Source organism: Desulfoplanes sp. (assembly GCF_054921335.1).
This window is the reverse complement of record NZ_JBUDSQ010000001.1, coordinates 1-57,671: the sequence shown is the minus strand read 5'-3', so window position 1 is coordinate 57,671 and position 57,671 is coordinate 1. Positions and strand designations below refer to the sequence as shown.

57 protein-coding genes (1 of these 57 running past the window's edge) are annotated in these 57,671 nt (G+C 56.8%); 14 read left to right on the top strand and 43 right to left on the bottom strand.

The genetic code is table 11. The annotated features are described in order from the left end of the window. Positions 1-64, bottom strand: partial view of a sulfate adenylyltransferase gene (gene sat / locus ACY692_RS00285; RefSeq protein WP_462323328.1) — the 5' end (the start) only. 1,229 nt of this gene lie to the left of the window's left edge; 64 of the gene's 1,293 nt are visible here — the first part of the coding sequence; it begins with the start codon at positions 62-64; its stop codon lies off the left edge, out of view. 556 nt (positions 65-620) lie between these two features. On the opposite strand from sat, the gene ACY692_RS00280 reads away from it, so the two are divergent. From ACY692_RS00280 to ACY692_RS00265, 4 genes are all read left to right on the top strand, one after another. Next, the gene (locus tag ACY692_RS00280; protein WP_462323327.1) at positions 621-2,267 is read left to right on the top strand and encodes a hypothetical protein; all 1,647 of its coding nucleotides are present in this window, start codon (positions 621-623) and stop codon (positions 2,265-2,267) included. After that, the gene (locus ACY692_RS00275; RefSeq protein ID WP_462323326.1) at positions 2,251-2,469 is read left to right on the top strand and encodes a hypothetical protein; all 219 of its coding nucleotides are present in this window, start codon (positions 2,251-2,253) and stop codon (positions 2,467-2,469) included. The genes ACY692_RS00280 and ACY692_RS00275 overlap by 17 nt, the downstream gene beginning before the upstream one ends. A 116-nt stretch (positions 2,470-2,585) precedes the next feature. Continuing rightward, positions 2,586-4,511 (top strand): aconitate hydratase, encoded by a 1,926-nt coding sequence (locus ACY692_RS00270; protein WP_462323325.1) that lies wholly within the window; start codon positions 2,586-2,588, stop codon positions 4,509-4,511. A 108-nt stretch (positions 4,512-4,619) separates the two neighbouring features. After that, positions 4,620-6,515, top strand: a complete 1,896-nt coding sequence (locus ACY692_RS00265) for a SurA N-terminal domain-containing protein (protein WP_462323324.1) — start codon at positions 4,620-4,622, stop codon at positions 6,513-6,515. A gap of 253 nt (positions 6,516-6,768) precedes the next feature. Here the strand turns inward: ACY692_RS00265 and ACY692_RS00260 are convergent, their stop codons facing one another. From ACY692_RS00260 to ACY692_RS00240, 5 genes are all read right to left on the bottom strand, one after another. Then, positions 6,769-7,260: a metallophosphoesterase family protein gene (locus ACY692_RS00260; protein ID WP_462323323.1), complete on the bottom strand. Its 492-nt coding sequence runs from the start codon at positions 7,258-7,260 to the stop codon at positions 6,769-6,771. A gap of 102 nt (positions 7,261-7,362) precedes the next feature. Then, positions 7,363-9,612 (bottom strand): CHASE2 domain-containing protein, encoded by a 2,250-nt coding sequence (locus ACY692_RS00255; RefSeq protein ID WP_462323322.1) that lies wholly within the window; start codon positions 9,610-9,612, stop codon positions 7,363-7,365. Continuing rightward, positions 9,594-10,133, bottom strand: coding sequence for a hypothetical protein (locus ACY692_RS00250; protein WP_462323321.1), 540 nt, complete (start codon positions 10,131-10,133; stop codon positions 9,594-9,596). The genes ACY692_RS00255 and ACY692_RS00250 overlap by 19 nt, the downstream gene beginning before the upstream one ends. 16 nt (positions 10,134-10,149) lie before the next feature. After that, on the bottom strand, positions 10,150-10,698 hold the full coding sequence (locus ACY692_RS00245; RefSeq protein WP_462323407.1) for an HD domain-containing protein: 549 nt from the start codon (positions 10,696-10,698) through the stop codon (positions 10,150-10,152). Between the two features lie 410 nt (positions 10,699-11,108). Next, positions 11,109-11,951, bottom strand: coding sequence for a glycine betaine ABC transporter substrate-binding protein (locus ACY692_RS00240; protein WP_462323320.1), 843 nt, complete (start codon positions 11,949-11,951; stop codon positions 11,109-11,111). 182 nt (positions 11,952-12,133) lie between these two features. Here ACY692_RS00240 and ACY692_RS00235 point away from each other — a divergent pair, with 182 nt between their 5' ends. Next, a complete protein-coding gene (locus ACY692_RS00235; protein WP_462323319.1) occupies positions 12,134-13,036 on the top strand; it encodes a LysR family transcriptional regulator in 903 nt (300 codons plus the stop codon). A 72-nt stretch (positions 13,037-13,108) separates the two neighbouring features. Here the strand turns inward: ACY692_RS00235 and proC are convergent, their stop codons facing one another. The 14 genes from proC to dut all read right to left on the bottom strand — a co-directional run bounded on the left by proC (position 13,109) and on the right by dut (position 26,105). Continuing rightward, a complete protein-coding gene (gene proC / locus ACY692_RS00230) occupies positions 13,109-13,903 on the bottom strand; it encodes a pyrroline-5-carboxylate reductase (protein ID WP_462323318.1) in 795 nt (264 codons plus the stop codon). A gap of 3 nt (positions 13,904-13,906) precedes the next feature. Continuing rightward, positions 13,907-14,326 carry a nucleoside-diphosphate kinase gene (gene ndk, locus ACY692_RS00225; protein ID WP_462323317.1) on the bottom strand — a complete coding sequence of 140 codons (420 nt, stop codon included), beginning with the start codon at positions 14,324-14,326 and terminating at the stop codon, positions 13,907-13,909. Positions 14,327-14,428: 102 nt separating this feature from the next. Then, positions 14,429-15,697 (bottom strand): divergent polysaccharide deacetylase family protein, encoded by a 1,269-nt coding sequence (locus ACY692_RS00220; protein ID WP_462323316.1) that lies wholly within the window; start codon positions 15,695-15,697, stop codon positions 14,429-14,431. A 281-nt stretch (positions 15,698-15,978) separates the two neighbouring features. Further along, the gene (locus tag ACY692_RS00215) at positions 15,979-16,161 is read right to left on the bottom strand and encodes a hypothetical protein (protein ID WP_462323315.1); all 183 of its coding nucleotides are present in this window, start codon (positions 16,159-16,161) and stop codon (positions 15,979-15,981) included. A gap of 337 nt (positions 16,162-16,498) precedes the next feature. Continuing rightward, positions 16,499-17,797: a S41 family peptidase gene (locus tag ACY692_RS00210; protein ID WP_462323314.1), complete on the bottom strand. Its 1,299-nt coding sequence runs from the start codon at positions 17,795-17,797 to the stop codon at positions 16,499-16,501. A 118-nt stretch (positions 17,798-17,915) separates the two neighbouring features. Continuing rightward, a complete protein-coding gene (locus tag ACY692_RS00205; RefSeq protein WP_462323313.1) occupies positions 17,916-18,962 on the bottom strand; it encodes a murein hydrolase activator EnvC family protein in 1,047 nt (348 codons plus the stop codon). 120 nt (positions 18,963-19,082) lie between these two features. Continuing rightward, entirely contained in the window at positions 19,083-19,730 is a 648-nt protein-coding gene (locus tag ACY692_RS00200; RefSeq protein WP_462323312.1) for an endonuclease III domain-containing protein, read from the bottom strand. A 59-nt stretch (positions 19,731-19,789) separates the two neighbouring features. After that, on the bottom strand, positions 19,790-20,650 hold the full coding sequence (locus tag ACY692_RS00195; protein ID WP_462323311.1) for a 50S ribosomal protein L11 methyltransferase: 861 nt from the start codon (positions 20,648-20,650) through the stop codon (positions 19,790-19,792). Then, positions 20,640-21,335, bottom strand: coding sequence for an amino acid ABC transporter permease (locus ACY692_RS00190; protein WP_462323310.1), 696 nt, complete (start codon positions 21,333-21,335; stop codon positions 20,640-20,642). Before ACY692_RS00190 ends, ACY692_RS00195 begins: the two co-directional genes overlap by 11 nt. A gap of 330 nt (positions 21,336-21,665) precedes the next feature. Next, on the bottom strand, positions 21,666-22,367 hold the full coding sequence (locus ACY692_RS00185; protein WP_462323309.1) for an amino acid ABC transporter permease: 702 nt from the start codon (positions 22,365-22,367) through the stop codon (positions 21,666-21,668). Positions 22,368-22,498: 131 nt separating this feature from the next. Continuing rightward, entirely contained in the window at positions 22,499-23,266 is a 768-nt protein-coding gene (locus ACY692_RS00180) for an ABC transporter substrate-binding protein (protein WP_462323406.1), read from the bottom strand. Between the two features lie 113 nt (positions 23,267-23,379). Beyond that, positions 23,380-24,108 carry an amino acid ABC transporter ATP-binding protein gene (locus ACY692_RS00175; protein WP_462323308.1) on the bottom strand — a complete coding sequence of 243 codons (729 nt, stop codon included), beginning with the start codon at positions 24,106-24,108 and terminating at the stop codon, positions 23,380-23,382. Positions 24,109-24,352: 244 nt separating this feature from the next. Continuing rightward, positions 24,353-25,546 (bottom strand): acetylornithine/succinylornithine family transaminase, encoded by a 1,194-nt coding sequence (locus ACY692_RS00170; protein WP_462323307.1) that lies wholly within the window; start codon positions 25,544-25,546, stop codon positions 24,353-24,355. A gap of 49 nt (positions 25,547-25,595) precedes the next feature. Next, a complete protein-coding gene (gene dut, locus ACY692_RS00165; protein WP_462323405.1) occupies positions 25,596-26,105 on the bottom strand; it encodes a dUTP diphosphatase in 510 nt (169 codons plus the stop codon). A gap of 282 nt (positions 26,106-26,387) precedes the next feature. Here dut and glgP point away from each other — a divergent pair, with 282 nt between their 5' ends. From glgP to ACY692_RS00135, 6 genes are all read left to right on the top strand, one after another. After that, positions 26,388-28,949, top strand: a complete 2,562-nt coding sequence (glgP, locus tag ACY692_RS00160; protein WP_462323306.1) for an alpha-glucan family phosphorylase — start codon at positions 26,388-26,390, stop codon at positions 28,947-28,949. 13 nt (positions 28,950-28,962) lie between these two features. After that, positions 28,963-29,721 carry a TlyA family RNA methyltransferase gene (locus ACY692_RS00155; RefSeq protein WP_462323305.1) on the top strand — a complete coding sequence of 253 codons (759 nt, stop codon included), beginning with the start codon at positions 28,963-28,965 and terminating at the stop codon, positions 29,719-29,721. A gap of 6 nt (positions 29,722-29,727) precedes the next feature. Further along, positions 29,728-30,324: a TrmH family RNA methyltransferase gene (locus ACY692_RS00150; RefSeq protein ID WP_462323304.1), complete on the top strand. Its 597-nt coding sequence runs from the start codon at positions 29,728-29,730 to the stop codon at positions 30,322-30,324. Positions 30,325-30,581: 257 nt separating this feature from the next. After that, on the top strand, positions 30,582-31,634 hold the full coding sequence (gene aroC, locus ACY692_RS00145; protein WP_462323303.1) for a chorismate synthase: 1,053 nt from the start codon (positions 30,582-30,584) through the stop codon (positions 31,632-31,634). Between the two features lie 2 nt (positions 31,635-31,636). Further along, a complete protein-coding gene (gene elyC / locus ACY692_RS00140) occupies positions 31,637-32,425 on the top strand; it encodes an envelope biogenesis factor ElyC (protein ID WP_462323302.1) in 789 nt (262 codons plus the stop codon). A gap of 280 nt (positions 32,426-32,705) precedes the next feature. Further along, positions 32,706-33,455 (top strand): hypothetical protein, encoded by a 750-nt coding sequence (locus ACY692_RS00135; protein ID WP_462323301.1) that lies wholly within the window; start codon positions 32,706-32,708, stop codon positions 33,453-33,455. Between the two features lie 229 nt (positions 33,456-33,684). Here the strand turns inward: ACY692_RS00135 and ACY692_RS00130 are convergent, their stop codons facing one another. The 3 genes from ACY692_RS00130 to ACY692_RS00120 all read right to left on the bottom strand — a co-directional run bounded on the left by ACY692_RS00130 (position 33,685) and on the right by ACY692_RS00120 (position 36,654). After that, complete coding sequence (locus ACY692_RS00130; RefSeq protein WP_462323300.1) at positions 33,685-34,974, bottom strand: TRAP transporter large permease; 1,290 nt, start codon at positions 34,972-34,974, stop codon at positions 33,685-33,687. Then, positions 34,971-35,456 carry a TRAP transporter small permease gene (locus ACY692_RS00125; RefSeq protein ID WP_462323299.1) on the bottom strand — a complete coding sequence of 162 codons (486 nt, stop codon included), beginning with the start codon at positions 35,454-35,456 and terminating at the stop codon, positions 34,971-34,973. Before ACY692_RS00125 ends, ACY692_RS00130 begins: the two co-directional genes overlap by 4 nt. A 187-nt stretch (positions 35,457-35,643) precedes the next feature. Next, the gene (locus ACY692_RS00120) at positions 35,644-36,654 is read right to left on the bottom strand and encodes a TRAP transporter substrate-binding protein (RefSeq protein WP_462323298.1); all 1,011 of its coding nucleotides are present in this window, start codon (positions 36,652-36,654) and stop codon (positions 35,644-35,646) included. 454 nt (positions 36,655-37,108) lie between these two features. Between ACY692_RS00120 and ACY692_RS00115 the strand changes: the two genes are divergently transcribed. Both ACY692_RS00115 and ACY692_RS00110 read left to right on the top strand, forming a co-directional pair. Beyond that, complete coding sequence (locus ACY692_RS00115; protein WP_462323297.1) at positions 37,109-37,522, top strand: Hsp20/alpha crystallin family protein; 414 nt, start codon at positions 37,109-37,111, stop codon at positions 37,520-37,522. A gap of 14 nt (positions 37,523-37,536) precedes the next feature. Beyond that, positions 37,537-37,899, top strand: a complete 363-nt coding sequence (locus ACY692_RS00110) for an Hsp20/alpha crystallin family protein (RefSeq protein WP_462323296.1) — start codon at positions 37,537-37,539, stop codon at positions 37,897-37,899. Between the two features lie 164 nt (positions 37,900-38,063). On the opposite strand, the gene ansA is transcribed toward ACY692_RS00110, so the two are convergent. The 20 genes from ansA to ACY692_RS00010 all read right to left on the bottom strand — a co-directional run bounded on the left by ansA (position 38,064) and on the right by ACY692_RS00010 (position 57,313). Next, entirely contained in the window at positions 38,064-39,086 is a 1,023-nt protein-coding gene (ansA, locus tag ACY692_RS00105; RefSeq protein ID WP_462323295.1) for an asparaginase, read from the bottom strand. After that, positions 39,083-39,931: a TatD family hydrolase gene (locus ACY692_RS00100; protein ID WP_462323294.1), complete on the bottom strand. Its 849-nt coding sequence runs from the start codon at positions 39,929-39,931 to the stop codon at positions 39,083-39,085. Before ACY692_RS00100 ends, ansA begins: the two co-directional genes overlap by 4 nt. A gap of 3 nt (positions 39,932-39,934) precedes the next feature. Continuing rightward, complete coding sequence (locus ACY692_RS00095) at positions 39,935-40,132, bottom strand: Trm112 family protein (protein WP_462323293.1); 198 nt, start codon at positions 40,130-40,132, stop codon at positions 39,935-39,937. A 285-nt stretch (positions 40,133-40,417) separates the two neighbouring features. Beyond that, positions 40,418-41,602, bottom strand: a complete 1,185-nt coding sequence (gene argJ / locus ACY692_RS00090; protein WP_462323292.1) for a bifunctional glutamate N-acetyltransferase/amino-acid acetyltransferase ArgJ — start codon at positions 41,600-41,602, stop codon at positions 40,418-40,420. Positions 41,603-41,761: 159 nt separating this feature from the next. Next, a complete protein-coding gene (secA, locus tag ACY692_RS00085; protein WP_462323291.1) occupies positions 41,762-44,266 on the bottom strand; it encodes a preprotein translocase subunit SecA in 2,505 nt (834 codons plus the stop codon). Positions 44,267-44,454: 188 nt separating this feature from the next. Beyond that, positions 44,455-45,855 carry a BaiN/RdsA family NAD(P)/FAD-dependent oxidoreductase gene (locus ACY692_RS00080; RefSeq protein WP_462323290.1) on the bottom strand — a complete coding sequence of 467 codons (1,401 nt, stop codon included), beginning with the start codon at positions 45,853-45,855 and terminating at the stop codon, positions 44,455-44,457. Between the two features lie 50 nt (positions 45,856-45,905). Next, positions 45,906-46,373, bottom strand: a complete 468-nt coding sequence (smpB, locus tag ACY692_RS00075) for an SsrA-binding protein SmpB (RefSeq protein ID WP_462323289.1) — start codon at positions 46,371-46,373, stop codon at positions 45,906-45,908. A 147-nt stretch (positions 46,374-46,520) separates the two neighbouring features. Then, complete coding sequence (gene ptsP, locus ACY692_RS00070; protein WP_462323288.1) at positions 46,521-48,293, bottom strand: phosphoenolpyruvate--protein phosphotransferase; 1,773 nt, start codon at positions 48,291-48,293, stop codon at positions 46,521-46,523. Further along, positions 48,293-48,616, bottom strand: a complete 324-nt coding sequence (locus ACY692_RS00065; protein WP_462323287.1) for an HPr family phosphocarrier protein — start codon at positions 48,614-48,616, stop codon at positions 48,293-48,295. The genes ptsP and ACY692_RS00065 overlap by 1 nt, the downstream gene beginning before the upstream one ends. 76 nt (positions 48,617-48,692) lie before the next feature. Beyond that, the gene (locus tag ACY692_RS00060; RefSeq protein ID WP_462323286.1) at positions 48,693-49,463 is read right to left on the bottom strand and encodes a PTS system mannose/fructose/sorbose family transporter subunit IID; all 771 of its coding nucleotides are present in this window, start codon (positions 49,461-49,463) and stop codon (positions 48,693-48,695) included. Positions 49,464-49,498: 35 nt separating this feature from the next. Further along, on the bottom strand, positions 49,499-50,365 hold the full coding sequence (gene rsmI / locus ACY692_RS00055) for a 16S rRNA (cytidine(1402)-2'-O)-methyltransferase (RefSeq protein ID WP_462323285.1): 867 nt from the start codon (positions 50,363-50,365) through the stop codon (positions 49,499-49,501). Then, complete coding sequence (locus ACY692_RS00050; RefSeq protein WP_462323284.1) at positions 50,307-50,711, bottom strand: YraN family protein; 405 nt, start codon at positions 50,709-50,711, stop codon at positions 50,307-50,309. The genes rsmI and ACY692_RS00050 overlap by 59 nt, the downstream gene beginning before the upstream one ends. Continuing rightward, complete coding sequence (locus ACY692_RS00045) at positions 50,687-51,322, bottom strand: ribonuclease HII (RefSeq protein ID WP_462323283.1); 636 nt, start codon at positions 51,320-51,322, stop codon at positions 50,687-50,689. Before ACY692_RS00045 ends, ACY692_RS00050 begins: the two co-directional genes overlap by 25 nt. A gap of 146 nt (positions 51,323-51,468) precedes the next feature. Next, entirely contained in the window at positions 51,469-51,819 is a 351-nt protein-coding gene (gene rplS, locus ACY692_RS00040; RefSeq protein WP_462323282.1) for a 50S ribosomal protein L19, read from the bottom strand. 154 nt (positions 51,820-51,973) lie between these two features. After that, on the bottom strand, positions 51,974-53,248 hold the full coding sequence (gene trmD, locus ACY692_RS00035) for a tRNA (guanosine(37)-N1)-methyltransferase TrmD (RefSeq protein WP_462323281.1): 1,275 nt from the start codon (positions 53,246-53,248) through the stop codon (positions 51,974-51,976). After that, positions 53,245-53,778 carry a ribosome maturation factor RimM gene (gene rimM, locus ACY692_RS00030; RefSeq protein WP_462323280.1) on the bottom strand — a complete coding sequence of 178 codons (534 nt, stop codon included), beginning with the start codon at positions 53,776-53,778 and terminating at the stop codon, positions 53,245-53,247. Before rimM ends, trmD begins: the two co-directional genes overlap by 4 nt. Before the next feature lie 60 nt (positions 53,779-53,838). Beyond that, positions 53,839-54,072 (bottom strand): KH domain-containing protein, encoded by a 234-nt coding sequence (locus tag ACY692_RS00025; RefSeq protein ID WP_462323279.1) that lies wholly within the window; start codon positions 54,070-54,072, stop codon positions 53,839-53,841. 249 nt (positions 54,073-54,321) lie between these two features. Beyond that, complete coding sequence (gene rpsP / locus ACY692_RS00020) at positions 54,322-54,561, bottom strand: 30S ribosomal protein S16 (protein WP_462323278.1); 240 nt, start codon at positions 54,559-54,561, stop codon at positions 54,322-54,324. Positions 54,562-54,601: 40 nt separating this feature from the next. Next, positions 54,602-56,011, bottom strand: coding sequence for a signal recognition particle protein (ffh, locus tag ACY692_RS00015; protein WP_462323277.1), 1,410 nt, complete (start codon positions 56,009-56,011; stop codon positions 54,602-54,604). Between the two features lie 99 nt (positions 56,012-56,110). Further along, positions 56,111-57,313 (bottom strand): pyridoxal phosphate-dependent aminotransferase, encoded by a 1,203-nt coding sequence (locus ACY692_RS00010; RefSeq protein WP_462323276.1) that lies wholly within the window; start codon positions 57,311-57,313, stop codon positions 56,111-56,113. 74 nt (positions 57,314-57,387) lie between these two features. On the opposite strand from ACY692_RS00010, the gene ACY692_RS00005 reads away from it, so the two are divergent. After that, positions 57,388-57,671 (top strand): hypothetical protein (locus ACY692_RS00005; protein ID WP_462323275.1); only part of this gene is annotated, 284 nt, incomplete at its 3' end.

Sequence of the window (57,671 nt, the reverse complement as noted above, 5' to 3'; positions counted from 1 at the left end):
GCTCGTCGCCTTCAAGCAGGGCACAAACCAAACCTTTACCACCATGTGGTGCAACCAATGCCATTGTAGAACCTCCTTTCGATGTGGGACAATTTGTATGTCTTCAAAATCTACGCATGCACATAAAAACGTAAGAACTCTCTACAGACAAAGGGAGTCGATTTCAAGCCTTTTGTGAATTTTTTATCAAAGCAAAGACCAACCCACTGAAAATACAGTTTTTTTGTATAAGCAACCCGCTGTTTTTTGGGAAAATCAGCTTATAGCCAAGGACAAAAATACCCAAACCCTTGGCAGCATTCACACATAAGAGTTTGATATTTTTTTCTATTTTTTTCAACACCTGGACGAGCCCTCCAACCTCGTTTGACACCCTATAAAGGAATCTGACATTATTTTCACTTTCAACATATGCAAACCCGGCCGGGTCGACGGCGGGCACGCCGGCATAGGCACCCCCCCTTCCAACTCCTACGGATGCAGACCGTAGAGCGACCCAATGATCGTCTCTATCCCCCCGCCGAACACATGGGCCAGGATCCCCCAAACAAAATGGTTGAGTTTCAACCCGGTTCCTTTTATTGTTTTTTTTTGTTCCACTTTTGCCCAGGCAGCCTATAATGAATGCATCCTCCCGCCCGAAAAACATCACTCTGTCCCAAGAAATCGAAAACCTCGACGAAAAAATTGCCCACCTCGTTGGGGAACGGACCCGCCTGCTCTCCAAAGCCGCGGGGTCAAGAAAACGTAAAAAGGTCTCGGTCATCGACGCCGGACAGGAACGCCGTCTGTGGTCCGTTTGGAGCAAGACATTCGAGGCGCAGGGCCTTGATAAAGGCAACCTGCGCAAACTCTTTCTGGCGATCAACGGCCTTGCCTATGCCCAGGCCGAACAAAAAGACGGTAAGGCTGCGGGCGCCTTCTGCATGTATCCCCGAAGACAGCCCCTACAGGTTGATATCCAGGGACCGCGCGACACCCTACAGACCCGCATGGCCATAACCATGGCCGCCAATTGCACCTCCGCATTCACACTCAGCCACTTCCAGACCAGTGACGTAAACATTGAACTGATCAAGGGGCTCAACCAGGCCGGGGCGGCACTGGCCTGGGACCGCAGATCCTTCAAGAGCCAACCCAGCCCTGACTTCTCCATGGACGGCAAGGTCATTTTTTGTGGCAGCGATCTGCTCAATTTTTATATGCTTCTCTGCCAGGGATTGGTCAATCCATGCCAGATCAAGTTCACCGGTAGCTCGGCCACGAAATTTTTTGAACTCCGCCCGGTCCAAAAACTTCTCCCCCAGCTCGGGGCCCGGTTGACAATCATCGACCCCCACGCCAACGGCCTGCCCGTCCGACTCGAAGCCAGTGGGCACATACCTGAAAAAATCGAGATCCCTTGGGATATTGATTTTTCCTTCATCATCGGATTGGCCGTGAGTGCACCGCTCTTTCCCAAGGGGCTCACGCTAGTGCTCAAGAACGACGGCCTGGCGCAGGAAATCGCCGCCCACATCACTCCGGTTCTCGGACAATTCAATATCCGTGTTACGCTGAGCGCAAACGAGCTTACCATCGCCCCCCGGCAACCGGTTTGCAAAGAAACCGAGGTCCGTATCCCCATCGACAGGGCTCTGGGGAGTTATCTTTTGGCTCTTCCTTTTTTCAGGGGGGGGAGTGCCCGTCTCAAGGGAGTATGGGATGATCCCGTCAATCCCGATCTTTCCCTCGCCTCCCTCTTCTCGGAGTTTGGCATCGGGCTCAGTAAAACGGACAAAGGGATTGAATCATCCTGCGAGACAAGAACCGAAGGGGTGTATATCGATCTCACGGACAGAGAGACCCTTCTTCCCCTGGTCACGGCATTGTGCCTCGGGGTCGGAAAAAATGCGACCATCAAGTGCACGCCCTTGCCCCCAGACATCCATCATGCCGAAGACTTTCTGTCCTTTCTGGGTATCGACTACAATATACGCAAAGACCGCGTGGACATCCGCGCCAGGAACGCCATGCCCTCCCCGCCCGCTGGGGCATGGGAGAGTCCTTCTCCTCTATGGACGGTGGCTTATGTCATGGCCTCTTTCGTCGTTCCCGGGATTTGCCTGACCAATCCCGGGGAGCTCACCTCCATCTGGCCGGATTTTTGGACAACCTTCAACAATCTCCCCAAACCGCAGGATGCGCTCCGTAGCAGGCACCCCGCGCAAAAAAAGGTCACCAATGAGCACAAGCCCAAACGGATCAAAGTTGCCGAGCATCGATGAACTCGAGGCGGAGATAGCCTCCTTCGCCCAGGAAAAAGCCGAGTGCGAGGACAGGGCAAAGGAGCTTATCGCCCACGAGGACCCGGCCAACAAGATCTTCCACCATGAAGAGATTTTTTTGCTCAAGCAGGACAAACTCCGCCTGGAAACAGAAATCCTCTTCCGCAAGAACAAACTCGCCAGATTACGTTTCGAGCAATAATCACCATTGGCTCCAAACGAACCGGGGGGTGCACCCCGGTCCCATTCCGGGAGAGTCTGGCCGAACCGCCTTTTCCCCACCCGGCAACGAACATTCCCAAACCACTGGATACGTCCATGCAACGCACGCTGACGCAAAAAATCATCTCTGACCATCTTGTATCCGGGGAAATGACCCCGGGAAGCGAAATAACCCTGCGCATCGACCAAACCCTGACCCAGGACGCCACCGGAACAATGGCGTACCTCCAGTTTGAGGCCATGGGAACGCCCCGGGTCAGGACCGATCTCTCGGTCAGTTACGTCGACCACAACACCCTACAAATGGGTTTCAAAAACCCCGACGACCACCGCTTTCTCAGATCCATTGCCAAACGCTACGGCATTGTCTTTTCTCCCCCCGGGACCGGCATCTGCCATCAACTCCATCTGGAAAACTTCGCCAAGCCGGGGGCGACGCTGATCGGGTCGGACAGCCACACCCCAACGGCCGGGGGGATCGGATCTCTGGCCATGGGGGCCGGGGGGCTTTCCGTGGCCATGGCCATGGCCGGCCATCCTTATACTTTGCCGATGCCCCGGGTTTTCAAGATACACTTGACAGGCGAACTCAAGGGATTCGCCACGGCCAAGGACATCATCCTGAGTCTTCTACGGATATTGACGGTCAAGGGCGGTGTCGGAGCGGTCATGGAATACACCGGCCCGGGAGTCGCTACCCTGAGCGTTCCGGAACGGGCCACGATCACGAATATGGGCGCGGAACTCGGAGCGACCGGTTCGCTTTTCCCTCCGGACGAACAGACCCGCACGTTTTTACGGTCCATGGGCCGCGAGCATGACTTCGTTGCACGGGATGCTGATCCGGGGGCGGCTTACGACCGAGAAATCACCATTGATCTAAACGGGCTGGAACCGTTGGTGGCTGCGCCGCACATGCCGGACCAGGTCGTTCCCGTGCGCGAACTCGCCGGACTCAAGGTCGATCAAGTGGCCATAGGCTCGTGCACCAACTCCTCCTTTGCCGACCTGACCCAGGTTGCAACCATCTTCAAGGGACACACCACCTCCGAGGATACGGACGTGCTCATCGCTCCCGGATCGCGCCAGGTCCTCAAACTGCTGTTGCGTAACCAGCTGCTCGAACCGATCATCGATGCGGGAGGCAGGATCCTCGAATGCGCTTGCGGTCCCTGCATCGGCATGGGGGGATCCCCGCGCTCCGGCGGAGTGAGCGTTCGAACATTCAACCGCAACTTCGAGGGGCGCAGCGCGACCCAGGACGCCCAGGTCTATCTTGCCAGCCCGGTCACGGCCGCCTTCTGCGCCCTACATGGCGGGTTCACCGACCCATCGTCCTGGGGCGAATCCATTGTCCGCCCGGAACTCCCCAAGGACATTCCCTCCATCAAAAAGATGTTCGTCTTTCCTCCTAAAAACGGTGGGATGGTCCCCATTGAGCGGGGGCCGAATATCGTCCCCCTGGAAACATTTTCCGTCCTGCCAGAGCACGTGCAATTGCCCGTGGCCCTCAAATTGGGGGACAATATAACCACCGACCACATCCTCCCCGGAGGGGCACAGGTCACCTCCCTGCGTTCCAATGTCCCGGCCATCAGCGGATTCGTCTTTTCCGGAACAGACAAGGATTTCGTGGCCAGGGCCAAAGAGGCCGGAGAAAGCATCATTGTCGGCGGAGAAAACTATGGTCAGGGATCGAGCCGGGAACATGCGGCATTGGCCCCCCGGCATCTGGGCGTGCGGATCGTCCTGGCCAAATCTTTTGCCCGCATCCACATGGCAAACCTTGTCAATTTCGGGATCCTGCCTTTGCTTTTCTCCGACCCGACCGACTATGAGCGCATCGGTCTCGGAACAACCGTCTCGCTGGATACGGGCTCGATCCGTCCCTATGGGGAAAGCGGGATATCGCTCGACGGGACACAACCCATCATTGTAACGAACGAGTTGACCGAAAAGGACATTGCCATTATCAAAGACGGCGGTCTGCTCAATCACATCAAAAAACAGACAACCGGATGATCCAACGACGGTCCCGGCCCGCACGGGAACGTTAGGATCCAAATACATTTCCGATAGGTTGCATTCCCGCCTATCCCATTAGGCAGTATCAGACATTTTGGAGAACCAATGCTCGATATTATCCGGCAGCACTCGCAGTCATGGGGGGTCAAGCTCCTTTTCGGACTCATTGTCCTCGTCTTTGTTTTCTGGGGCGTTGGCAGCTTCCGTAACAACGGGGCCAACATCGTCGCCAGGGTCAATGAGCGGAACATAACCGTGCAAGACTTCCAACAGGAATATGAAAAGAGATTGCAAGCCTTGCGGCAGCAGCGTCCCAACCTGACCTCCGAAGACATCAAGGCCATGGAGTTCAAAAAGCAGGTTCTTGACGCCATGATCAACCAGGAACTGCTCTCCGACTTGGCCACCAAAGAAAACATTCTCGTCTCGGATGTCGAATTGAGAAACGCCATCATGCACATGCCCGTATTTCTCAACGAGGCCAAACAATTCGACAAGAATAGGTACCAGGCCCTGCTGCGGGCCAACCGCCTCGACCCCGTTCGGTTCGAGGCCGGCTTTGCCCAGGACCTCAAGATCCAAAAAGTGCGCGAATATTTTTCCATGCCCGCAGTGGTCAGCGAGGATGAGGCCAAGGACTTTTTTCTCTTTGCCCGCGAACAGGCCCGGATCGACTATATCCTCTACGACCAAAACGACTACCTCGACCAGGTCGACCCCGGGGAAGAACAGATCCGGACCTACTACGAAAACCATAAGGACGCGTTCACCGTTCCGGCAAAAATCAAGGTGGCCTATCTGCTCCTGTCTCCAGAGACCCTTGCGGATCCGGCAACCGTTTCCCAGCAAGCCATAAACGATTACTATGCGGCCCATGCCAAGGATTTCAAGCAGCCCGAACAGATCAAGGCCCGGCACATTCTGGTCAGGGTCCCTGAAGACGGGACGCCGGAAGAGGTCGCCGGAGCGAAAAATGAACTTGAAAAGATCCTCGCCAAATACCAGCAGGGGACCCCGTTTGAGGAATTAGCAACAACCTATTCCCAAGGACCGAGCAAGACCCAAGGGGGTGACCTGGGCTGGTTCCCCCAGGGCCGCATGGTCCCAGAATTTGAAGAGGCCGCCTTTGCCCTGGACAAGGGAGAAATCAGCCCACCGGTCAGGACGCCGTTCGGTTTCCATCTGATCATGGTCGAGGACCGCCGTCCCGAGGGGATCCAGTCCCTGGAAGCGGTACAGGACCAAATCGGGACCATCTTGGCCCGTGAGCAGGCTGCCGACACCATCCAGGACGCCCTGGACCAGGCCCTCGAGCTCGTCATCACGGGTGAAGATCTGGCCAAAGCCGGGGAAACCCTTGGTGTGGCCATCGGATCGACCGGTTTTTTCTCCCAAGCAGAGGGACCGAGAAAGATCGAGCTCCCCGCAGAGACAATAGCGGATCTGTTCACGCTTATGGATGGGGAGATCACCCAGGCCCCGATCCTTCTCGAGGACGGTTATCTCCTGGCCCAAAAAATCAGCGAACAGCCCGCGCATACACTCGATATCGAAGAGGTCGAGCCCAGGATTATCGCCACCCTTAAACAGGAAGGCGCCAAATCCCTTGCCCTTGAAACAGCCAAGACAGATCTCGCCAGGCTGCTCAAAGATCCCGTCGCCGGGCTCAAGGAGATTGGCTCCAGGGTCAAGACCAGCGAACCCTTCGGGAGGCAAGGATTCGTACCAGGTCTGGGGATGCAGCCGGAGCTTGTGGAAAAGAGTTTCAGCGGTCCCGAGAAAGCCTGGTACGACACCACGTTCCCCGTGAACACAGGTGCTGTCCTGGCCAAGCTCAATGAACGTATCGAGCCCGACGCAGAGGCATGGGACAAGGAGGCTTCCTATTGGAAGATGACCCTGGAAAAGGCCAGGCAACAGGAATTGTTCTCCGCCCTGATCACCTCGCTCCGGCAAAAGGGTTCGATCGAGATCATGGATTCCCGGGTTCTCGGCAACTGATCCTCCCTTCCCGGTCGGTATAAAAAAACGCAGCAGACCCCGTCTGCTGCGTTTTTTTATGGTCCACCGGCAAAAAAAGTACTCTCTGCAACTATTCCGGCAAAAAAACATGTCCGGATCATGTGCCCCGGAAGGGGGCGCCCCCGGAGGAATGTGTACCCAACCCGCCACCGGAATCGTCACGGAAGGGGCTCCGGCCGGCCCCCGCTCCAAATTCTGACAACAATTACGGCAGGACCCAGGAGATATCCATTCAGGAAATATCCACCCAGGAGATATCCATCGGTTGCATCGGCTCGATGCGGACCACCGCAAACCCGGCCTGACCGTCCCGGGGGGCCAGCAAGGAACCGGGGTTGAGAACCCGTGGTCCTCCGGGAACAGACCGCAGATCCCGCTTATGGGTGTGTCCGTAAAGAACGAGATCGTATCCAGGCCCAAAGGAATCGGCAACGGCCTTCCAAACCGCACTCCTCGGCCCCCATCCATGGGCCGCACCGATGGTGAACCCCTCCAGGGACAGCGTTCGGGTCACCGGTATGTCCTCCGCCCATCTCCCGTAATCACAATTGCCACGCACACTAAAAAAACGGGGATGCTGATGAAAAAACCCGTCCACCTCTTCTCCGACCATGTCCCCCAAATGGATGAGCACATCCGCCCTGGCCATGGAACGGGCATACAGGTCCATGAGGTTCCGATCGGGAGCATGTAGATGGGTATCCGAGACGACAACGATATGCATGTAATCCCCCCACACAATCAAGATATATATTCCGCACGTATCCAGCCCTACCCGGTGCCGAAAAAACTGGTCCGGGCAGGATGGTTACCCGGTTCGAGCCTGCTATTTGGTGGTGAAGGTATACACACCGCTCCAGTCCACGGGCGGATCTTTTAGAAGTGTGCCAAGCCGTTCACGGTAGAGCGCGAGGACGGGATCTGCCGGGTATTTCTGCTGGAGTAGGGCGAACGCCCTCTCCGACTCCGGGAATTTTCCCTGGTCATAGAGCATTCTCGCCCGTTCGTAATCCTGCAAGTACGCGATGGGACATGGCTCACCATCCGTTCTCTGTCCCATGAGTTCATAAATGGCCACGGAGTCCCCCTTTCCCTTGACCCGAACCCTGTCCAGGGAGCGGACCCAGAACGTTCCCTCCACCTGATCAAGCGTGGATTGGCTGATGATGATATGCGTCCCGTACACCTTGTTCAATCCTTCCAACCGCGACCCAAGATTCACGTTATCCCCCATGACCGTATAGTCGAACCGCTCACGCGACCCCATATTTCCAGCGACCATGAAACCGGTATTTATACCCACACCGATCTCGAGCGGGGGCGGGGGACCGGCCTCGCCCCAATCCTTGTTCTTCCACTCCTGATTGAGTTCTTCGAGACGCAGGATCATCTCGAGTGCCACCTGACAGGCCATGAGGGCGTGTTCCGGATAGTGACGGGGCGCTCCAAAAACGGCCATGACCGCATCACCGATGTATTTGTCCAACAATCCCTGCCTGTCCATGACAATGGCAGTCATCTCGGAAAGATATTCGTTGAGGAGATAGACAAGGGCCTCGGGCGAAAGTTTTTCGGAAATGGAGGTAAATCCCCTGATATCCGAAAAAAGCACGGTCAGTTCCTGCTTCGCCCCGCCCAGGCGGAGTTTGTCGGGGTCATCGACCACATCACTGACCACGTTGGGGTCAAGATATTTGCTAAAAGCCTGCCGGATCTGTCGTTTTTGCCTATCGGCAAAAATGAATCGGTACACGTTGAGACCGAGGTAAGCGAGGATGAACGTGGCCAGGGGATAGACAAGATTGAGCCAGTACAGCCGGCTGACCAAAAAATACTGGTTGAGGACCAGGTAACCGCCAAAAAAAATAGCGAACCCGAACAACGAAACCACAGGGGCCAACCGCCACAGAAAAGCAAGGCAAAGAAGGCCGAGGCCGAGTATGGCCCCCAGGTCGAAAAGAGGGGCCCAACCGGGTTTCTGGATGAAATCATCCTTGATAATGTTATCCAGGGCAGTGGCCTGGATCTCAAGTCCCGGGTAGGCCACCCCGAAAGGGGTGACCCTGAGATCGAACACCGCCGGGGCCGTCACCCCGACAAGCAGGAACCTGTTTTCAAGGACCTCTTCTTCCTCTCCCTGCAGCAGCTTCCAGGCCGGGACATGGGGGATGGTCTTTTCCGGGCCCCGGTAATTCAGTGTCACCTGTCCGGAATCATTGCATAAAACAACAAAGTCTCCAAGCTCAGCCCCAATGAGCCCCAGAGGACCTATCAAAACGGCCGGCGGTTTGGACACATCCGTGAGGCAGGCCAGAGCCGCCGCCAGGGGCTGGTACAATTGGTCCCCATACCCAATGGCCAGATTGTATCTGCGGATGGTCCCGTCGGGATCGGGCAGAATATTGAAATAGGCCTGGGAATCGGCGGCCCTGGATAAGAGACCGATATTCGTCCTCGCCTTGCGTGCCATCGGCACGGGGAGGGGCTTATCCTCCACCTCGGTGAGTACCTTTTGGACCGGATAGCTCGCCGCGGTATCCAGGGTATGCGCGATACCGGCGGCATCCTTGGCCAGGTTGAAATAATAGCCCAGAATCTGTGGGGACGTCGCATTCTGCAGGGCAAGGGCAAGCTGCAGATCCGGATTGGTGGATTCAAGCCGTTTCTTGAGATAGTCCATCAAGTCAGGAGTGGCCGTCAGCCCCAGCCTGGCCGCATTCTGGGCCAGAAGGACAATCTCCTTCTGGGCCGGGTTCTTTTCCGGATCAAAGAAACTGATATCATAGCCCACAGCGCTGGGGGCGTGCGAATCGATCGCACGGACCAACCGGGCCATGACCTCCCTGGACCAGGGCCACCGTCCGATCTTTTCCAGGCTCTCCTCGTCAACGGCCACGATAGCCACCCGCTCGCTGGTGGCTATCGCTCCCCTGGTCCGCATACGCAGGTCAAAGGCCTTGAGCTCAAGCTCCTCCAAAAAAGGAATTTGGGCCAGGTAACCCCAGGAACCGACAGTGACCACAAACAGGGTGATGGCCAGCGGCCAGATGACATCCTTCATCCATTTCGTATCCATGATCCTCCCACCAGGAATTCGCATTCGACACGGACAGGTCCCGCCCGTCCCGCCATTGGCACCTTGAGCCCCTGCAGCCCCCGAATGAACCCATCCATGAACCGTTTGAACCCACCGGTTCCCTCAATCGTCTCCACCCTGGATCCCGTCACCCTGCCGGTGACGTCAAAATCAAGGGAAACCACGGCCCTGCCTGCCCCTTGAGAGACCGCCTCCCCCCAGATGGCAGCGATTTTTCCCCGCACAGACCGCAGAAAGTCCTCCGATGCCCCGTGCCCCCCTGCAACCCTGTTCATGCCACAACCGGTACGCACGGGCATATCTTTGCGGACATCTTCTTCCCCCCTGGAAACGGCACGCCCGCGCAAGGGCCGGGTGGTCGCCTCCGTTTCCAGGGGGGCAAGGTCCAGGACGGGCGCCCTGGCTGTCTTGGGACGCAGCTGGATGAGACCGGAAAGGATGATCCCCACAAGAAGTAGATGCAGCCCCAGAGCTAGGCAGAGGGCCCCTGCACCGCGCAAGAACCATCCGGTCCGTTCAGGACTCCTGATGACCGTTGCCCCTGGACCACCATGTCTTGTCCGGTCGGTCGAACCACCAGCGGTCAATTCCGGTGCGCATGATTTCATCGGCCAATTCCCTGGCTTCACCGGTCCGCAGTCTGAGCAGAGCACTCTCCAGCCATTTGGGCGCGAACCGGTTGCCCAACTCCGCTTCTTCCTTCAGATTGAGAATGAAATCCAGCTGATCCGCATCCTGGGCAATGAGGGACTCCAGGGTTTCTGCCCCCTCGAGTTCCCGCCATTGCTCGACCATCTCCTCCTCCAGCCCGGTCCCTTCGGTGGCATGCCGGAGCGCCTTTTCCACATCGCAGGTGTTGTAGATCCGGTTGACATAGTTGAAATCACCGATCCTGGCCTCATGGATATCGTGGAACAGACACAGGCAGACAGTGTGCCCGATATCGGCCCCCATGCGTTTGGCCAGCACGTACCCGATCACCGAGGTCCGGAAGGAGTGCTCGGCTACGTTCTCCTGACCGGTCCCCAAAAATTGGTAGCCCGTCCGGGGTGTTTTCCTGAGCATTCCGGTCTCAAAAAGAAAATCGCAGATCCTTGAAAGGTTGTTATCCTGACGGCGGGATAGTTTCCCGCCCGAAGAGGCCGCCTCGCTTTTTGCCCCCTCTTCCATACCGCTGGATAGAGTTTTTTTGTCTTGGTCGAACATATGTCCATGCTAATAGGTACCGACCCATTGGGCAAGGGGTCTCTTGCGACGCACGGTCAGGCCCGTGTAACTATTCGGGTACGGTTCCAAGAATCAGAATTGCACATGGAAGAAGTGTAAGAGACGTAAGAGGGGTATGAGAGTTCAAAAATTTTGCCCTGAATAGTCACAGGTCCGTTGGCATAAAAAAAGCGGCCGATCCGGCCGCTTTTTTTAAGAATCCATCGTTTTTTACCCAAGAACGGGGGGGGGAAACCCCTTACCCATTCTTATTTTTCGTTCGTCCACGCATCCACTTGCGCGCTGTTGGCGTCCACCCATTTCCTGGCCGCTTCAGCCGGAGCGCTGTCCTGTGACCAGAGCATGACCTGCTGGCAATCATCCAGGGTCCAAGAAAAATGTTCCAATACACGATACACCCGGGGCATATCCTCTTTAAGCCCCTTGCGTACGACGGTTCCAATATACTCGGCATCCCCGTAGATATTTTTAGGATCCTCAAGATACTTCAAATCCCAACGGCTGAACATCCAGTGCGGACTCCACGCCGTGACGACCACGGGCTTGTGTTTCCGGATCCTGTCCTTGAGCGTCGCGGTCATCATGGCCCCACTGCTCCCAATAGTATCGAACATGTCCAGCCCATAGGCCTCGACCGCCTTTTCCGTCTTGTACATGATTCCCGCTCCAGGATCGATACCAACGATTTCCATACCAAATTCCTTTGCCCTGGCCGGGAGCTGCTCCATGGATTCGATATCCACATAGTCCGGAACAGCCAGCCCTATCTTGGCACCGACAAGATTCTTACCCAGATAGTCAACCTTGTCCTTGAGTCGTTTCCAGTATTCTCCTTGGGTAACGGGCAGCCAGGCCCCCGTGAACCCGTCGACATCGCCTGCAGCCGTGCCCATCCACATGGCCGCAGCACTCACTGGTATGATATCCACATCGTATCCCATGTCCTCGAGCACCGTCTTGACCACATTCGTACTGGCCACGGTCTCCGCCCATTCCACATAGGCCAGTTCGACCTTTTCCTTTGCCTGGACGGGCAGTCCTGTGGCCAGAAAGACCACTGCCATTAGAATCATACTCATCTTCTTGATCATCTTTTCTCCTTGGAATGTCATTGCTTATGGTACCCAGCCCGGCCAGCAACCGGAATATACCAGGGTAGACAGAAGGCGCGCATGGTTATATCCGGTCCAGCACACCACCAAAGGGAAAATATACTCCGATTCCGGGGCTAAAAACAAACAACATTTCATCATGCAAAGGATGACCATCTGTCATGCATATGGGTGACCTTGACATTGACCTGCTACGAACCTTCACCGCTGTCGCCGAATGCCGCAGTTTCACCCATGCGGCCAAACGGCTCGACCTGACGCAATCAGCGGTCAGTGCACAGATACGCCGCCTGGAAAACCATCTGGGTCACGAGCTTTTCGACCGGGCCAAGCGACGGATAGGACTGACCGAATCCGCTGAAACCCTGATGGATTTCGCGGTCCGCATCCTCCAACTCCATGACGAGGCCCTTGCCGAAATGGGCCGGAGCAGCGTCGCTGGAACGATCAGGCTGGGGATACCGGACGACTATGCCTCGTTCTTTCTTCCAAGGGCCCTGCAAAAATTCCGCAACCGTTTTCCCAACATCCAGCTGGAGATCTGCTGCCAACTCAGCATGGACCTCATCGCCGATTTGGGAAAACGCCGCATCGATATAGCCCTTGTCACCCACCAGCCCTGCTCTCCGGGCGGGGAGGTCGTATGCACGGAACCACTGGTGTGGGCCCAGGGTGCCCAGTCCAACATGCACGGATGCCGTCCTCTCCCTCTTGCCCTGTACCCACCGGGATTCTGCACGTTCAGGGACCAGGCCCTCAAGGCATTGCACGGGGCAGAGATCCCTTGGGAAATCGTGTGCACCAGCCGGAGCATGGCCGGGATACGGGCAGCGGTGTCCGCCGGACTGGCCATGACCGTAGCGGCCACCCACGCCCTTGGGAATGGATTGGTCGCCGTTTCTCCTGATCTGGGCCTTCCGCGTATCGGCCAGGCCCAGATCGCCCTCCATCTCGCGCCGAGCGACACAAAAGACCATGTCCAGGTCCTTGCCGATTTCCTGCGCGAGGAGATGGCGACCATCTCGACCATCCAGCCGGGCCCCGCCCCCTGCGCATCCTCTTGACTGCACAAAAAAAAACGGCCCGCGGGCCGCTTTTTTTTGTGCACCCCAATGTGCGCGGAAGGTCATCAACGGTCATCCGAGTTTTCTGCTCTTGTCATGGGACGCCTTGACCCCTTTGTACAGGGCATGTTTGACCGCACGCTTTTCAAGCTGGTTCAGTCCGGCAATGGTCGTTCCTCCGGGGGAGGTGACCATCTCCTTGAGCTGGGTAATATGCATTCCAGCCGTTTCGGCCATCTTTGACGATCCGCTGAACAATCCCTTGACCATTTCCGTGGCCTCATACCGTCCAAGGCCAAGGGTCACGCCGGCATCGACCAGTCCCTCCATGGCGTAAAAGAGGTATGCGGGGCCCGAGCCGATCAACCCGGTGAACGCGTCGAAAAGGCGTTCCTCAAGCACATGGGTAGAGCCCATGTGTCCGAGGAATCTGGTCACGAACTCCTTGTTCGCATCTGTCAGACGATCGTCATCAAGGCACAGGGCAAAGACCCCCTTGCCCACGAGGGCAGGGGTATTCGGCATAACCCTGACCACAGGGCAGACAGCTTTGCTCAATTCCTTGAGCCTGTCCACGGTCACTCCGGCCGCGATGGACACGAGGCAGGTATCCGGCTCGAGATACTCCTGGATATCGGCCAGGACAACGGGGACGAGGTGGGGTTTGACGGCGAGCAGGATATACGTCGACCGCTCACACAGATCCCGCAAGTCCTCGCAGGGGCAGAGTCCGCAGGACTTTTCAAATGATTCAAGGCGTTCCCTGGAGGGATCAAAGCCGTACAGGGACACATCCGGAAGATCCTTGGCCCCCAGGGCCATGGCCCCACCCATATTGCCGGTTCCTATGATCCCGAGATGTTCCATATATTATCCCACGATCTCGAGCTGGCTGAAAAAGTAGGGGATTTCCTGGGCGGCGGTCTCTGGGGCATCAGAACCATGGCAGGAATTCTTTTCGATATCCAGGGCAAAGGTCTTGCGGATGGTTCCTTCGGCGGCCTCAGCCGGGTTGGTCGCACCCATGACACCGCGGTACGTGGCGATGGCGTCTTCCCCTTCGAGCACGGAGACCACGCAGGGACCGGAACACATATAGGATACCAGGCTATCGAAAAAGGGGCGTTCCTTGTGCACGGCATAGAACCCTTCGGCCTGTTCCTTGGTCATGTGGATCATCTTCATGGCCACGATCTTGAGTCCGGCCTCCTGGATCATTTGTAGGATAGCCCCCTGCAGGCCACGTTCAACCGCATCGGGTTTTACGATGGAAAAAGTGCGTTCTATCATCACGGTCCTCCTGAAAGACAATTTTGATGGTGGAATAAAAAGAAAAGGGTACCTTTGGCTCTGTAAAAGTGCAAGTCCTGGCTGCACCCATGGCCCGCAATCCTAGAGCAGGTCCTTGAGGCGTACCATGCGTACTGCCGGATCGCGCATGCGTTGCCATGCCGACAATGCCTCGAGGGTCTCGGGGTAGGGATGTCCGATGGCCACGCAGGTCCCTGTTCTCCCGGCCAGGGACTGGGCCTTGCGGAGCTGGAACAAAATGGCCTTTTCGTCCCGGACATTGTCCAGGAAGACATTCCGGCGTAGATACGGAACCCGGCACTTTGAACTCAGCTCGGCCGCACAGCTCTTGGGGGTGGTCAAGCTATCGAGAAAAAAGAGGTTGCGGTCATGGAATACCGACAGGACCGCATCCATCCCATCGGGATCCTGTGTGAACCGGGAGCCCATGTGGTTGTTCGCCCCCGTGACCCCGGGAACCTGGGCCAGGTCCCCCGTGACGGTCCGTGTTATTTCTTCACGGCCCATGTTCACGAACAATGCTCCCGGGCCCGGATCGGTTTCGGGATAGCTTTCGGGTTGCATGGGCAGATGGAGTATGACTTCCCGGCCGGCCCTGCGGGCGATATCGGCCAGTCGTCTGGAGTGGGGTTCGTGGGGCATGACGGAAAAAGTGACCGGAAAGGTCAAACCGGCCAGTCTCTTGCCGGCCGTTTCAGACCGTCCAAGATCATCGACCACGATAACCATCCGTGATCCCCCTTTGTCCGGAACATTCTCTACGGGGACCGGTCGATCATCCCGCCCGGCAAACACGATGTCGTGGGTCTTCGTCCCTGCAATGGTTACGGAAACGACATGGTCGATCTGGTCGTAGCGCAACCGTCCCCCCCCGACCAGGGTGTCGATATTCTGTTTGAGATCCAGGACAAATGCATCCGTATCCTTGGGGGAAGCGAGTTCCAGGCGCTGGAAATGGTATTCATGACCGTTGTGGGCCCGGATCTCGACTCTGCCGTGCTCGATCCCCGAGGGGTCATACCCCATGAGAACCAGGGTTTGGATAATCGCCAGATCGACTTCCTTGATCCGCGTCTCCAGGGATACATCCGCTTCCTCGTACTGACGCCCGGCAGGGATCTGCTTTTCCGGCACGGTTTTATGGACGGTATGGCGGACTCTTTTCCCGGGAGAAATGGAGGGTGCGTCGGTACCGGTGTCCGGCAGGTGGACGGCCACAAAAGCGGCAAGCACGGTCAATGCCCCCACGATGACCCACAAGGTAACGTGGTAGCGCAAAAACCAGTGGCGCAGGGATCCGGTGTTCTTTTTTCGGGAAGTTTTCTTGCGTGAAGTTTTCTTGGTACCCATGGCAAAATAACGAGCGAACAGGTTTGCGGTTGGACAAAAACGAGGAAATATTCCCATTGGTCAATAACCATTCAGGTACATTTTCCAAGAATCAGATTTGTAACTATTAGAAATTGTAGAAAATTGGGACACCAGAACCACGTTGGGACACGAAGTTTTCAAAATGGATTCTGGACGTACTTTCAAGGCAACCAAACCGCAGGGGCATTCCCTGCGGATCGTCGCTTGGATCAGGGGTTCGATACCAACCCAACATTCCAAAATGGTTTGGGTTTTACTGTTCAGCCACCAATGGCACGGTCCTGTTTTGTCCCTTCCGTGAACGCCGGGCGACCGCCCGGCAATGCGTGCACGAACCGGCAGGAAACAGGGAGAATGGTAGCATCGGACCCAACGATGACGATATCCCCCGAGGCATTGTCCGAAAGGCGGAGCAGACGCTCGGCCTTCCCAGAAAAAGACACGACCCCATGGCGAGTTATCGTCCTGAATAGTTACAGAAATCTAAGAAATTGTAGAGATTGTAGAAAGGTAAGGGGGGTAGGAGATTGTACGCGGCTACCATATACGTCTCCCATTTCTTAATGTTCTGTAATCCTCCAATTTCCCAACGTTATCGGCACGGAAATCTGACGGCAGATTGTACCATCGTGTAATAGTACAATGTGACCCGAATAGTTACCTTGGCCGAGAGGTGATCCAAAAAAGCGTAACAAAACGGGATGTTCTTAAAAAAACCGGAGACCGTCAGGAACACGGTCTCCGGCAAGGATCGCTCATTTTTCTATTGTGGACAGCGGATCAGTGGATTTGACTGATGCGGGGAAGCTTTTTGACGAATTCCAGGGCCATGCGCAGCTGGTTGTCCCGCGAAAGCATCTCCTCGGCCTTGCGTTTGTCTTCCTTCTCCTGAACCGTCACCTCGCCCTTACCCGGTCCGGTCTCGCCGTTGGGATTTTCAAGGTGTCTGGAAAAGTCCTTTTCCCTGAACTCGAGAAAGGTCTGTTCCTCTTCTTCAGCCGTAGGGGGGACAAAGGGATACGTGATGTCCGGAGCGATGCCCTCCGCCTGGATCGAACGCCCGTTCGGTGTATAGTACAGGGCGATGGTCAATTTGATCCCCGACCCGTCGGCAAGGGGGATGATCGTCTGTACCGACCCCTTTCCAAAAGATTTTTCGCCCAAAAGGAGGGCCCTTTTCTGGTCCTGGAGGGCACCGGCGACAATCTCAGAGGCGGATGCCGACCCCGAATTGATGAGCACGACCATGGGACAGTTGACGTCCGAGGCCTGGCTGTGGGCGTTGAAGTCGCGGCGGGAGCTCTCGTCTCTTCCCTGGGTGTATACGATGAGTCCCCGGGACAAGAAGGTATCGGCCACGTCCACGGCCTGGCTCAAAATACCACCGGGATTGGACCGTAGATCAAGGACGATCCCCTTGAGATCATGATCCTTGGAGTACCCATTGATGGCCTTGCGCATATCAAATACGGTGTTGGCCTTGAAATCGGTAAGACGGAGATAGAGGTACCCCGGATCGAGTTCCTGGCTCTTGACACTTTTGGCCGGAATGATCCCCCGTATAATCTCCACCTTTTCCGGTTTTGAGCTGTCCTTGTGCAGAATGGTCAGGGTGACCGGAGTCCCCTTGGGTCCGCGGATCCGGTTGACCGCCTCCATCAGGGTGATGTCCAGAGCGGATTCCCCGTCGATTTCAAAAATGATGTCGCCCGCCTTGAGTCCCGCCTTGAAGGCCGGGGTATCCTCGATGGGAGCGATCACGGTGAGCCTTTTTTCCTTGATCCCGATCTGGATGCCGATCCCACCAAATTTGCCGGAAAGATCCTCCTGGGTGACCTCGAAATCCTCTTTGCTCATAAAGGTGGAATGGGGATCGAGTTCCTGGAGCATCCCCTCGATGGCCCCGCTTATGAGCTCGTCTCTATCGATCTTTTGGACATAGTTCTCTTCGACCATGTCCAGAACCTGGCTGAAACGTTTCAGCGATGAATAGGGGTCGCCCTTGGCCAGGCCGGACCCCGAGGTCACAAGCAACGTTCCCAACAGGAGGGCCGTGCCCACCATATGACTCAACCGCATGAGTTCCTCCGAAATTTTTATTTCCATGCACGACCCGACGTGGGGGTATTCATATCTGAAAAGCGGGGTCGCCGACACGAACATTGTGCCCACTCCCCTTGCATCCGCCAGTGTACCCTCATGCAGGCTCTAACCATTGTAAAGGGTTAATTGCTTTTTGGCGAAAACGCAATTCAAAATAGAGACCGGTTCCCTTGACAAAGGGATAAAATCCGCACTCGCCGATGGCCTCTCCCTTTTCGACCTTTTGACCGACATGGACTCCGGACTGGGCAAGAAAGGCGTACAACGAATAGTAATCCTTGCCGTGAAAAATGATCACCACCCGGCCAAATCCGCGGAGTTGGTCGTCGTAGACCACCTTGCCCCAGGATACCGCACGCACGGGATGGCCCGCCGGCAGGACCATGCTTATCCCCCGATGGGGAGGCTTCGCCCGGGGCCGGAATCCCTTGACCACCCGTCCATGAGCCGGCCAGGGAATGTACCCCTTGAGCCGAGAAAAGGACCGGGTGTCCATAACCTCCAAACGGTACTTCAGTTCCTTGATCGTTCCTGCGATCCGGGCAAGTTGCTCCTTGATATCGAGTTCCTGGGAACGGATTTTCTGGACATCACCAAGAAAGATCAGTCTCTGCTCAAGGAGCTCTTCCCGGTCCGTTTTGAGCTCTTGGAGCTTGTCCCTGCGGGCTTTCTTGGCGGTCTCGAGGGTACCAAGGGTCTTGAGGGTTGCCTCTTCGGCCTCCTGGAGCTCCAGGAGCTTTTCCCCGGTCTGGGCATAAAGATAAGAAAGCCAGGTCGATTCGCGTTCAGCACGGGCCCATGAGCCATCCAGGGCAAAATGTTTGGAGGTCTGTTTGGTGATAAACGCCGGCCACAATGTACGTAAAAGGGACGCTGCCTCCCGGTGTATCGTTTTTTTCTTGGCGAGGGACCGCAGGTACTCGCCCTTGACGGTTTTCTGGCGTTTGCCCAGGTCTGCAAGATCCTGTTCGTTCGCCCTCAGCCGTGTTTCCATTTTTCTGACCCGGTCCTCGATACCGGCCAGATCCTTGAACAGTTTACGTTCCTTGGTGGACAGGACGGTCAGCGCCTCGCGTTTGGCCCTGGACCTATCCCTCTCTTGGGCGATATTTTTCTGGATGGATGAGACCGAGGCACACATTCCGGGCCCCCCCCCCGGGGGGACCACCGCCATTGCAACCATGGCCATCAAAAAAAGGCACAACCACGGGTTCCCCCCCTTTTTTGAGCCTGCCATTTCCGGTCCTCTATCACTCATCCGTTAAATAACACCGTGCAGGGGACAGGTACCGCACAGCCCCTTCTTTTTCTTGCACCACGTCCCCCCCACCCTGACGAGCAGTGCATGGAACTCGTTGTACAACGCAAGGTCGGGCTCGAGTACGTCCATAAAGAAATCCCTCAGCTCGTCATAGCTGATCTCTTCGGGTATCAGGCCGTGGCGGCTGCAAATTCTGGCCGTGTAGGCATCTACTACAAAACTCGGCTTTTCCAGACCATAGAGAAGGATGGAATCGGCCGTTTCAGGACCTATCCCGTTGACTCCGAGCAGAGCGGGACGGAGCCGGTCCAGCTCCCGGGACCGGAGTTTGTCCATGTTGAACCGGCATGAGGAGCGCAGAAAGCAGAGAAAATGGCGCAGCCGCTTGGCCTTGAGACGGAAATACCCTGCCGGTCGGATCAATTCCGCCAATTCCTCCTCGGAAAGGGCATAAAGATCCTTGGCGCTCATGCACCCGGCGTTTTTAATATTCCGTATCGCCTTGGCCACGTTGCCCCAGTTCGTATTCTGGGTCAGGATAGCCCCGACGCAGACCTCGAAAGAGGTCTCACCGGGCCACCAATGGCTGGGGCCAAGTTCGTCCAGCATGGCCGCATACATTTTCAACAAGAGGATTTTGCGTCGCATGTGCTCGGGATGGAGGGTGCGGGTTTGGGCAATAGTTGGCAGGAAGGATACGGAAAAAATCAGGAAAAGACCAGACAGCCCCACTCACCTGCGAGCATGGCCTGCGGCGTGGGCAATCCCTGGTCGACATACGCCCTGGCCACCCTGTCGACCTGTGAGTCGAGCAGACCGGAAAGGATGAGAACCCCGCCGGGGTTGATACGCCGCGCAATCTCGGGCGCGAGAAATATGAGCGGACGTGCCAGGATGTTGGCTACAACCAGATCGAAACAAACCCCGGGCCGCAGAACATCGATGGGCCCGACAAACGCGTCGAATCCGTGGTCCACGGCATTTAGTTCCTTGTTTTCCCGAATATTTTCCAGGGTAAGGGGATCGAGATCAAATCCGACCCCCGACAGTCCCAGCTTGGCGCACACAAGCCCCAATATGCCCGAACCGGTCCCGACATCCAGAAAACGTTGACCAGGACGGACCGTGTTCTTCTTGACCAGGCCGACAACCGCTTCCAGGCAGAGGCTGGTCGTGGCATGATGACCGGTTCCAAAGGCCATCTGCGGATTGATGACTATCGATTCCGCCCCGCCTGCATCCTCTCCGGCCCAGGGAGGATGGATGACAAACCGGTCGGCGATATGGATGGGGGTAAAGAACCGCTTCCACGCGCTCGCCCATTCCTGGTTCTGCATGGCCCCGGTCACCGGCTGGATCGAAGGCCACCGGGCCAGGAGGGAGGAAAGCATATGGTCCGCAGCCACGGGGCTTTCAAGATAGACAACGACCGTCTTGCGCTCCGGGGAATCCGCCCCGGCCTCCTGCCAGCCATGGGGGCAGCAGGTCGCCAGGAAGGGTTCGACCTCGGGGGCGAGGTCCACGCCCAGGGTGAAGGCCACGATATGCAGTCGACTATCAGTTTCCACGGGCCTGATACTTGGCTAGTTGACGTTCAAGACGCCTGCTCGTTGCCGTGAGCACGTAACAGATAATGAAATACAGGATCGCGATGGTGATAAAAATTTCCGTGGGCGCTATGAGCGTACGATTGTTCACCTGGGTTGCCGTTCGGGTCAGTTCGTTGACCCCGATGATATAGGCCAGCGAGGTGTCCTTGGTCAGGCTGACGAACTGGTTGACGAATGAAGGGATCATGTTCCGCAGCGCCTGGGGCAAAATGATGTGGACCATGGTCTGGAAATGGGAAAGACCGGTCCCGCGGGCGGCTTCCGTCTGGCCCTTGGGCAGCGCGAGCACCCCGGCCCGAACGATCTCGGCGATATAGGCGCCGGTAAATACGATGAACGCGATCAGAGCGCTGGTGGCCTCGGGAAGGGTGTGCCCGAGAACGATGGGGGCCAGAAAATAGAACCAAAAGATGACCATAAGCAGCGGCGTCCCGCGGACGATCTCGATATAGACAACGGCCGGCCACTTGATCCATTTTTTCTTGGAAAGACGCATGAGACCGAACAAAAGCCCCAGCCAGAAGGCCCCGAAAATACCACCAAGAGCCAAGAGGATGGACATGGCCAAGCCGCCCAGGGGGCCATCGGGATAGGCTCCAATAAGAAAATAATCGAAATTCTTCCAGACAATGTCCCAGTGCAAGGCTGTTTCCTTTTTAATTTTGAAATGTTGGAACCGTAGAAATTGTCTAACGCTACGATAAGTAAAAGATTTTAAAATTTATGGGTACTTGCACTTGGGGCCAATGCCCAAAATGGGGAATGCAAGCAACGTCTGAACGCCAAGCCCCGGATACACTTGCCCGATCCACACCCTGGAATCACGCAACGCTCTCATGCGGCCAAGCGGCAGTTTTACCTTCAATCGGTTGTAGAATTTTCTTGTTTTTTGGGCAGACTTCCACACGTAGGGCACTAAAAATCCCTAACGCTCTAAAATCTCTTAAACTCCTAAATTTTCTACCATCCGACATTAATACTCGATGGTCCGCAAAAAGTGTTTTTCGTACACGTTCATACTCAGGGAAACCACCAATGAGATCATGATATACAGACAGGTCGAAATGGTGAAGGCCTCGAACCCATGGAAGGTATAGGATTCGATCTGCCGGGCCATATAGGTCAGCTCGGCCACCCCGATGGTCATGACCAGGGACGAGTTCTTGATGATGTTCAGACACTGGGAAATGAGCGGAGGAACGATGATCCTGAAAGCCTGGGGCAATACGACGTAGCCCATGGCCTGCAGGAAACTGAGACCTGCGGCCCTCGAGGCCTCCAGCTGGGTCTTGGGGATGGAAAAGATGCCGGAACGGATCTCTTCGGCCACGAAGGCCGAGGAGTACACGGTAAGGGAGACGACCCCGGCCATGAATTCGAAATCCTGGGCATAGAGCCACTGATTGACCGATGTGGGCAGCACGGCTTCCGACCCGAAATACCAGAAAAAAATCTGGACCAGAAGCGGAGTGTTCCTGAAAAATTCCGTATAGGCCAGGCTGATCCATTCCAGGAGCTTGATCCTGGAAAGACGGAACACTGCGATGATCGTACCCAAAAGGATGGCCAGAATAATGGAGACGACAGAGATCTCAAGGGTCATGATGAAACCTTCCTTGAGCCACTGGGCGTACTCCCCGCTCATGACAAGATGCCAGTCGAATTGGTAGTTCAACGTTTCGCTCGTTTAGCTTCGTAGTGGTGGAGGTGGAGACCACGGCCCCGGGCACCCGTCTGATCAACGATCAAAACAGTACCCGGGGCCGTGAAAAAAATGGTCAGAATCACGACCATGTACCGGTCAGACTAATACGGCCAGATTTCCATCTTCCAATTCAACGGGAGGTAGTACTTGGAATCGGGGCCGAACCACTTTTTGTAGATGTTCAGGTATTCCCCGGAGTTCCACAGATCGACCAGGGTTCTGTTGACCAGGTCGCGGAAATCGGAATCGTTCTCGGGAAGTCCCAGGCCATAGGGCTCGGCAGATATGAAATCACCGGCGATGACATAGTCATCAGGATTGGGAGCGCTGTTCTTGAGGCCGAGGAGAATGGTGGAGTCGGTGGTCACGGCTGCGACCTTGCCCTGACGCAGGGCCAGGAAGGCCTGGGGGTACCCTTCAAAGGAGAGAACCCTGCAGTCGGGCTGGGCTTCCTTGATGTTCTTTTCAGAGGTCGACCCCTTGGCCGTGCCGACCTTCTTGCCCGCCAGATCGGCAACACTCTTGATACCGCTGTCTTTCTTGACGAGGATCTTCTGACCATCCATGAAATAGGTGATGGAAAAGTCGATGCTGTCATCACGGGCGAACTTGTGGGTCATGGTCGCGGCAGCGACATCGACGGAGCCCTGGGTCAGCATGGGAATACGGGTTGCAGAAGTTACGGGTTTGAGCTTGAGATCAACGCCGAGTTTCTTGGCAATGGCCCGACAGATATCGACATCAAAGCCGACCAGCTGGTTGGTGTCCCCGTCCACGAACCCAAAAGGAACGACCGCGTCCTTGACTCCGGCAATGAGTGTTCCGCGCTCCTTGATCTTGTCGATGTTTCCGGCGTTGGCGCTGGCCATAAAGACGCCGAGAACAAGCACGAGGGCCAAGACACACGTTTTTTTCCAGTTGTTGCCCATACATTCCTCCGTATTCAGTTGCTGGTTGGTAAAATATAGAAATGGTTTTCTCGCTACAAAATCTCCTTTAAGAACAGCTTGGTGCGTTCATGCTGCGGGTTGCTGAAAAAATGCTCCGGGCTTCCCTGTTCCAGTATTTCCCCCCCGTCCATAAAAATGACCCTGTCGGCGACTTCGCGGGCGAAACTCATCTCATGGGTCACGCAAAGCATGGTCATCCCCTCGCGGGCCAGATCCTTCATGACATTGAGGACCTCATTGATCATCTCCGGATCCAGGGCCGAAGTCGGCTCATCAAAGAGCATGACCTTGGGCTTCATGGCCAGGGCGCGGGCGATGGCCACACGCTGCTGCTGTCCACCGGACAATTCCACGGGATATTTGTGGGCCTGGTCGCTGATGCCCACCCGGTCCAAGAGCTCCATGCCCGTTGCCTCGGCCTCGGCCTTGGACGCCTTCTTGACCTTCATGGGAGCCAGGATGACGTTTTTAAGCACCGAGATATGCGGGTAGAGGTTGAACTGCTGGAAAACGATCCCGATCTCCGAACGCAGATGGTTCAGGTTGACCGTCTTCTGGGTGATATCCTTGCCTTCCATGAAAATCGATCCCTTATCGATTTCCTCGAGCCTATTCACGCACCGGACCATAGTGCTCTTGCCCGAACCACTGGGACCGCAGATGACGAGTACGTCCCCTTTTTCGACTTCCTCGTTGATATTCTTGAGGACATGGAAGTCCCCATACCATTTGTGAACATTACGGAATTCTATCATTGCCATGTAAAGTACCTACTTGGTCGTTCGAAAAAGAAAAAAAGGGGCTTACACCACCACGAACTCTTCCAGCTACAAGCGCTGAACGTAGGCCGTATTGACGGTTTTGTCAAACAAACAAGCATTTGTCCCTGCCCACTCCCATCCTGACCCCGCCACAGGGGTGGCCAGAACCACTTTTGGCCGCAAGAGAGACAAGAAAGAACAAATTTGTCATAAGCCCTGCCAAAACAATCGGTCAAATCCGGTTTCATCGATTTTTGAGAACGGCATGCAATTGTTCGACAAAACGGCGCAATTCATCATGGGTGACGACAAGTGGGGGCAAAAGACGCAGTACCCGCTCCTGGGTCAGATTGAGCACCAGCCCTCTTTCGAGAAGTTCTTTCCACACCGACTGTCCGGGAAAGGCAAGTTCAATGCCGACCATCAACCCCCGTCCACGTACCTCGGTGATTTTTTCCCCGGTGACGGCCCTGAGGTTTTTGCATTCGTCACACAGCCACGCGCCCAGTCGATCGGCCCGTTCCACCAGGCCGTCCCGGGCCATGACGTCAAGGACCCGGGCGGCAACGGCCGAAACAAAAGCGCCCCCCCCGAATGTGGTCCCGTGGCTTCCGGGGCCAAAGGCCTCGGCAACCCCATCTGTGCAGAAGACCGCTCCCATGGGGAGACCGTTGGCCAGGGCTTTGGCCGCGGTGAAGATATCCGGCCGTATGCCCGAGCGTTCATGGGCCCAAAAACACCCGGTGCGCCCCATGCCGGACTGGATCTCATCGACAATGAGTAGGATGTCGTTTGCATCGCACACACTCCGGACGCCGCGCAGATAGTCATCCGACAACGGACGTATGCCGCCCTCTCCCTGGATGACCTCGACAATCACAGCTGCGGTCCTGGGTCCGATAGCCCCCTGCAACGCATGGAGGTCATCGAAGGGAACCGTCCTGAACCCCGGGGGGAAGGGACCGAAGCCCTGTTTGATCTTGTCCTGTCCCGTTGCCGTCAATGTGGCCAGGGTCCGTCCATGGAAGGAACGGTCAAGGGAAATGATCTCGTAGGCATCGCGTCCACGCACTTCCTGCATATACCGGCGGGCCATTTTGATGGCCCCTTCATTGGCCTCGGCACCCGAGTTGCAAAAAAAGACCTTGTCCATGCCCGTCAGGGGCAGAAGCTTTTCCGCCAAAATAACCTGTTCCTCCTGGAAAAACAGGTTGCTCACGTGGACCAATTTCTCTGCCTGGGTCCGCATGACATCGACGATGTCCGGGTGGCTGTGTCCGAGGTTGCATACGGAAATGCCGGAAAGAAGATCGAGATATTTCTTGCCCGCAACATCCGTCAGGGTGGTCCCTCGGGCCGATGCCACGGCCAGGGGGTATCTCCCGTAGGTTTGGCACATGACCCGCGCTTCACGTTGCTTGAGTTCCTCTACATCCATACTATTCTCCCAACATGGTTATTTTTCATCGGTTCTCCAAAACCGTTCTTCACAGGGTGCCCGTATGACCAAAGCCACCTTCCCCCCGACGGGTATCCCCCAGCGTCTTGACGGGAAGGATATGGGCGTGAAAAAAAGGCAGAAAGACCAGCTGCGCGATCCGCTGTCCCTTGACTACGCGTTGCGTTTGTACGGACGTGTTCAGCAAGGAGACCCTGATTTCGCCACGGTAGTCGGGATCGATCACCCCGACCCCCTGGCTCACGGTCAACCCGTGTTTGGTCCCGAGCCCACTGCGGGAAAAGACAAACCCCGCGATGGACGGGCGGGTGATCTCAATGGCGATTCCCGCCGGAAAGAGGTATCTCTCGCCCGGCCCGAGAACGATCTTGTCCTCATCCATGCATGCCCGAAGATCAAGGCCTGCGGATACGTCCGTGGCGTACCCGAAATTTTCCGGAGTACATCCGGACGACAAAAATTTCACCCGTACGTCCAAGCCGTTTGGTGTTTCTGTGCTCACACGCTCTCCTTGTCTTGGCAAAAAAGGTTCTTCCATGTATGAAGGATGTTCGGTAACCATCAAAACCCACCGGGTCCTTACCATCCGTTTGCACATGGTTACCTGCTGCAACTGACATAAATATTATATTATCCGTGCAAATCAAAAACACGTCAATCCAAAAATCCGGGCCGGCACCGGCCCGACCAGACCGTACCCGGAACCTGTCCGGACACTTCCCGCCCCCCGTGGGAACAACTTTTTGTCCCGACATATAACTGGGCCACCCGGCCCCCTGACCAACCAACCGCAAAGCCGCGTCGCCGGAAGGAACCGAGAATGCATCCCCTGCAAAAATACAGCGTTATCCCGCGTCTGCCGGAAGTCCTCGCCCCCATGTGGGATCTGGCCTACAATTTCCTGTTCAGCTGGAAGAACGAACTCCAGGAATTCTTTGCCCAGATCGATCCGGAACTATGGATCCAGGGGCAGCACAACCCCGTCCGGTTCCTGAACCATCTTCCCCAGACCACCCTGGAGGAACTGGCAAAGGACACGTTCTTCCTCGAACGGCTCAATGAACTGACCAGGATACAAGAACAGTACAACAGCGACCCCACCTCGAACATTTCCTTTGATCCACCGGACGAGGGGCCCGTCGTCGCCTATTTCAGCGCGGAATACGGGGTCTCGCTCTCCCTGCCCATCTATTCCGGAGGATTGGGCATCCTCGCCGGTGACCACCTCAAATCGGCAAGCGACCTGAACATCCCCCTGGTCGCCGTGGGTCTGTGCTACCAGCAAGGATATTTCAACCAGTACCTCACCCAGGACGGCTGGCAACAGGAACGCTATCCGTATAACGATTTCGACCAGATGCCCCTCTCCCTGGTCCGGGACAAGAACGACGCCCCCCTCTATATCGGTCTGAACATGCAGGGGATGGATCTCAATTTCCAGATCTGGCGGGCCCGCATCGGACGGATCGTCCTCTATCTCCTTGATACCAATATTCCGCCAAACCCCCCTGAATTCAAGAATATAACCGCCCAGCTCTATGGCGGCGACCTGCAGATGCGCATCCGGCAGGAAATATTGCTGGGTATCGGGGGGATCAAGGCGCTGCATTCCATGGGTCTGCACCCCAAGGTCATCCACATGAACGAGGGGCACTCGGCATTTGCCGGACTGGAGAGGATCAGGATTTTCATGCATGAGCACCAACTCTCTTTCGAGGCCGCCCTGGAGCTCGTGGCCTCGAGCAGCGTATTTACGACGCATACTCCCGTCCCGGCCGGAAACGACCGTTTTCCGCCCCAACTGATGGAACAATATTTCGAGGGATACGCCCGGGATCTCGGCCTGGCCTTCAAGGTTTTTTTAGCCCTTGGACGGGAAAATCCCAGGGACGACGCAGAAACCTTCTGCATGACCGTTCTGGCCCTCAAGCTCTCAAGATTCAACAACGGCGTGAGCAAACTGCACGGTCAGGTCTCGAGAAAGATGTGGCAAAAGGTCTGGCCGCAATACCCGGTGGAGGACGTACCCATCAAATCCATCACCAACGGTGTGCATATCCAGACATGGATCGCGCCGGACATTGCCTATCTCATGCGCAGGTACATGGGCAGTGCCTGGCAGGAGAATCCGCACACCGAGAGGATATGGACCAAGGCGCTGTCCATTCCGGACGCCGAACTCTGGCGGACCCACGAACGGCTCCGGGAACGCCTCGTCGATTTTTCCCGAAAAAGACTCAAACAACAGGTCATGGCCCGGGGAGGGCGGCGGATGGAATTGCAGATCGCCGAGGAGGTCCTCGATCCCCAGGCCTTGACCATCGGATTTGCAAGGCGCTTTGCCTCCTACAAGAGGGCCTACCTGCTCCTGCGGGACAAAGAACGGCTCATCTCCCTGCTTGACAACTCCAAGATGCCCATCCAGTTCGTCATCGCTGGCAAGGCCCACCCCAGGGACAACGAGGGAAAAAAAATCATCCAGCAACTGGTCGAATTGTGCAAGGAAACCGAATGCCGGGGCCGCATCGTGTTCATTGAAAACTATGACATGGAAATCGCCGCCCACCTGGTCCAGGGATGTGACATTTGGCTCAATACCCCGCGCCGCCCTTTGGAGGCCTGCGGAACGAGCGGAATGAAAGCGATGATCAACGGGGCCCTGAACGTGAGTACCCTGGACGGATGGTGGTACGAGGCCTACCGACCGGACAACAGCCTTGGCTGGTCCATCGGCCAGGGTGAGGAATATACGGACAACGAGTACCAGGACTTTGTGGAATCCCAGATCCTTTTCAACCTATTGGAAAAGGACATCGTTCCGCTTTTTTATACCAGAGACAAGGGCAACCTGCCCAGGACGTGGATCAAAAAGATGAAGGACCAGTTCGCATCCTTGGGTCCCAGATACAACGGCCACCGCATGGTCGAGGAGTATGCCCGGATGACCTATCTGCCCGCATACACCAACTATACCCGCCTGACCGAGGCCAACTTCGGTGCGGCCAAGGACCTCTCCGCCTGGCGGATGGACCTGATGACCAAGTGGTCGGACCTGAGGATACAAAATGTCCAGTCGGCAACGGACCTCGAACTCTATGTGGACGAACAGATCGAGGTCACGGCCGAGGTCCAGATCAACGGACTGCGTACCGAAGACATCCAGGTGGAGATATATGCCGGTCCCCTGGACCACGAAGGCAGGTTCACCGCCCGGAAGACCTCTCCGATGCGTTCCGTCGAAGACCTGGGCCATGGCTGGCACCTTTACCGGGGCAGTGTGGCCCCGCTGCATTCCGGAAAATTCGGATACACGGTAAGGATTCTACCCTCGCACCCACTGCTGCTGGACCCGCATTCCTTGGGACTTATCCATTGGGCATAACACCTTTTATTCCATGGCATTGAAAAAATTACGTGCCGACCGCATCCTTGTCGATCTCGGGATCGCGCCGGACCAGAACGCGGCCATGCGTCTTGTCATGGCCGGACAAGTACTCCGGGTACTCCCCAACGGCGAAAAGGTTCCTGTTGCAAAACCCGGACAACAGCTCCCTGCCGACACACTCCTCGAGAAAAAAGGGATGTCCAGGTTCGTCAGTCGGGGCGGCTACAAACTGCTCACCGCGATCGAACATTTTTCCCTCCATCTCGAGAACACGACGGCAATGGATGCGGGGGCATCGACCGGGGGATTCACCGACTGTCTCCTGCAGCACGGGACCGCCAAGGTATACGCCGTTGACGTCGGGTACGGCTTGCTGCATTGGAAACTCCGTCAGGACCCCCGGGTTGTCGTCATGGAGCGGATCAATCTCCGTACCGCCCCCCCCTCTCTCTTGCCAGAGCCCGTTGACATCGTGGTCATAGACTGCTCCTTTATCTCCCTGGAGCTGCTCCTTCCTCCCTGCCTGCAATACATACGCCCCGGCGGAGAGGTTATCGCCCTGGTCAAACCCCAGTTCGAGGTCAAAGCCGGCCAAACCGACCATGGCGTGGTCACCTCGCGCAAACTCCAAGAGCAAACGGTCGCCAAGATCATGGACTATGCTCAAGAGCGACTCGGTTTGGCCCCCCTCGATTACACCCCTGCAATGATCAAGGGGCCCAAGGGCAACCAAGAATATCTGGTCCACCTCAAACATTCCTGTTTCTAGCCGCCAATGGACAACACCCCCATTCTCACCGACAAGCGGAAACAACGTATCGGATCGGTCCTGGCCAAACGGCAAAAGGACCTCACCATGGTCATCAACAACGTCCACGACCCGCACAACGTGGCCGCCATCCTCCGTAGCTGCGACGCCTTCGGTGTCTACGGCATCCATCTCTACTATACCAAGGAACGGTTTCCTGCCGTGGGCAAACGGTCCTCGGCATCGGCCCGCAAATGGATCGCCCGGACCAGACATAGTGACGCCAAAGAGATGATCGGTGCCTTCCGCGACAAGGGGTACCAATGCCTGGGAACGGGTTTTGGCCCCAGTGCCAAGCCCGTGCATGCGTGGGACTTCACCAAACCCACGGCCATCGTCCTCGGCAACGAGCACCGTGGCATGGACCAGGATATCAAGATGCACGTGCCCGATGAAATCTACATCCCCATGGTCGGCATGGTCCAGAGCCTGAATGTTTCCGTGGCCGCGGCCATCATCCTGTACGAGGCATGGCGGCAGCGCGAGGCCGCCGGCATGTTCGACCGCCCCTCTTTTTCAGAGACCGAGCTGGAACGGTTCATGGCGGAGTGGGCAAGCAAATGAGATGGTGGCCATTCGGGTCAAGGTGAACAGCGATCAATGGGGGCTGGAAATTTTGAAATTGGGGAAAGGACTCCGTCGGCGCAGTTGTCAGAGCCTTTGTCCGCGCCCCTCGAGCGAGCTTGCGAACGGGGGTCAAAGGTCCTTGATTCCGGGGTACATTTTCTTGTTTTTTATGGCAGATTTTCACGAGTAAGGGACTAAAATCCAAACTTTTGGGATAACCACCTATCTAGGTACATGACAACCGGGAAACAATGATGAGCGGAAATAGCTTTGGGACCATCTTTCGCGTGACCACCTTCGGCGAATCCCACGGCCCGGGGCTTGGCGGGGTTGTGGACGGATGCCCGGCCGGGATCGAACTCGACGAGACCCTCATCCAGAACGTCCTGGATGGCCGCAAGCCGGGGCAGGGATACGGGACCACGGCCAGAAAGGAGGATGACAAGGTCACGCTCCTTTCCGGCGTGTTTGGAGGCAGGACCACGGGAACCTCTATCGGGTTTTACGTGGCCAACACGGACCAACGCTCCAGGGATTATTCCCGGATCAAGGATATCTATCGCCCGGGCCATGGGGATTTCTCCTATGAGGCCAAATACGGATTCAGGGACTATCGGGGAGGTGGGCGCTCATCCGGAAGAGAGACGGTTGCCCGGGTCGCCGCCGGAGCCATTGCCGGACAGGTGCTGGCCCGCAACGCCGTCCGGGTTCAGGCCTATACCGTGGAACTGGGCGGTATCCAGGCAAAGGATGTGGTCCTGGACAACCTTGCAGAACGTCCCTTTTTCGCGGCCGACCCGAACATGGTCGATCCCTGGAAGGAGCGCATAGATACGGTCAGAAAACAGGGCGATACCCTTGGCGGGATCGTCGAGCTCAGGATTTCGGGGGTTCCTGCAGGACTTGGGGAGCCTGTCTTTGACAAGCTCGACGCACGTCTGGCCCAGGCCGTGATGAGCATTGGGGCGGTCAAGGGGGTCTCCATCGGTTCCGGGTTCGGGGCCGCCCGAATGCTTGGCAGCGCAAACAATGACCAGCTCTCGCCGGAAGGATTTCTTACCAACAATGCGGGCGGGATTCTTGCCGGTATATCCAGCGGTCAGGATATTGTGGTCCGCGCAGCCATCAAACCGATTCCGTCCATAAACAGGGAACAGCAGACCGTGGACAAAAACGGCCGAACACAGACCATCACCATCGGCGGCCGTCACGACATCTGCGCCATCCCCCGGGTGGTCCCGGTCTTACAGGCCATGGGCGCCCTGGTCCTGGCGGACATGGTCCTCATGCACCGGGCAAGGGGGTGAACATGGATCTGTTCGTGCTCAAAAAACTGGTCTCCCGGCTCTTCTTTCCGGTCCCCCTGTGTCTGGAACTGCTCGTGCTCGGCCTTATCCTCCTGTTGACCAACCGTGGGAAAAAAGCCGCCACGGTTCTCATGGCAACCGGGGCCGGACTGCTGCTTATTTTGAGCCTTCAAGGTCCGTCCTGCCTGCTGCTCCGCCCATTGGAAACCATGTATCCACCGGCCTTCATGGACCATAACGGTAGCGAGGAACTCCCACACATCGATTGGATCGTGGTCCTTGGCGGAGGGACGGTCCCCGCTGAGAACCGCCCCCCCAATTCCCGACTTGCAGAAAATTCCCTGTCCAGAGTGGTCGAGGGGGTCAGACTCTCCCGGATCTTTCCCCGGGCAGGCATGGTCTTCACCGGCGTCGGCAGCCCGGGCGATACCGACTCCACGGCGTCCAAGATGGCCCAAGCCGCCATGGTTCTCGGCGTGGACGGCTCCCGGATCACACGGATAGGTCGTGCCAAGGACACCCCGGACGAGGCCCGATTGTGCGCGGAACGCATTCCCCGGGACGACTACGTGATCCTGGTCACCTCCGCCTCCCATCTCCACCGCGCCCTGCGCCTGTTCATCAAACAGGGGCTCTCCCCTGTTCCCGCTCCGGCCGGCTATCTGTGCAAAACCACTCCGGAGATTTCCTACCAGGATTTCATCCCCTCGGCGTACAACCTGGTCCGTTCGGAACGGGCCATTTATGAATACATGGGCCTTGCGTGGGCCTCTTTCCGCGGCCTCATCTGATCCCTTCCCCTCCAACCGCAGGGAAGACACTCTTGTAGGATATGCCCGTTAAAAAGAGATTTTTCCAGACAGCGTTAGGGTTTACGTTGAAAGTTTTAAGTAAAATCAGGTTGTTACAAAATATGGTTTTAAGCTTGGACCCCGGTGTTCGGCTTTTGCACTTTTGCAGAAGCATCTTGCAGAGTAAAATCCCACCTGCAATCTGCACGGTTTTCGGAATTGTCTTTGCCTTCCAAACATCGTATGCAGCCGCTTTCTTCGAAACAACCAAGGAGCGTCCATGTTTCTTACTGATCTCAAGGACCAGCGCTGGAAAGTGACCATAGACGAAAACGACATCGTCTATTTCTATGTCCAGGATATGGTAGGCAGAGAACCCAAGGTGGAAATCCCGGCGGCAGAACTGTCCGGGTTTTATGCGCTTGACGACGGAGCCAAAAGAACATTCGAGCAGGAACTCGGGCGCAGAATCGGCATACCCTTCTGGCCCATGTTCGTGGACAGGATCATCGAACCGGAGGAACAATTCGCCCGCAGGCTCGGCCTGTTCGGACGACCAGAAGAGGGCGGGGAGGACATCCTGGCCGAGGACCGGCTGGAACTCATCGTTCCCCTGCCCAAGGACAAGGCACTGGAAACAAACCCCTGCCTCGTTCCAGACGAAACAACCTGCCGGGAACACGAAACCTTTGCGGCCGCGGAAAAGGAGAACATCCGATCCTGCGCGGTCTGCGCCATGTACTGCCCCGTTTTCAAGGACGACGAGTACAAGACAACAGTACATGTGACCAAGGCCCAGTTGGAGATCGAATCCTGCGTGGTATGCAACAGCCCGGCCACGTCCGTGGGAGCCTTCCAGCCCGATCAAAACGGCGAGGATACCATCATCCTCCACGGCCTGTGCAAACGGTGCAAACCCAAGGAACCATGCACGCCTGAACAGATCGAACAAATCGGCAAGGCCATTGAGTCCCTGGAAGAACAGGGCCGCATCCAGCGGGTCGAATGCACGGTACCGCCCGAAGAATAGTTTCCTTACCATGCCCTTCATAAAAAAAAGCCGGTCTGCATGCCATGCAGACCGGCTTTTTTCGTGATTTCTGTGGGTCGACCAGAGCAAAACCACTTTGGAACACGGAGTTTCCAAAACGGATTTTGGATATACTTTCAAGGCAACCCAATCGGAGGGGCACCCCCTTGCGGATCGTCGCTTGGAGCAGAGATCCGATACAAACCCAATATCCCAAAATGGTTTTGGCTTAAAAGACCCCCAGAATCCCGGGCCAGACAGCCAGGATGGCCAGGCAGAGCAGATAGCAGGGCAGAAACACGACCACCCCCTTGAACACATCGGACAAGGGCACATCCCCGGCCATGGCTGAGACGATGAAGGTGTTCACCCCCACCGGGGGGGTGATCGCCCCCATGGTCGTGACCACGGTGACAACGACTGAAAACCACAGGGGATCGTACCCCAATGACTCGGCCACTGGGAAAAAAATGGGGATGGTGATGATGAGCAGGGCCAAGGCATCCATGATCGCACCGCCCAAAATATACAGGATGCAGATGAACCCCAAAATGACCAGGGGGGGGAAGGCCAGGTCGGCCACTTGCGAGGCCAGGATAAAGGGGATTCGTGTCACCGCAAGAAAACGGCCGAAGATGACCGCACCCAGAACGATGGTCATGATCATGCAGGAGATGGTCAGAGTATCCTTGATGGACTTGACCAGCCGCTCCCGGGTCAGATTCCCGCCGAGCAGACTGACAGCCAGGGCCAGGGCCGCACCGGCGGCACCCGCTTCGGACGGAGTGAACAGACCGGCCAGCAGTCCCCCCATGACCAAGGCGAAGAGGATGATCATTTCCAACGAGCCCTTGAGGGAACGGATCTTTTCTCCCCATCCGGTCCTCGGGCCCGCAGGACCGAGATCCGGATTCTTTTTGCAGACCATGACAATACGGATGACGAAAAAACCCACCAGCAAAACGCCCGGGACCAGGGCGGCCCAGAAAAGCGCGGCGATGGACTGTCCGGTCTGCAGCCCGATGACGATGAGCACGATACTCGGGGGAATAACCGCTCCCAGGGTCGAGGCCGCAGCCACGACACCCGTGCTCAAAATAGGATCGTAACCGTATTTCTTCATCTGCGGCAGTGCCACGGAACTCATGGTCGCGGCCGTGGCCGTGTTCGATCCGGAAATGGCCGCAAACCCGGCGCAGGCAAGAACCGTGGCCATGGCGACCCCGCCGCGCACAGGTCCCATCCAGGCATAGGCGGTGCGGTAGAGCCTTTCGTTCAGTCCAGAATAGAAGCAGATCTGCCCCATAAGGATAAACAGGGGAATGACCGTCAATCCGTAGGAGGAAAAAACCTTCCAGGTCTCATCACCGAGCATGCCCAGCGCCGCATGGACATCCAGGACCGCCCAGAACCCGCAGAACCCGACAATGCCCATGGCGAACCCCACGGGAATGCGTAACAGAAAAATCATGGCCAGGAGCAGGCCGATCCCCGCCAGTCCTAGAACGGTCAGACTCACGACCCACCCCCCCCACCCTTGTTCTGAAAGAGAAGGATGGTCTCCATGGAGATCTGGGCAACCAGGGCGGCAACCCCGATAAATACCACAAGGACAAAGGGATAATAGATAATCTGTAAGGTTTCGGAGACCTCTCCGAACCCGCGGATGGACAGGGCCAGCTCCCAGGTCTGCCAGGCGACGAGGGCGAAAAAGCCCAGACAGAGCACGGAGGTCAACGGATCGAGAACCGAACGCATCCACCCGGGGAAACGGTCCTGGAAAATGGTGATCACGATATGCCCTTTGCCCGCCTGGGTTCCAGCCAGGGCCAGCCCGGCGACCATTGCCCCGAGAAACCCCATCAGCTCGAATGTGCCCTTGATGGGCTGGCCACAGAAGCGCAGGACCATGTTTGAACAGGCCAGGGCGACCATGCCCATGAGACAGAGCCCGGCCAGGCAGAAAAGGGTGTTGTTGGCCAATTGGATGATTTTTTTCACGGTATGCATCGTGTGTTGTTGGTGCCCTGTCGGGTTGGAGGTCCGCTGGCGGATTGCTGATAACCACCAGGATGCCCTTGTCGAGCGGGGTCCGCAATGTCTCGCCCAATGGTTCTGCAGATCGTGACGGTCACGGATGGGCGGACCAGTTCCACGGAAGCACGTGACGGTCCGCCCCTGGTGGTTCTTATTTTTGGTAGTTGTCCTTGAGACGATACAGGTCGTCCAGGACGTTCTCACCATCCACGCCCTTGTCCGCGGCCTTGGTCTTCCACTCGTCAATAAGTGGGATGAGTTTCTCATGCATGGCCGCATGCTGCCTCTCGCCAAGGGTGATGGTCTCGAGCCCGTAGGTCTGCTTGGACCATGCCAGGGAGTCCAGAACGTGCTGGTCCATATATTCCCCTGTCCACACCGATTGCTCCCGGGCCAGCTCGTCCATGACCTTTTTAACCGACGCGGGAAGTCTGTCGAACGAACGTTTGTTCATGACCACGGCAAAGGGGTAGACCTGAAAATCCGTACGGGTCACATAGGGACAGTATTCGGCAAAATTCATGTCCTTCATCACCTCAAGAGAGGACAAGAGCCCCTTGACCAGCCCTTTTTGCAGCGCCTCCGGGGTTTCCGGCATGGGCATGGACACAGGAACAGCTCCCAAGCGGTCGAGAACCCGGGAGGCCATGCCGGAAGCGCGCAGTTCCAGTCCATCCAGATCGTCGATCGTCCGCACGGGGGTCTTGCTCATGATATTCGTGGGGGCCGTGGTAAACATGGCCAGGACCTTGACCTTTCCAAATTCTTTTGGTCTATGCTGCTGGTAGAGATCGAAAAGGACCCTGGAGGCCACGGAGGAGGATGCAAAGCCCACGGGCAGCTCGGTTACCGTGGTCAGGGGGAACACCCCCGGCTGGTAGGACATGCACAAACACCCGATATCGGCCTGCCCCTTCAGGACCCCCCGGAACATGTTCTTGGCCCCGAGCAGGGTACCTCCGGGATAGGTCTGGATGTCCACCTGACCATCCGTGCGTTTTTCGACTTCCTCTTTCCAATGCTCCATCTGCACGCAGGGAAAGGTGGAAGCGGGGGGAAAATTGGCGTAGCGCAGGGTGATTGGGCCGGCCTGAACCGAGGGGACACACAGAACCCCCAAAACAAAAAAACACACGATGAGTGAACAGATGGTGCGGAACATAGCCCCTCCAGAATTTTTTCGCCCTATGCGCCCGCATCCCGGCGGTCGTATAAAAAAAGGGCCGCCGGAATGCTCTTCCCGCGGCCCATGTGACGGCGTTTGTTGGTGGTTATCATGCCATGCCGTACACCCGACCACAGGAGGCACGCCACCACCAGCAACGGGTGTCCGTGGAAACAAGTGTGTCTATGGTTGGGTATCCGGTCATAAGCTATCTCTATAGCCGTTGAGACGAGTCCATGTCAACCGACAAGAAGGGCTTGGCCACACCTTGCAATCCAGGAGGTTCTGAAATTTTACCTATTCTACCCTCCCCACCCTCTCAACCCTCTAAAATCCCTTAAATTTCTAAAATCTCTTAAATTTCTAAAATTTGCAAATTTTCTGCATTTTAATCTTGACGTCGGCTCATTGATGTTTATTTCACATGGTAACCCAAAAAAGGAGGTGCATTATGGTTATAGATTTTAGTACTTACTATGATTTGCCCGCACAGATCGACAGGATTTTTGAGGAAATGCGCAAACCTCTTTATTTCACCCAACGCAGAGTTTCATATCCTCCAGTGAATATAAGCGAGGACAAAAGCAACATCTATGTATCCTCAGAGATTTCCGGAGTGGATATAAACGACATCGACCTCACTCTTACAGATGGAAGTTTGGTTATTAAAGGAGAGCGTGTTTCAGAGTCAGGAAAATACTTCCGACAGGAACGGGCGACCGGTAATTTTCAACGTATCATCACCCTAAACGTTCCGGTCAACCCGGACAACGTGTCCGCTACCATGAAAAACGGGGTCCTCAACGTTGTTTTGGCCAAGGCTGAAGAGGAACAACCCAAGAAAATCGACATCACGGTATCCTAAGGAGGTGGACCATCATGACCAATGACATTGCAAAAAAAGGCACACTCCCCCGTTTTAATCCCGACGCGGATATCCTTGAGCGCGCAGACGGGTTCCACATATTCATGGACCTTCCGGGCGTGAGCAAGGAAGACCTGCTCATCGATCTCAAGGAGAACGAACTGGAGATCTCCGGCAAGGTGGAATACCCCCTGGACGAAAAAACAAAGGACGTACACATAGAGTTCGGCAGCGGGACCTATGTCCGCAGATTCACCATCTCCGATGCGGTGGACGCGGCAAGGATCAATGCGTCCATGAAAAACGGGGTCCTGGAACTCTATCTGCCCAAGGCGGAAAAGGCCAAACCCAAAAAAATCGAAATCCACGCCGAATAACCACCAAAGGGCCGGTCACTGACCGGCCCTTTTTTATAATGGTTCCGCTAAGAGTACACGCCGTCGCCTATACGGTCCCCAAGCCGGAAGATCCCGGATCAAAAGTCCGTGAATGGCGGCGTCACGGGCTGCACTGCAACCAAGACGGTAAAAAACGGACGGGCTCAGTCTCCTTCCGGGAGCGTCAGCTCCCCGCACAGATTTTGGCCCATCATCTCCTTGACCTCTTCTGGTCCATACCCCTGTCCAAAGAGACAGATAAGTTTGGTCAGCGCTCCCTCGGCGGTCATGTCCAGTCCGCTCACCAGCCCCGCCCTGCCGAGGGCGTGTCCCGTTGCATAGCCTTCCTGATCGACGGTACCTGCAAGGCATTGCGTGCAATTGACAATGACCACCCCCCGGTCGACCGCGTTCTCAAGGGCCCGCATGAACGGTTGGTTCTTGCTCGGACCATTGCCCATGCCGTAGGTTTCCATGACCAATCCCTGCAAGGGGGCCTCGAGCATGGCCGTGATCATCTCTATGGAGATTCCCGGAAACAGACGCAGCGCCCCAACCCGTGCGGAATCCAGAGATCCTGGAAGATGCGGTCCAAAGGGCGGGGGGGGCAGAACGAGATCCCGGTCGATCCGGATCCGGATCCCCACGGTACCAAGGGGGGGGAAATTGGGCGACTCAAAGGCCTGGAGCCCCGAACCGTTGACCTTGACCGAGCGGCACCCCCTGAGCAGCCGGCTGCCGAAGTACAGGCAGACCTCCGGCACGGGGTGGTGGGCAATGATCATCATCGCCGCGGTCAGATTGTCCCTTCCGTCGCTGCGCACTTCGCACAGGGGGATCTGGGACCCGGTCAGGATGACCGGCTTGTCGATCCCCCTGAGAATAAAGGCCAGGGCGGAACTGCTGTAGGCCATGGTGTCCGTCCCCTGCAGGACGATGAACCCGTCGTAGTCATCGTAATGTTCGAGGATGTCACGGGCGATGAGCGCCCAGTGTTCCGGCCCCATATTCGAAGAATCGAGCAGGGGATCGTATTCATGGATGTCGTAATCGGGCATCGCGGGATCCCCGAGCTCGGGAAAATTGGCCAATTGGGCTTTCAGATATCCCGGATCCGGCGCATACCCATGGTCGGTTCTGCGCATGCCGATGGTCCCCCCGGTATAGGCGACATAGACACGTTTCATGGACCACCCTCCGCAAAACCGGTCCGCGGACACCCGAAAAACCCACGCGCGTTCTCTCCGCAGGCCGTCCAGATCTCCTCGACCGGGGTCTCCTTGATCTCGGCAATCTTTTGGGCGGTAAACACGACCAGGGCGGGTTCGTTCCGTTTTCCCCGGTACGGATCAGCGGCAAGATAGGGACAATCCGTTTCCACAAACATCCGTCCAACCGGGATCACCCGGACCGCTTCGGTGAGCACCCTGTTTTTCTTGTAGGTCACTGTTCCGGGAATGGACAGATACCAGCCGTGGGAAAGGAGCTCACGGGCAAGGTCTGCCGACTGCCCGAAACAATGCCACTGCAGGGGATAGTCATGGAATCCCATATCCAGCAAGATGGCCAGGGTATCGGCCTCGGCCTCCCGGGAGTGGATGGCCACGGGAAGACCGAGTTGACGGGCAAGCTCGAGCTGCTCTTTGAACACCCTCTTTTGCCTCTCCTTGGTTGTCGCGTCCCAATAGTAGTCGAGCCCTATCTCTCCAACGGCCCGCAGCCTGGGATCCTCACGGAAAAGCCTTTCCATTCCGGGAATATCGTTGGGACCGGCCGTGCCCGCCCCTTCGGGATGGAGCCCCATGAGAAAGACCACATCCCTGTGGTCCGCAAACCGGGGGGCACCCTCCATATACGGCTTGGGGCCCAGAAAGATGGTCGCCACACCGTCCAGCCCGGATTCCCGGGCCCTTGAAAGGACCCCGTCGAGGTCCTGCTCAAACTCCCTGGCATCCAGATGGGCATGGGCATCCATCCCTGTTCGGGGAAGGCCGAGGGACTGTGGCATGGGCCGTTGCTTCTTTTTTGCCATGGATCAGACGTTCCTCTTGCCCGCGTTCCATTCATCCAGCGCAATAGCCTCGTCCACGAGCATCACAGGAATCTCTTCGCGGATGGGATAGACCTTCTTGCATGCATTGCAGATCAGGCCGTCCTCTGGTTCTGTCAATTCGAGTTCCCCCTTGCATGCGGGGCAGGCCAGGATATCGAGAAGTTCCTTGTTCAGGGCCATGGGTTTCCTCCGTTTATTTGAGTGGATGGTCGGCATGTTGTCTGAATCCAGGCTCATTGCCCTGGAATTAGAATTATAAATTCAATAAATCACAGGCGGTTAGCGTGCAGATCCCCAACTTCTAAAACTGCAAAATCCTTTACTCCCAGAAATGTATGGGCTGACACTCAAATCTAGCGTTACATTGCAGCCTGTTGCTTTTGCTCAATTGTGGACTGGATCGTTACGGCATGTTTACACAAAAACAGGACGGTTGTTATGTCGTGCGCAGGAGACCGTTGTCTGTCATGTCCGGTATTGCGCATTGATCTTGATATACTCCTCGGTCAGATCCGAGGCGAGGAGTTCGTATTTCCCGCGTCCATTTCCCAGCGAAATGGTCACCATGACCTCGTCTCTTTTCAAAATCGGTGCCAGGATGCTATCCCAGTCCCCGTCCACAGGGTGCCCCCGGTGGAAGATCGTCGTCCCACCGATGGCCACGCACACGTCTCCAGGGTCGAATTGGACACCCGAGCGGCCCACTGCGGCCACAATCCTGCCCCAATTGGGATCCTGACCATAGAGTGCCGTTTTGACCAGGGGGGAATGGCCGACCGTCCTGGCCACGGATTCTGCCTGGGGTTTGCTCCTGGCGCCCTCCACTCTGATACGCAGGACCTTTGTTCCCCCCTCGGCGTCCTGAACGATGCGGAAGGCGAGTTCCCGGCACAGATCGATCAGCCCCGCCGACAGGATACGCTCGTCCGCGGATGAGAGGGTGCCCACGCCGGCCCGCCCGTTGGCCAGGGCCAGGATACAGTCATTGGTGCTCGTATCCCCGTCCACGGTGATGGCGTTGAAACTTTCATCCACCGCTCCGCTGAGGGTCTTCTGCCACCAGACCGGATCGACATCGGCGTCGCAGATGACAACGCCGAGCATGGTGGCCATGTTCGGGCAGATCATGCCCGCGCCCTTGCACATACCCAGAAGCCGGACCCTCCCTCCGGAAAGGGCCACGGTCTCTGTGACCAGCTTGGGAAAGGTGTCCGTGGTCATGATCGCCTTGGCCATATCCAGGGGGGAGCTGTGTCCGAGACCGTCCACGAGCCGACCGGCTGCAGGCTGAAAGATATCCATGGGCAGCTGGTCCCCGATGACCCCGGTCGAGGCAACCAGGACCTCCCCGGGATCGATCCCCAGGGGTACGGCGACCATGTTCCGGGTCTCAAGGCACCGATCCTCACCTTCCTTCCCCGTACAGGCATTGGCCTGGCCGGAATTGACCATGATCGCCCGGGCCGTGGGCGAGGTCTTAAGGCGTGCACGGGAGGCCGTGACGGGTGCTGCCGCAAACCGGTTCGTGGTGAACACTCCGGCGGCATGGGCCGGGCAATCGCTGACAACAAGCCCCAGATCGGGCCGATTCCTGTATTTGAACCCGGCCTCGACTGCAGCAAACCGGTACCCCTTGGGGAGGTCGAACATATTCCAACTCCTTGGTAATAAAAATCAGCCTGAAAAATTCCTGATAAAAGTGTCCCCCACACGATTGTTCGGGGATAGAAAAACGCCCGATCATGCGCACACGACCGGGCGTTTGTACTCGTTTCAGCGGTCGAGCACAAGGCGGGAAAAACGTATCCGTCAACGCCCGCAGCAATGTTTGTACTTCTTGCCGCTCCCGCAGGAGCAGGGATCGTTACGTCCGACCTTGGGCGCGGAACGGCGCACGGGCTCCTTTTTTTCCTGTCCGGGTTCCTCGCCGCCGGCGTATTGGAGATCCTTTTGCTCTTCGTGCTTGAACTCCTCTTCCTTGACGACCTGCAACTGCAATCGGGTCAGGGGCTGGAAGGTATTCTCCTTTATCCTGAACAGCAGATCCTGGAAAAGAGAAAACCCCTCACGCTTGTACTCCTGTTTGGGGTCCTTCTGTCCGTACCCGCGCAGACCGATCCCTTCCTTGAGATGGTCCATGTTCAAGAGGTGTTCCTTCCAGTTGCGATCAAGGCTATCAAGCAAGAAAAACCGCAGGATTTCGGAATACTGGTCTCCGGCATCCTTTTTGAGATCGGTAAAGAGAACGCGTATCCCTTCGACGGCCTTTTCCCGGTGGGGCAATTCCTTGGAATGATCGGCCCGGCGCAGGTTGAAAATCTCATCGAGCTTACTGCGGACCATGGTTCTGGTTTCTGCGTCCACCCCCTCCTTGTTCCCGGGATCCATGGGGGCATAGACCTCGTCGAGGACATCCTCCATGAACCCATCGATGACGTTTTCCATGTCATCCGTGGTCATGAGATCCCTACGCAGGGAATAGATGACCGTACGCTGCTGGTTCATGACATCGTCATATTCGAGAAGCTGTTTGCGGATATCGAAGTTGTGGCCTTCCACCTTGCTCTGGGCATTTTCAATGGCCCTGGAGATCATCTTGTTCTCGATGGACTGGCCTTCCTCCATGCCCAGCTTGTCCATGAGCCCGGCAATGCGGTCCGAACCGAAAAGGCGCAGCAGGTCGTCGTCGAGGGCCAGGAAAAAACGGGAAGATCCGGGATCGCCCTGACGGCCGCTCCGTCCCCTGAGCTGGTTGTCGATCCGCCTGGATTCGTGGCGTTCGGTACCAAGGATGTGCAACCCGCCGACCTCTCTGACCCCTTCGCCAAGCACGATATCGGTACCACGACCGGCCATATTCGTGGCAATGGTCACCTTCCCCTTGTGCCCGGCCTCGGCCACGATTTCGGCCTCCATCTCGTGCTGCTTGGCGTTCAGGACCGAATGGGGAATATGCAGTTTCTTGAGTTCCCGGGAGATGAGCTCGGATTTTTCAATGGACGTGGTTCCGACGAGTACGGGCTGGCCCTTGTGGTGGAGCTCCCTGATCTCTTGGACGATGGCCGCATACTTTTCGTCCTGGTTGCGGTAGACGGCATCGGGAAAATCTTTGCGCTGCATGGATTGGTTTGTCGGGATGACCATGACGTCCAGATCATATATCTGGCGGAACTCCACCGCTTCCGTGTCCGCGGTACCGGTCATGCCGGCCAGCTTGTCATACATGCGGAAATAGTTCTGGAAGGTGATCGAGGCCAGGGTTTGGTTTTCCGCCTCGACCTTGACATGTTCCTTGGCCTCGAGGGCCTGATGCAGCCCGTCGCTGTACCGCCTTCCGGGCATGAGCCTTCCGGTGAATTCATCGACAATGACCACCTGGCCGTCCGTGACGATGTAGTCCACGTCACGGGTGAACAGGGCATACGCCTTGAGGGCCTGGAGAATATGGTGCTGCAGGGTGATGTTCCCGGCGTCGAACAGGTTGTCCACGTCGAGGATCTCCTCGCATTTGGCCACCCCCTCGTCCGTGAGCATGGCCGTCTTGGCCTTTTCGTCCACGGTATAGTCGGTCTCGTTCTCCAGGCGGGGAATGATCGCATTGATGCGACCGTACAGGGAGGTCGATTCCTCGCCCGGCCCCGAGATGATAAGCGGGGTCCTGGCCTCATCGATGAGAATGGAGTCGACCTCGTCCACGATGGCATAGTGCAGATCGCGTTGCACGAGTTGTTCCTTGTAGAACTTCATGTTGTCGCGCAGATAGTCGAATCCGAACTCGTTGTTCGTCCCATAGGTGATATCGGCGTTGTAGGCCTCTTTTCTCTGGGCATCATCGAGCCCGTGGACGACGACCCCGACGGTAAGGCCGAGAAAATTGTACAGACGGCCCATCCATTCGGCGTCACGTGTGGCCAGGTAATCGTTCACAGTGACCAGATGGACGCCCTTGCCGGTCAGGGCATTGAGGACAATGGGCAGGGTGGCCACAAGGGTCTTCCCCTCACCGGTCTTCATCTCCGCGATCTTTCCCTGGTGGAGGATGACCCCCCCGACCAGCTGGCAGTCGAAATGGCGCATCCCGAGCACCCGCTTGCTCGCCTCCCTGACCAGGGCATAGACCTCGGGCAGGAGGTCATCGGGGGATTTTCCCCCGGCTACCTCTTCCTTCCATGCGGCGATCCGGGCCGGGAACTCCTGGTCATCGAGACCGGTGACACCGGCTTCCAATCCGTTGATCCGTTCTACAAGGGGGCCAAGTTTCTTGAGATGGCGTTCGTTCTTCGATCCAAAAATATTCTTTACGATTCCTAGCATAATAAATGTATTCTTGTTTTATATGGTGAGAGGATATGTACGGAGAGGCCGCCCGGGAGCATAAAAACTGGAGGGGGGCTGTCCTCCGGGGGGTGTTGGGTGCGACGGGCCGGATCTCCACGAACACGGCCATGGATATTCAATGCGCCCAGGTGGAGTTATAGGCGTCTAAACCAAAATCCCGCCATTTACAATCGCCCTTTTGCCGCGCCTTCCCCCGCCATCCATCCGGTGGAAAAAGCGGCCATGAGATTGAATCCGCCGGTATCGGCCTGGATATCCAGGACCTCCCCGGCGCAATAGAGACCCGGGCAGATTTTCGATTCCATGGTCTTGGGAACGATCTCCCTGGTCGCAACCCCCCCGGCAGTGACGATGGCCTCTTTGAGTGGACGGTGCCCAGTGACATCCAGGGTGAACTCCTTGAGCCAGTTACGCAATTTTTTGCGTCTGTCCCCCGTGATCTGGTGGGCGGGCAGATCGGGATCCAGTAACACATCTTCCAAACAGACCGGAATGAGCGAGGCCGGCAGGAGTCCCTTTAAGAGGGTCCTGGTCTTTTTTTTCCCAAAGGTGTCGATATCGCGCAACAGCCGTGCGTCGAGTTGTTTGTGGTCCAGGGCGGGCTTGGAATCGATGGAAAGCATGACCGTTGTCGCGGCCTCGAGCCCCTGCACGACCCCATGGCTCAGGGTCAAGATGACCGGTCCGGAAACACCGAAATGGGTGAACAGCATCTCGCCGAACATGGAGTCCGTCTTTTTCCCATCCATCCATACGCTGACCCGAACATTCTTGAGCGAGAGCCCCTGGAGCCGTTTGGCTGTCTCTCCCGCGGTTACCAGAGGAACCAGCGCGGGCCGGATGGGCACGATGGTATGGTTTGCCGCGGCCGCCAACCGATAGCCGTCACCGGTGGACCCCGTTGCCGGGTAGGATGCGCCCCCGGTGGCAAGGACGGTCGCCGCCCCCTCGATCTTCTGCCCATCCTGGGTGACGGCTCCCCGGCAGCGTCCATCGACCAGGAGCAATTCCCTGACCGGTGACGAGGTTTTGATTATCCCCCCCTGTTCACGGAACGCCCCGGACAGGGCATCGATGATGTCCAAAGCCCTGTCGCTTTCCGGAAACATCCGCCCCCCCCGTTCTGTTTTCAGCCCGACGCCGTTTTCCCCAAACAGGGCGATGAGCTCCTGGATGTAGAATCTGGAAAAGCATTGGTAGAGGAACTTGCCGTGGGGAAAAAAATGGCCGATGGCCTCCCGCATGGGCGCGGCATTGCATACATTGCACCGCCCTTTTCCGGTGATGGCCAGTTTACGCCCCGGCCGGTCCTTTTTTTCAAGAATAATGGCCGGCCGGCCCTGACGGACGGCAGCGATCCCGGCCATGAGCCCGGCGGCACCGCCGCCGATTATGATGATGGGAGAAGGCATGGAGTAGAAGAGGGATAAAGGATGGAAAGAGAGTAGGATCAGGATGTTGCTGTCACAAAGCATAAAAAAATAGAATGGATGGGGGCGGGAGGCAGGAACAATGGATGGTTGGCGGACCCGCGAGCCGTAGCTGACCCTACGCAGAGCCGCCAAGAGACAGGAGACGGCCGGTACCCCCTAAGGCCTAGAACATTAAACCGCCCTTACCCCCGTCCGGCCATTTCCCTGGCCGTGTCCCGCTTGACCGCGCGTTCCTTGAGGTCCTGCCGGCGGTCATAGAGTTTCTTGCCCCGCCCCAGGGCGAGCTCGAGTTTGATCCGCCCATTCTTGAAATAGATCTTGGTCGGAACCACGGTCAGCCCCTTTTGCTCCACCGTTTTCATCAATCCCTGGATTTCGCGTTTGTGCATGAGCAGTTTACGCCGCCGGTCAGGGCGGTGCTGGGCGTAGCCCGCGTTTTCGTATTCGGCGATATGCACCCCGACCAAATAGGCCTCGCCCTTCTGAAAATCCACGTACCCGTCCATGAAGCTGATCCGGCCCTCACGCAGGGACTTGACCTCCGAACCGGTCAGCACCATGCCCGCCTCGATAAATTCCACGAGCTCGTAGAGATGCCGGGCCTTCTTGTTCTGCCCGATGATTTTTATTTTGCCCGATTGTTTAGCCATAACATTTGTTCTTCGTTCCGACGTGTTTCTTCCCCACCGTTTCCCCCCACCGAATACCGGCAAGGATCCCAAGGGGATATGGGCATGGACCGTTGCACAACCGCTGCCCTCTTTTTTCTTGGTGCGCCGCGCACTCCGCGCTCACACCTACATATCCCCGTCGACCAGCGATGTATAGAACATGAGCTCGTCCGGGAACCGTCTAAAGATCATCTCCTTGACCAGCACATTGCTCCCGGCCACGGAATCGCTTTCAAGGACCTCCTTTAAAAGGTACTTGCAGTCCTCCATGGTCACCTGTCTGATGATCCGTTTTATCCCGGGGATGGCCTGGGGCGTCAGACTGATGCTGTCTACCTGCATGCCCATGAGGATGGGCACGCAGAACGGGTCCGCCGCCATTTCACCGCACACACTGACCTCGATCCCGGCCTGATGCGCCGAATCGATGACCGATTTGATGCTCGAGATCACCGCGGGATGCAGGGGCTGGTAGAGATAGTCCACATGCTTGTTCGTACGGTCGATGCCAAGACAGTACTGGATAAGATCGTTGGTCCCGATGGAAAAGAAATCAACCTCCCTGGCCAGGGAATCGGCCACGATGACCGCCGCCGGGACCTCGATCATGATCCCCAGGGGGATATCCGGATTGTAAGCAATCCCTTCCTTGCGCAACTCTTCCTTGACCTGGAAATAGAAGGATTTGACCTCTTTTAACTCCTGCAGCCCCGAGATCATGGGGAACATGATCGAAATATTCCCCCGGACCCCGGCCCGGAGTATCGCCCGGAGCTGGGTCTTGAAAATCTCCTTGTGGCCCAGACAAAAACGGATCGCCCTAAGCCCCATGGCCGGATTGGCCTCCTCGAGTGGACCAAAGGACGAGACCTTGTCCGCCCCCAGGTCCAGGGTACGGACGACCACCTTGGCCGGGGAGACGATTTCCGCGAGATCGGAATAGATTTCAGTGAGTTCCTCTTCGTCGGGAAACTCGGTCCGGTTCATGTAGTTATACTCCGTCCGGTAGAGTCCGATCCCTTCCCCCCCGTTGTCAATGACCGAGGTCACCTCCTCAAAGAGTTCTATGTTCGCGAGGACATCGAGGTGGTATCCATCCCGGGTTTCCCCGGGAAGGTGGCAGACCCTGGAGAGGCTGCGCTGGTAGTCCTCGAACCGGTACTGCAGTTCCGTATATTTGCTCAGCTCGTCTTCTGTCGGCTTGATCAGTATCCTGCCGTTGAACCCATCGAGGATAACGATGTGGTCGTCCTCGATGGTCCCTTCGAGTTCCTCGAAACCGACCACGGCCGGTATCTGGAGCGACCGTGCGAGGATACCGGCATGCGAGGTCTTGCCGCCCATGGCCGTTGCAAAGGCCATGATCTTGTTCACTTCCAGCTCGATGGTATCGGCGGCGGTCAGGTCATGGGCCATGAGAATGACCCGGTGGTCAACACCGGTGACCCCGTTGTCCTGGCCGGAAAATTGTTTCATGACCCGCTGGGTGACCAGGCGCACGTCCTGCATTCTTGCACGGATATACTCGTCGTCGATGGTGCTGAACATCTGTTCGACATCGCCCACCGCCTTCTCAAGGGCCCATTCCGCATTGATCCGCAGGTCAGCGATATACTCCTTGGCGCTCTCGCCCAGTTTGCGGTCTTTTAGGATCATCAGGTACGAATCGATGAGCGCCCCGTGTTCCTGCAACTCCCTGGGAACCTTCGCCCGGATGCGCTCGAGTTCTTCCGAGGCCAGGTTGATGGCCGAAGCCAGACGCTCCTGCTCCAGGACGACCAATGCCTCCCCAACGGTCCGCCGGGGCGCGCTGCGCATCCGGTTCTTGTCCAGGAAAAAGGCCTTGCCTATGGCTATGCCCGAAGAAACCGGGATACCGGTCAGTACTCGTCGTGCCATCAGCGTTCCTCTCCAAAACGTTCCTTGAAAAGGCGGACAATATCCGAGACCGCCTCGGTGGCGTCGTGCCCACTGGCCTTGACAGCCACATCCGTCCCCATGGGTGCTGCCAGACTCAGGATGTCCAGAATGGACTTGGCGTCGATCTCCCGCTCCGCGATCTTGATGTGGATGGATGCGGAATACTTCTGTGCCGCCTGGGCGATCTTTGCCGCAGGCCGTGCATGGAGTCCGAGTTCGTTCTGCACGCTTATGGTTTTTTCTTCAACAACGTCGCCCACGCAACAACTCCGGTATATATCCACGCAAATACCGCCGAGCATGCGGTCTCTTGCGTTTTTTGTGTTTTATCCCTGTGCCCCGTTTCCTGCCGCGGGGCCGGAAATGTTCGAGCACCGCTTACCAAAGTCCAAACGGGGTGCCGGCCATGTCCTGCATGAATCGGGAAAAAATAATGAACCCCAGGGCCACGACAAAGAGGATGACCTCCCTGGCCCGGTAGAACAGGGACGCGAACCAGGCCATAAGGAGGATCCCTCCTGTCCCCGCAATCCAGACAAGGGGGGCGGGTTCGGTGGGCCAAACAACGACCCAAAACGCGACAAGAAGGCCTGTATTGGCCATTTTGATCCGGGCGGCCCAGTCGATCAGGTTCCAGGACCTGAGGCGGGCAAGAAAGGATATGCCCTCACTGACCCCCTTGCAAAACGTGTACAGCTTGAAAATCTCCATCCCCAGTATGAGCAGCACCGCCCAGGTGATGGCCGGGGTGGTCAGTCCGCAGACCCAAAGAAGCATGGTCGACAGGGACCAGAATACGTACAGACTCCCACCAAACAGGGCGTCCCCCACCGCGGACAGGGTATAGGCGATGGTCCCTTTCATATGCGGCAGGGTCCTGGGGGGCAGGATCCCCTTGCGGATCTTTTTTTCCAGAAAATAGAACAGCCCGACCAGCAGGGGGGTCCAGCAGGGATGGGTATTGTAGATCTTGAGATACCGTTTTCTGGCCTTTTGCAGTTCCGCTTTGTCGGTGTATAGATGGCGCAGCCCCGGATCCATGGCATAGGAGAGCCCGATGTTCTGCATCCCACGGGTGTTCATGCACCCGCCCACGAAATAGGTGCGTGCGAACATGCGGATAAAAATCTTCACTTCCCTGCTCAGCATGGAACCTCTTTGGAAGTCTGGCCCATCGCGGGCGGCTACTCCGGTCCGCAGGAGGTACCGCCCTGTCTGAGTGCGTAAACCTCCTTGGGGGTCCATCCCCGGACCCTGGATGCGACACGCTTGGCGATCTCACGCGGTTTCCCCCCCCTGTCCTCTTCCTGGTCAAGGATAGCGCGGACATCGCCACGACCACTCACCGTCCCGTCGTCGTCGCCCGGACCGATGACCACGGTGCACTCGCCCTTGATCTCCCCGGATGCCAGCTGATCGATGTCTCCGCCGGATCCGAGGTTGCCGAAGATAAAATCCTCATGCAGCTTGGTCAATTCCCTGGCGACACAAAAAGGACGTTCGCCCAATATTTCATGGGCAATCCCAAGAGAGACCGCCAACCGGTTCTTACGTTCGAAAAACACCAGTGTCGCCCCAATGGGGACATACGGCCGCAGGGTCTCCCGTATATCATTTTTTTTCCGTGGGAAAAAACCGAGAAAAACGAACGGCGTAGTAGGCAATCCGCTGGCCATGAGGGCGGCTATGGGCGCGCAGGGCCCGGGAACGGGCGAGACCCCGTGCCCCGCTTCCCGGCAGGCCCGGACGATCACAAACCCCGGATCGGCGATCAAGGGTGTCCCTGCGTCGGACAGCAGGACCACGTCATGCCCCTTGGCAAGGGTTCCAAGAACAAGGGAGACGCGCGAGGATTCGTTATGGTCAAAGGCACTGACCATCCGCGCATGGGATGCGATGCCCAAATGTTTGAACAACAGACCGGCACGCCGGGTATCCTCGGCAAGGATCAAACCGGCGTTTTCGATAACACCGACAGCCCGCGGAGAGATATCACCAAGGTTGCCAAGGGGTGTTGCGACCACCCATAATCTCGCTTGCATCGATGACATTTTTCTCGTGTTCCACCTGAACATAATCCGGGTGCATGCGCAGACCGACCAGATCGAACCTGGCAGGGGTCTGCCACAATTTTTTTTGGGTCAGATAGGCATACGCGGCCTTGACCAGCCGGGTCTTCTTGCGCACGTCCACGGCCTCGCCCGGCTCCCCGAGACAGCCTTCGCCCCGTGTTTTGACCTCGACAAAGACCAGCTCGCCATCCCTGGTACAGATGATGTCGAGCTCCCCCTTGCGGGTCCGCCAATTGCGCTCAAGGACCCGGTAGCCGTTTTCCGTGAGATAGTCGCATGCGACGTCTTCACCAAAACGCCCTACGTCCCCAGGCCTGGAAGACATATCGGTTTCTCCTTGGTCCGCGGGCCGTGCACAACCCCCTTGAAGGTCATCCGGTGCATGGGGGAGGGCCCCAGCCTTTTGAGCAGTTCCCTGTGGCTCTTTGTCCCGTATCCCTTGTGTCCGGCCAACCCATATCCTGGATACCTGCGGTCGAGATGGACCATGAGCCGGTCCCGGAAGGTCTTTGCCAGCACGGATGCAGCCGAAATGCTCGCCACCTTGGCGTCGCCGCCGACAACGGTTTCCTGGGGGAGATGGAAGGGGATCTTCTGGTTCCCATCGACCAGCACATAGGCGGGAACACGGTCAAGGGAGCAAACGGATCGTTTCATGGCCTCAAGCGAGGCGCGGAGGATATTCAGCTCTTCGATCTCGCGCGGCCATGACACACCCAGTGACCAGGTCAGGGCCTGTTCTTTGATCAATGGTTCGAGAAGGAGCCGTTTGGCAAGGGAAAGTTTTTTGGAATCGGTCAACCCGTCAAGGGCATAGTCGGCAGGAAGGATGACCGCAGCGGCGACGACAGGACCGGCCAGACATCCCCGGCCGGCCTCATCCACCCCTGCGACCCGCTCGGTGGGGGGGAGCTTCGGGTTCGCGAAAAGATCCATGGAGAAGGTGTGGGTGCGCAGTAATCAGTTGGGGAACAGGGAGGGCAATTTTTTTGTCGCCTGGGCATCCCGTCCCGTTGTGGTCCGTTTTATGGGACCAAAAAAATCGGGCCTGGAGGCAACCCCCAGACCCGATCCGGCACATCCTAGTTCCAGCTGTTTTTGCTCTTGATCCGGGCCGCCTTCCCCTTGAGCTTGCGCAGGTAGTAGATCCTGCCCTGCCTGACCTTGCCCTCGCTGACGACCTCCACCCGCTCGATGGCCGGCGAGTACAGGGGAAAAATCCTTTCCACCCCGATACCGTCGGAAATCTTGCGGACCACGAAGGTAGCGTTGGTCGTTCCGCGGTTCACCCGGAGGACCGTTCCCTGAAAAATCTGGGTCCGTTCCTTTTCTCCTTCAATAATACGTACATGCACTTTGACCGTGTCACCAGCCTTGAAGGTGGGCACGTCGTAGCGCATCTGTTCTCTTTCGATTGCTCTGATCCTATCCATTGTCATGTTCTCCTTGATTCCGCCAACGGTGTTTGCAGCATGGAGGTCAGTAAAAAAACGGGTGCATGCCTTGCTGACAGCGTGCGGACATCCACAGAAAGTATGTGTTACCCGTGCTCGACAAAACACGTCATTGCCAAAACATTTGATCGTTTCAGTACGCGTCGCCCAAAAGCCGATCGATCATTATCGATGCTGCGGAGCGCACTGAAAGGTGGTTGTACGAAGAAAGAAAGCGGACAGGCCGTACCAGCCCGTCAGCCCTTCCAAGCATTGTATCGGCCAGACCGGATCCGGTACCAAGGACCAGCAGGACGGGCCGTTCATCCAAAACCCTGCGCAGCCCGACAAGGGGCATGCTTCCTTCACGGGCACTGGTGGCGGCCAGATACGGTGTCTGCCCGGTCCGTTGCCGTACATGGTCGATGGCCCCATCCAGGTCGTCTTTTACGCAGACCGTATCAAGGGCCTCTTTCCTGTCCGGATTGAACCGGGAGCCGGACCCGGTGGACCAATGGTCGACAATTCTTCTTGCCAGGACCTGCTGGTCTTTGAGCGGGGTACAGATGACATAGCCCCCAAGCCCATAGGTCGCGGAAACGCGCGCTATATCGTGTACGTCCAGGTTTGTCAAAGAGGTAGTGACCACTTTTCCCTCTTTGTTGAGCACCGGATAATGGACCAGGGCGACATAAAGATTGCGCCCAGGCAATACGGTGTCCCGGCTGCGCAAAAAAGCGATGTCCCGGGATGTCAGCGGTGCGGTGGAGAGCATCTCCGGCCTGGAGGCAAGGGTGGCCGCAAGGGACTTTCTGCGCCGCCAACCGGCAATCTTGCCGTGGTCTCCCGAACGCAGAACCTCGGGCACCCGCAGCCCTCCATACTCCTCGGGACGGGTATAGTGCGGATATTCGAGAAGGCCCGAGGCAAAGCTCTCCTCGTCCACGGATTCGTCGTGCTGCATAAAGCCGGGAAGGAGGCGTGAAACGGCCTCGAGCAGACACATGGCTGCGGACTCCCCCCCATTGAGCACAAAATCGCCAAGCGATACCGGTTCGATGGGATAGAGCTCCTCGATGCGCGCATCGATCCCTTCATACCGGCCGCAAACCAGGGTCAGCTCGGGCTCGTTGGCCAATTCCACGGCCAGGGCCTGGGTCAGGGGCCGACCCTTGGGGGAAAGCATGATCGTCCGTGGCTCGCCCTTGATACTCTGCAGGGTTCTAAGCAGGGGATCGACCATCATAACCATCCCCGGACCGCCCCCGTAGACCCTGTCATCGGTATTGTGGTGCTTGTCCTGGGAAAAATCCCTCGGGGACATCACCTCCACCTGAACGAGTCCCTTGTCGATATTGCGGGAAATCAGCCCGCACGAAAGGGGCGAGGTGAAATACTGGGGAAAGATGGAGACGATGTTGAACTTCATGATAGATACACGTCCAGGAGCCCGTCCGGGGGGGCGATGACAATACAGCGGTTACGCAGATCAATGGTGCGCACGAACCGGTCCTCGGCAGGGAAAAGGATCTCCTCGCCATCGGGTGTCGTGATGGCCCACACCTCCCGCCCGGAAAAGGACTCGACCGATCCGAGCCGGCCAAGATGTCCCCCGGCTTCGAGACAGACCGCACACCCCTCGAGTTCGTGACAAAAGTATTCGCCCTCTTCCAGGGGGGGGAGATCACGGGCACGCATGAGGATGTCGGCCCCCGTCCATCGAGCGGCCCCATCGCGCATGCCCACAAGTTTGCCAAGCCGCAGGATGACCCGCCGCCCATGGGGCTGCCACCCTTGCACGTCAAAGGGTTTGGGTTTGTGTCCCGGGAGCTGCAGATAGATCCTGGTCGTGCGGTCCAAGAGAAAAGGGGAGTCTGCATAGATATCTATGCACAGCTCCCCATTAAGACCATGCGGTCTTAAGACCCTGCCGATATGGATCAAGGTGAGCTTTCCCATTCAGCACAGCCCCGTCATAGTACAATTCTTCCCGTGTGCAGGATGTCCCGGCGTGAAAAATCACTCCAGGATTTCGAGCACGGTCCTTTTCTTGGCTTTCGTTGAGGCCGCGCCCAAAATAGTGCGCATGGCCCTGGCGGTACGTCCCTGCTTGCCGATCACCTTCCCCAGATCTTCTTTGGCAACCTTGAGTTCGAGTACGCTCGTCTGCTCGCCTTCCACCTCGGAAACAACGACCTGATCGGGATAATCCACCAATGATTCAGCAATGTACTTGATAAGTCCCTTCAGCATAACCACCTCCGCCGCAAGCTCATGTTCAATCGGTCCGATTCCGGTCAGCCCCATGGTTGTGCGCCCGGCCCATCCCTTGTCCCCGTGTGCCGGTCGGGACGGATCTCCCATCCCGGCGGGCCAATGGCAATACCTTACACGAGCGCATAGGGGACCATAGCGCAAAACAAGAATAAAGAGCAAGGAAAGAGTGGTCCCTGCCGGGTCTTACGGAACCAACATTCCGCAAAGCTCACGTCCAACGCGATATTACTCGCCGTTTTTCCGCATCAGGGACCGAACGGTGTCTGACGGCTTTGCTCCGCGTTCGAGCCAATAATCGATCCGTTCCTTGTCGAGTCTGACCTCGACGGGTTCGACCATAGGATTGTAGTAGCCCAAAAATTCCAGGGGTCTACCGTCACGACGGGTTTTACTGTCAAGTGCAACGACCCTGTAGAAGGGTTTTTTCTTGGAACCCATACGGGTCAAACGGATTTTTACTGCCATGAATGTATCCTCTTCATGAATTGGGTTTGAAAAACCAGGGTTATTTCTTCTTCTTGCGCTTCATCTGTTTGAGCTTTTTGCGCTTGAGGCGCTTTTGCTTGACCTGGGCGCTCGAATTCTTGGGCATTCCGGGGACCGGTTTCCCCTGCTTCTGTTTGCCCATCATCTTTTTCATCATTTTTTGCATCTGCTCGAAATTCTTGAGCAGCCCGGTAACATCGGCAACCGTGGTCCCGCTACCGGCAGCGATACGCTTCTTGCGGCCCATACTGATCAGCTTATGGTCCTCGCGCTCGTCCAGGGTCATGGAGCTGATGATCGCGTCGATACGCGAGAGCTCCTTTTCCGGCATCTTGACGTCCTGGAGCTGTTTGCGCATCTGGCCCATGCCGGGGATCATCTTCATGATCCCTTCAAGAGAGCCGAGTTTCTTGATCTTTTTCATCTGGGATCGGAAATCTTCCAGATTGAACTCGGACCTCTTGAATTTTTTCTCGAGCTCTTCGGCTTCCTTGGCATCGATGGTCTCTTGGGCCTTCTCGATCAGGGTGAGGACATCGCCCATTCCAAGGATGCGCGAGGCGACACGGTCAGGATGGAAGACCTCGAGATCGGACAGCTTCTCTCCCATACCGACAAACTTGATCGGCTTGCCCGTGACCGACTTGATGGACAGGGCCGCACCGCCGCGGGCGTCACCCTCCATCTTGGTCAGGACCACTCCGGAAACATCGAGCAGCTCGTTGAAACGTTCGGCCACATTCACTGCGTCCTGCCCGGTCATGGCATCGGCCACGAAAAGGATCTCCTGCGGTGAACAGGTCGACTTGATCGACTGCAGCTCCTGCATGAGCCGTTCGTCGATGTGCAACCGTCCGGCCGTGTCGAGCAAAACCACGTCACAGGCCTGTTTTTTGGCCTCTTCTATGGCCCTGGAACAGATGTCCACAGGGTCCATGTCCGGGGAGGAGGCAAAGACGGGAACCTGGATCTCGCTGGCGAGCTTGTGCAGCTGGTCGATAGCCGCGGGACGATAGACGTCCGCGGGCACCAGATAGGGTTTGCGCTTTTGCCTGCGCAGGTGCAGGGCGAGCTTGGACGCGGTGGTCGTCTTCCCCGACCCCTGCAGACCGACCATCATGACCACCAGGGGCGGTTTGCAGGCGAGATCGAGCTCGGTGGTCTCCCCGCCGAGAAGCCCGATCATCTCCTCGTGGACGATCTTGACCACCTGCTGTCCGGGGGTCAGGCTTTCAAGAACCTCCTGTCCCTCGGCGCGGTCCTTGATCCGTTCCACGAAGTCCTTGACCACCGTGTACTGGACATCCGCCTCGAGCAGGGCAAGCCTGACCTCGCGCAACCCGTCCTTGATATTCTTGGCGTCCAGGCGGCCATGGCCCTTGAACCGCTTGAACGCGGCATTGAGTCTATCACTTAAGCTATCGAACATTCGCGTGGTATCCTTGACTGCAAAAAAAGAAGTTGATCCGAATAAAGAAGAAGCAGGCGCAAGTCAAGCACAATCGCTCCCCCAAGGTTACCATCCTGGTTATCCCAGGTAGGCCCGTACCGCCCGTTTGAAAGGTTCTGCCGAGCGGACAATGACATCCTCTGGAACGCAGAAGGCCATTCTGAACCCACCGGGATAGCCGAAACCCGACCCAGGCACGGCCAGGACATTCTCCTGCATGAGGGCGTCCACAAAACCGGTGTCGTCCAGGCCGCCGCCAGGAACCATGGGGAAGAAATAGAAGGCCCCCTTGGGCATGACATAGGAGATCCCGGCATTGTCGAGCACGTGGGCCATGGCACGGCGCCGTTTCTCGTACACCCCGAGGTCCACCCCCTCTCCCAGGGCATGGGTGAGCAGCTTCTGGCCGATGGCCGGGGCGTTGACAAACCCCAGAATCCGGTTGGTCAGGACGAGTCCGTTCACCAGGGTCGAAACATCCTCCATGGCCGGGTTCACGGCTATATACCCGACCCGTTCCCCCGCAAGGGAGAGGCTTTTGGAAAAGGAACCGATGACAATACTGTGGGAATACCTGGAAAGAACCGGGGGCACGGTTCCGTCGTCATAGACCAGGAATCGGTAGGGCTCATCCGAAACGAGATACACAGGACGCCCCATTTTTTTGCTGTGTTTCTCAAGAAGGCCGGAAAGGTTGTCGATTTCTTCACGAGAATAGACCTGCCCGGTGGGATTGTTGGGCGAATTGATCAGAACAACCCGGGTCTTTTCGGACAGAACCTTCTCGATACCGGCAAGATCGAGCCCGAAGGTTTCCTGATCACAGGCAACCGGATTGAGCTTGCCGCCATGGTTCTCCACATAGAACCCATACTCCACAAAATAGGGTGCGGGACAGACCACTTCGTCCCCCGGCTCGAGCACGGCCCGAAAAAACGCGTTCAGCCCCCCCGCTGCTCCGCAGGTCAAAATGAGATGCTCGGGACCGAGATCCGGGCACTCTTGCTCGTCGGCAAGATAGGCCGACAGTGTCTGCCGGGCATCGAGATAGCCGGCATTGGGCATATACCCGAAGGCAAAGGGCGAAGAGGCCCGATCCGCAATAGCGTGAAGCCCCTTGGCAACCGCCTCGGGCGGGGCCAGATCCGGATTGCCCAGACTGAAATCAAAGACATTCTCCTCGCCATATTTCTTCTTGAGGACCGTTCCCGCTTCGAACATCTTGCGTATCCAGGAGGAATGTTCGATATATCCTGCGACCTGTTTTGACAACGTATGCATGGACAAACTCCTTGAAAACTTCAATGATATAACATTTTAAAAATTTTAGAAATGTAAGAGATTATGGAGTATTGATGGAATCAAGGGCAACAAACGGAGAAATGCATAACCTTGAAGGGATTGCGATCTGTATCGATGGAGATGAAACGCCAGCCCCCCACCTGCGCACCATTCTTTCCCAACCCGAAGCCACCACCCGGGGCACCTCATGCAGCGGGCACAGCCTGTCTGATGTGCCTGCAAAAAAGAGATCTTTGCAGACAGTGTTAAGGTTCAAGTTGGAAGTTTTAAGGAAAATCAGATTGTTACAAGACACGGTTGTGGGCTTGATCCTCGGTGTTCGTTTTTTTGCAGAAAC

Coding starts and splice junctions, on each gene's coding strand:
- rplS (WP_462323282.1), bottom strand. CDS start 51,819: ATGGATAGGATCAGAGCAATCGAAAGAGAACAGATGCGCTACGACGTG.
- rpsP (WP_462323278.1), bottom strand. CDS start 54,561: ATGGCAGTAAAAATCCGTTTGACCCGTATGGGTTCCAAGAAAAAACCC.
- secA (WP_462323291.1), bottom strand. CDS start 44,266: ATGCTAGGAATCGTAAAGAATATTTTTGGATCGAAGAACGAACGCCAT.
- ACY692_RS00170 (WP_462323307.1), bottom strand. CDS start 25,546: ATGGATGTAGAGGAACTCAAGCAACGTGAAGCGCGGGTCATGTGCCAA.
- ACY692_RS00150 (WP_462323304.1), top strand. CDS start 29,728: ATGGACAACACCCCCATTCTCACCGACAAGCGGAAACAACGTATCGGA.
- ACY692_RS00255 (WP_462323322.1), bottom strand. CDS start 9,612: ATGGATACGAAATGGATGAAGGATGTCATCTGGCCGCTGGCCATCACC.
- ansA (WP_462323295.1), bottom strand. CDS start 39,086: ATGAAACGTGTCTATGTCGCCTATACCGGGGGGACCATCGGCATGCGC.
- trmD (WP_462323281.1), bottom strand. CDS start 53,248: ATGAAGTTCAACATCGTCTCCATCTTTCCCCAGTATTTCACCTCGCCC.
- ACY692_RS00245 (WP_462323407.1), bottom strand. CDS start 10,698: ATGCTCAGGAAAACACCCCGGACGGGCTACCAATTTTTGGGGACCGGT.
- ptsP (WP_462323288.1), bottom strand. CDS start 48,293: ATGGCACGACGAGTACTGACCGGTATCCCGGTTTCTTCGGGCATAGCC.
- ACY692_RS00210 (WP_462323314.1), bottom strand. CDS start 17,797: ATGCGGTTGAGTCATATGGTGGGCACGGCCCTCCTGTTGGGAACGTTG.
- ACY692_RS00115 (WP_462323297.1), top strand. CDS start 37,109: ATGGTTATAGATTTTAGTACTTACTATGATTTGCCCGCACAGATCGAC.
- dut (WP_462323405.1), bottom strand. CDS start 26,105: ATGGAAGAACCTTTTTTGCCAAGACAAGGAGAGCGTGTGAGCACAGAA.
- smpB (WP_462323289.1), bottom strand. CDS start 46,373: ATGGCTAAACAATCGGGCAAAATAAAAATCATCGGGCAGAACAAGAAG.
- ACY692_RS00240 (WP_462323320.1), bottom strand. CDS start 11,951: ATGATCAAGAAGATGAGTATGATTCTAATGGCAGTGGTCTTTCTGGCC.
- ACY692_RS00100 (WP_462323294.1), bottom strand. CDS start 39,931: ATGGCAAAAAAGAAGCAACGGCCCATGCCACAGTCCCTCGGCCTTCCC.
- aroC (WP_462323303.1), top strand. CDS start 30,582: ATGAGCGGAAATAGCTTTGGGACCATCTTTCGCGTGACCACCTTCGGC.
- rsmI (WP_462323285.1), bottom strand. CDS start 50,365: ATGTCATCGATGCAAGCGAGATTATGGGTGGTCGCAACACCCCTTGGC.
- ACY692_RS00095 (WP_462323293.1), bottom strand. CDS start 40,132: ATGGCCCTGAACAAGGAACTTCTCGATATCCTGGCCTGCCCCGCATGC.
- ACY692_RS00280 (WP_462323327.1), top strand. CDS start 621: ATGAATGCATCCTCCCGCCCGAAAAACATCACTCTGTCCCAAGAAATC.
- ACY692_RS00175 (WP_462323308.1), bottom strand. CDS start 24,108: ATGGCAATGATAGAATTCCGTAATGTTCACAAATGGTATGGGGACTTC.
- ACY692_RS00155 (WP_462323305.1), top strand. CDS start 28,963: ATGGCATTGAAAAAATTACGTGCCGACCGCATCCTTGTCGATCTCGGG.
- rimM (WP_462323280.1), bottom strand. CDS start 53,778: ATGGGAAAGCTCACCTTGATCCATATCGGCAGGGTCTTAAGACCGCAT.
- ACY692_RS00265 (WP_462323324.1), top strand. CDS start 4,620: ATGCTCGATATTATCCGGCAGCACTCGCAGTCATGGGGGGTCAAGCTC.
- ACY692_RS00050 (WP_462323284.1), bottom strand. CDS start 50,711: ATGTCTTCCAGGCCTGGGGACGTAGGGCGTTTTGGTGAAGACGTCGCA.
- ffh (WP_462323277.1), bottom strand. CDS start 56,011: ATGTTCGATAGCTTAAGTGATAGACTCAATGCCGCGTTCAAGCGGTTC.
- ACY692_RS00235 (WP_462323319.1), top strand. CDS start 12,134: ATGCATATGGGTGACCTTGACATTGACCTGCTACGAACCTTCACCGCT.
- ACY692_RS00110 (WP_462323296.1), top strand. CDS start 37,537: ATGACCAATGACATTGCAAAAAAAGGCACACTCCCCCGTTTTAATCCC.
- ACY692_RS00200 (WP_462323312.1), bottom strand. CDS start 19,730: ATGCGACGCAAAATCCTCTTGTTGAAAATGTATGCGGCCATGCTGGAC.
- argJ (WP_462323292.1), bottom strand. CDS start 41,602: ATGTTCGACCTCCCCAAGGGGTACCGGTTTGCTGCAGTCGAGGCCGGG.
- ACY692_RS00065 (WP_462323287.1), bottom strand. CDS start 48,616: ATGCTCGGCGGTATTTGCGTGGATATATACCGGAGTTGTTGCGTGGGC.
- ACY692_RS00220 (WP_462323316.1), bottom strand. CDS start 15,697: ATGGGTACCAAGAAAACTTCACGCAAGAAAACTTCCCGAAAAAAGAAC.
- ACY692_RS00025 (WP_462323279.1), bottom strand. CDS start 54,072: ATGCTGAAGGGACTTATCAAGTACATTGCTGAATCATTGGTGGATTAT.
- ACY692_RS00260 (WP_462323323.1), bottom strand. CDS start 7,260: ATGCATATCGTTGTCGTCTCGGATACCCATCTACATGCTCCCGATCGG.
- ACY692_RS00135 (WP_462323301.1), top strand. CDS start 32,706: ATGTTTCTTACTGATCTCAAGGACCAGCGCTGGAAAGTGACCATAGAC.
- elyC (WP_462323302.1), top strand. CDS start 31,637: ATGGATCTGTTCGTGCTCAAAAAACTGGTCTCCCGGCTCTTCTTTCCG.
- ACY692_RS00120 (WP_462323298.1), bottom strand. CDS start 36,654: ATGTTCCGCACCATCTGTTCACTCATCGTGTGTTTTTTTGTTTTGGGG.
- glgP (WP_462323306.1), top strand. CDS start 26,388: ATGCATCCCCTGCAAAAATACAGCGTTATCCCGCGTCTGCCGGAAGTC.
- ACY692_RS00205 (WP_462323313.1), bottom strand. CDS start 18,962: ATGTGTGCCTCGGTCTCATCCATCCAGAAAAATATCGCCCAAGAGAGG.
- ACY692_RS00060 (WP_462323286.1), bottom strand. CDS start 49,463: ATGCTGAGCAGGGAAGTGAAGATTTTTATCCGCATGTTCGCACGCACC.
- ACY692_RS00010 (WP_462323276.1), bottom strand. CDS start 57,313: ATGCATACGTTGTCAAAACAGGTCGCAGGATATATCGAACATTCCTCC.
- proC (WP_462323318.1), bottom strand. CDS start 13,903: ATGGAACATCTCGGGATCATAGGAACCGGCAATATGGGTGGGGCCATG.
- ACY692_RS00045 (WP_462323283.1), bottom strand. CDS start 51,322: ATGGATCTTTTCGCGAACCCGAAGCTCCCCCCCACCGAGCGGGTCGCA.
- ACY692_RS00180 (WP_462323406.1), bottom strand. CDS start 23,266: ATGGCCAGCGCCAACGCCGGAAACATCGACAAGATCAAGGAGCGCGGA.
- ACY692_RS00270 (WP_462323325.1), top strand. CDS start 2,586: ATGCAACGCACGCTGACGCAAAAAATCATCTCTGACCATCTTGTATCC.
- ndk (WP_462323317.1), bottom strand. CDS start 14,326: ATGATAGAACGCACTTTTTCCATCGTAAAACCCGATGCGGTTGAACGT.